Origin of the sequence: Ligilactobacillus pabuli, from assembly GCF_022836475.1 — a bacterium.
GTDB lineage: Bacteria > Bacillota > Bacilli > Lactobacillales > Lactobacillaceae > Ligilactobacillus > Ligilactobacillus pabuli.
Genome location: NZ_BQXH01000010.1, coordinates 1 through 57,671, shown reverse-complemented (window position 1 = coordinate 57,671; position 57,671 = coordinate 1). Strand labels below are relative to the sequence as shown.

General features: G+C 42.0%; 52 protein-coding genes, 1 pseudogene, 2 riboswitches and 1 other annotated feature (1 of these 56 running past the window's edge). Of the genes and pseudogenes, 15 read left to right on the top strand and 38 right to left on the bottom strand.

Going from position 1 to position 57,671, the window contains the following annotated elements; translation table 11 throughout:
- From LPAF129_RS06285 to LPAF129_RS06220, 14 genes are all read right to left on the bottom strand, one after another.
- On the bottom strand, positions 1-522 hold the 5' portion of the coding sequence (locus tag LPAF129_RS06285; protein ID WP_244055308.1) for a MetQ/NlpA family ABC transporter substrate-binding protein. The gene continues 312 nt to the left of window position 1, outside the view; only the first 522 of its 834 coding nucleotides appear in the window; its start codon is at positions 520-522; the stop codon falls past the left edge of the window.
- Between the two features lie 41 nt (positions 523-563).
- Positions 564-1,250: a methionine ABC transporter permease gene (locus LPAF129_RS06280; protein WP_244055307.1), complete on the bottom strand. Its 687-nt coding sequence runs from the start codon at positions 1,248-1,250 to the stop codon at positions 564-566.
- The gene (locus tag LPAF129_RS06275; protein WP_244055306.1) at positions 1,243-2,286 is read right to left on the bottom strand and encodes a methionine ABC transporter ATP-binding protein; all 1,044 of its coding nucleotides are present in this window, start codon (positions 2,284-2,286) and stop codon (positions 1,243-1,245) included. Before LPAF129_RS06275 ends, LPAF129_RS06280 begins: the two co-directional genes overlap by 8 nt.
- Before the next feature lie 214 nt (positions 2,287-2,500).
- Positions 2,501-2,726: a binding site (T-box leader), on the bottom strand.
- A 131-nt stretch (positions 2,727-2,857) separates the two neighbouring features.
- Positions 2,858-4,813, bottom strand: a complete 1,956-nt coding sequence (locus LPAF129_RS06270) for a glucose PTS transporter subunit IIA (RefSeq protein ID WP_244055305.1) — start codon at positions 4,811-4,813, stop codon at positions 2,858-2,860.
- Positions 4,814-4,833: 20 nt separating this feature from the next.
- On the bottom strand, positions 4,834-5,736 hold the full coding sequence (gene murQ, locus LPAF129_RS06265; RefSeq protein ID WP_244055304.1) for an N-acetylmuramic acid 6-phosphate etherase: 903 nt from the start codon (positions 5,734-5,736) through the stop codon (positions 4,834-4,836).
- 294 nt (positions 5,737-6,030) lie between these two features.
- Positions 6,031-6,888 carry a MurR/RpiR family transcriptional regulator gene (locus tag LPAF129_RS06260; protein ID WP_244055303.1) on the bottom strand — a complete coding sequence of 286 codons (858 nt, stop codon included), beginning with the start codon at positions 6,886-6,888 and terminating at the stop codon, positions 6,031-6,033.
- A gap of 14 nt (positions 6,889-6,902) precedes the next feature.
- On the bottom strand, positions 6,903-7,400 hold the full coding sequence (locus LPAF129_RS06255) for a hypothetical protein (protein ID WP_244055302.1): 498 nt from the start codon (positions 7,398-7,400) through the stop codon (positions 6,903-6,905).
- A 66-nt stretch (positions 7,401-7,466) separates the two neighbouring features.
- A complete protein-coding gene (locus LPAF129_RS06250) occupies positions 7,467-8,336 on the bottom strand; it encodes a class I SAM-dependent methyltransferase (protein ID WP_244055301.1) in 870 nt (289 codons plus the stop codon).
- 559 nt (positions 8,337-8,895) lie between these two features.
- Entirely contained in the window at positions 8,896-10,314 is a 1,419-nt protein-coding gene (locus tag LPAF129_RS06245; RefSeq protein WP_244055300.1) for a C69 family dipeptidase, read from the bottom strand.
- Between the two features lie 332 nt (positions 10,315-10,646).
- The gene (locus tag LPAF129_RS06240; protein ID WP_244055299.1) at positions 10,647-12,245 is read right to left on the bottom strand and encodes an amidase family protein; all 1,599 of its coding nucleotides are present in this window, start codon (positions 12,243-12,245) and stop codon (positions 10,647-10,649) included.
- 320 nt (positions 12,246-12,565) lie between these two features.
- The gene (locus LPAF129_RS06235; protein ID WP_244055298.1) at positions 12,566-14,113 is read right to left on the bottom strand and encodes an ABC-F family ATP-binding cassette domain-containing protein; all 1,548 of its coding nucleotides are present in this window, start codon (positions 14,111-14,113) and stop codon (positions 12,566-12,568) included.
- A gap of 362 nt (positions 14,114-14,475) precedes the next feature.
- Positions 14,476-14,616 carry a hypothetical protein gene (locus LPAF129_RS06230; protein WP_244055297.1) on the bottom strand — a complete coding sequence of 47 codons (141 nt, stop codon included), beginning with the start codon at positions 14,614-14,616 and terminating at the stop codon, positions 14,476-14,478.
- Positions 14,617-14,849: 233 nt separating this feature from the next.
- The gene (locus tag LPAF129_RS06225) at positions 14,850-15,485 is read right to left on the bottom strand and encodes a hypothetical protein (protein ID WP_244055296.1); all 636 of its coding nucleotides are present in this window, start codon (positions 15,483-15,485) and stop codon (positions 14,850-14,852) included.
- A 493-nt stretch (positions 15,486-15,978) separates the two neighbouring features.
- A complete protein-coding gene (locus tag LPAF129_RS06220) occupies positions 15,979-17,424 on the bottom strand; it encodes a catalase (protein WP_244055295.1) in 1,446 nt (481 codons plus the stop codon).
- Positions 17,425-17,888: 464 nt separating this feature from the next.
- On the opposite strand from LPAF129_RS06220, the gene LPAF129_RS06215 reads away from it, so the two are divergent.
- Both LPAF129_RS06215 and LPAF129_RS06210 read left to right on the top strand, forming a co-directional pair.
- Positions 17,889-20,534 (top strand): cation-translocating P-type ATPase, encoded by a 2,646-nt coding sequence (locus LPAF129_RS06215; protein ID WP_244055294.1) that lies wholly within the window; start codon positions 17,889-17,891, stop codon positions 20,532-20,534.
- A 176-nt stretch (positions 20,535-20,710) separates the two neighbouring features.
- Complete coding sequence (locus LPAF129_RS06210; protein ID WP_244055293.1) at positions 20,711-21,349, top strand: CPBP family intramembrane glutamic endopeptidase; 639 nt, start codon at positions 20,711-20,713, stop codon at positions 21,347-21,349.
- A 106-nt stretch (positions 21,350-21,455) separates the two neighbouring features.
- Here the strand turns inward: LPAF129_RS06210 and add are convergent, their stop codons facing one another.
- The 3 genes from add to LPAF129_RS06195 form a co-directional block, all read right to left on the bottom strand.
- A complete protein-coding gene (gene add / locus LPAF129_RS06205) occupies positions 21,456-22,472 on the bottom strand; it encodes an adenosine deaminase (RefSeq protein WP_244055292.1) in 1,017 nt (338 codons plus the stop codon).
- A gap of 881 nt (positions 22,473-23,353) precedes the next feature.
- Positions 23,354-24,670, bottom strand: coding sequence for a C1 family peptidase (locus LPAF129_RS06200; RefSeq protein ID WP_244055338.1), 1,317 nt, complete (start codon positions 24,668-24,670; stop codon positions 23,354-23,356).
- A gap of 231 nt (positions 24,671-24,901) precedes the next feature.
- A complete protein-coding gene (locus tag LPAF129_RS06195; protein ID WP_244055291.1) occupies positions 24,902-25,864 on the bottom strand; it encodes a ribose-phosphate diphosphokinase in 963 nt (320 codons plus the stop codon).
- 385 nt (positions 25,865-26,249) lie between these two features.
- On the opposite strand from LPAF129_RS06195, the gene LPAF129_RS06190 reads away from it, so the two are divergent.
- Positions 26,250-27,170 (top strand): aldo/keto reductase, encoded by a 921-nt coding sequence (locus LPAF129_RS06190; protein WP_244055290.1) that lies wholly within the window; start codon positions 26,250-26,252, stop codon positions 27,168-27,170.
- A 221-nt stretch (positions 27,171-27,391) separates the two neighbouring features.
- On the opposite strand, the gene LPAF129_RS06185 is transcribed toward LPAF129_RS06190, so the two are convergent.
- Together LPAF129_RS06185 and proB are read right to left on the bottom strand one after the other, a co-directional pair.
- Positions 27,392-28,639: a glutamate-5-semialdehyde dehydrogenase gene (locus tag LPAF129_RS06185; protein WP_244055289.1), complete on the bottom strand. Its 1,248-nt coding sequence runs from the start codon at positions 28,637-28,639 to the stop codon at positions 27,392-27,394.
- Positions 28,640-29,473 (bottom strand): glutamate 5-kinase, encoded by an 834-nt coding sequence (proB, locus tag LPAF129_RS06180; protein ID WP_244055288.1) that lies wholly within the window; start codon positions 29,471-29,473, stop codon positions 28,640-28,642.
- 577 nt (positions 29,474-30,050) lie between these two features.
- On the opposite strand from proB, the gene LPAF129_RS06175 reads away from it, so the two are divergent.
- Entirely contained in the window at positions 30,051-30,986 is a 936-nt protein-coding gene (locus LPAF129_RS06175; RefSeq protein ID WP_244055287.1) for a phosphate/phosphite/phosphonate ABC transporter substrate-binding protein, read from the top strand.
- 420 nt (positions 30,987-31,406) lie between these two features.
- Here LPAF129_RS06175 and LPAF129_RS11285 read toward each other — a convergent pair.
- Positions 31,407-32,065, bottom strand: a pseudogene (locus LPAF129_RS11285) (ATPase).
- Positions 32,066-32,067: 2 nt separating this feature from the next.
- On the bottom strand, positions 32,068-32,247 hold the full coding sequence (locus tag LPAF129_RS06160) for a hypothetical protein (RefSeq protein ID WP_244055284.1): 180 nt from the start codon (positions 32,245-32,247) through the stop codon (positions 32,068-32,070).
- Positions 32,248-32,607: 360 nt separating this feature from the next.
- On the opposite strand from LPAF129_RS06160, the gene LPAF129_RS06155 reads away from it, so the two are divergent.
- Entirely contained in the window at positions 32,608-33,843 is a 1,236-nt protein-coding gene (locus LPAF129_RS06155; RefSeq protein WP_244055283.1) for an MFS transporter, read from the top strand.
- Positions 33,844-34,013: 170 nt separating this feature from the next.
- Here the strand turns inward: LPAF129_RS06155 and LPAF129_RS06150 are convergent, their stop codons facing one another.
- The 5 genes from LPAF129_RS06150 to LPAF129_RS06130 all read right to left on the bottom strand — a co-directional run bounded on the left by LPAF129_RS06150 (position 34,014) and on the right by LPAF129_RS06130 (position 38,581).
- Positions 34,014-34,670: a histidine phosphatase family protein gene (locus LPAF129_RS06150; protein WP_244055282.1), complete on the bottom strand. Its 657-nt coding sequence runs from the start codon at positions 34,668-34,670 to the stop codon at positions 34,014-34,016.
- Positions 34,671-34,748: 78 nt separating this feature from the next.
- Positions 34,749-35,285, bottom strand: a complete 537-nt coding sequence (locus LPAF129_RS06145; protein ID WP_244055337.1) for a GNAT family N-acetyltransferase — start codon at positions 35,283-35,285, stop codon at positions 34,749-34,751.
- Positions 35,286-35,462: 177 nt separating this feature from the next.
- Positions 35,463-35,987, bottom strand: coding sequence for a dihydrofolate reductase family protein (locus tag LPAF129_RS06140; protein ID WP_244055281.1), 525 nt, complete (start codon positions 35,985-35,987; stop codon positions 35,463-35,465).
- A gap of 361 nt (positions 35,988-36,348) precedes the next feature.
- A complete protein-coding gene (locus LPAF129_RS06135) occupies positions 36,349-37,140 on the bottom strand; it encodes a serine hydrolase (RefSeq protein WP_244055280.1) in 792 nt (263 codons plus the stop codon).
- Between the two features lie 100 nt (positions 37,141-37,240).
- Positions 37,241-38,581 carry a gluconate:H+ symporter gene (locus tag LPAF129_RS06130; RefSeq protein WP_244055279.1) on the bottom strand — a complete coding sequence of 447 codons (1,341 nt, stop codon included), beginning with the start codon at positions 38,579-38,581 and terminating at the stop codon, positions 37,241-37,243.
- A 151-nt stretch (positions 38,582-38,732) separates the two neighbouring features.
- Between LPAF129_RS06130 and LPAF129_RS06125 the strand changes: the two genes are divergently transcribed.
- On the top strand, positions 38,733-39,554 hold the full coding sequence (locus LPAF129_RS06125) for a Cof-type HAD-IIB family hydrolase (protein WP_244055278.1): 822 nt from the start codon (positions 38,733-38,735) through the stop codon (positions 39,552-39,554).
- A gap of 276 nt (positions 39,555-39,830) precedes the next feature.
- Here the strand turns inward: LPAF129_RS06125 and LPAF129_RS06120 are convergent, their stop codons facing one another.
- From LPAF129_RS06120 to rsmG, 7 genes are all read right to left on the bottom strand, one after another.
- Positions 39,831-40,580 carry a DUF1129 family protein gene (locus tag LPAF129_RS06120; RefSeq protein ID WP_244055277.1) on the bottom strand — a complete coding sequence of 250 codons (750 nt, stop codon included), beginning with the start codon at positions 40,578-40,580 and terminating at the stop codon, positions 39,831-39,833.
- Positions 40,581-41,006: 426 nt separating this feature from the next.
- Positions 41,007-42,110 carry a redox-regulated ATPase YchF gene (gene ychF / locus LPAF129_RS06115; protein ID WP_244055276.1) on the bottom strand — a complete coding sequence of 368 codons (1,104 nt, stop codon included), beginning with the start codon at positions 42,108-42,110 and terminating at the stop codon, positions 41,007-41,009.
- A 48-nt stretch (positions 42,111-42,158) separates the two neighbouring features.
- Positions 42,159-42,335, bottom strand: coding sequence for a DUF951 domain-containing protein (locus tag LPAF129_RS06110; RefSeq protein ID WP_244055275.1), 177 nt, complete (start codon positions 42,333-42,335; stop codon positions 42,159-42,161).
- A 12-nt stretch (positions 42,336-42,347) separates the two neighbouring features.
- On the bottom strand, positions 42,348-43,232 hold the full coding sequence (locus LPAF129_RS06105; RefSeq protein ID WP_244055274.1) for a ParB/RepB/Spo0J family partition protein: 885 nt from the start codon (positions 43,230-43,232) through the stop codon (positions 42,348-42,350).
- Complete coding sequence (locus tag LPAF129_RS06100) at positions 43,222-43,989, bottom strand: ParA family protein (protein ID WP_244055273.1); 768 nt, start codon at positions 43,987-43,989, stop codon at positions 43,222-43,224. Before LPAF129_RS06100 ends, LPAF129_RS06105 begins: the two co-directional genes overlap by 11 nt.
- A 15-nt stretch (positions 43,990-44,004) precedes the next feature.
- Positions 44,005-44,865 carry a nucleoid occlusion protein gene (gene noc, locus LPAF129_RS06095; protein WP_244055272.1) on the bottom strand — a complete coding sequence of 287 codons (861 nt, stop codon included), beginning with the start codon at positions 44,863-44,865 and terminating at the stop codon, positions 44,005-44,007.
- A gap of 63 nt (positions 44,866-44,928) precedes the next feature.
- Positions 44,929-45,657, bottom strand: coding sequence for a 16S rRNA (guanine(527)-N(7))-methyltransferase RsmG (gene rsmG / locus LPAF129_RS06090; protein ID WP_244055271.1), 729 nt, complete (start codon positions 45,655-45,657; stop codon positions 44,929-44,931).
- Positions 45,658-45,832: 175 nt separating this feature from the next.
- Here rsmG and LPAF129_RS06085 point away from each other — a divergent pair, with 175 nt between their 5' ends.
- A complete protein-coding gene (locus LPAF129_RS06085) occupies positions 45,833-46,594 on the top strand; it encodes an alpha/beta hydrolase family protein (protein ID WP_244055270.1) in 762 nt (253 codons plus the stop codon).
- 79 nt (positions 46,595-46,673) lie between these two features.
- Positions 46,674-47,330 (top strand): HD domain-containing protein, encoded by a 657-nt coding sequence (locus LPAF129_RS06080; RefSeq protein WP_244055269.1) that lies wholly within the window; start codon positions 46,674-46,676, stop codon positions 47,328-47,330.
- Between the two features lie 117 nt (positions 47,331-47,447).
- Here the strand turns inward: LPAF129_RS06080 and LPAF129_RS06075 are convergent, their stop codons facing one another.
- From LPAF129_RS06075 to LPAF129_RS06065, 3 genes are all read right to left on the bottom strand, one after another.
- Positions 47,448-48,206, bottom strand: a complete 759-nt coding sequence (locus tag LPAF129_RS06075) for a 3-oxoacyl-ACP reductase (RefSeq protein ID WP_244055268.1) — start codon at positions 48,204-48,206, stop codon at positions 47,448-47,450.
- The gene (locus LPAF129_RS06070) at positions 48,206-48,430 is read right to left on the bottom strand and encodes a DUF2829 domain-containing protein (protein ID WP_244055267.1); all 225 of its coding nucleotides are present in this window, start codon (positions 48,428-48,430) and stop codon (positions 48,206-48,208) included. The genes LPAF129_RS06075 and LPAF129_RS06070 overlap by 1 nt, the downstream gene beginning before the upstream one ends.
- Before the next feature lie 83 nt (positions 48,431-48,513).
- Complete coding sequence (locus tag LPAF129_RS06065) at positions 48,514-49,005, bottom strand: QueT transporter family protein (protein WP_244055266.1); 492 nt, start codon at positions 49,003-49,005, stop codon at positions 48,514-48,516.
- Between the two features lie 7 nt (positions 49,006-49,012).
- Positions 49,013-49,057, bottom strand: a riboswitch (PreQ1 riboswitch).
- Between the two features lie 135 nt (positions 49,058-49,192).
- On the opposite strand from LPAF129_RS06065, the gene LPAF129_RS06060 reads away from it, so the two are divergent.
- Positions 49,193-49,480, top strand: coding sequence for a type II toxin-antitoxin system RelB/DinJ family antitoxin (locus LPAF129_RS06060; RefSeq protein WP_244055336.1), 288 nt, complete (start codon positions 49,193-49,195; stop codon positions 49,478-49,480).
- A gap of 194 nt (positions 49,481-49,674) precedes the next feature.
- Here LPAF129_RS06060 and LPAF129_RS06055 read toward each other — a convergent pair whose 3' ends face one another.
- Positions 49,675-50,037 carry an MmcQ/YjbR family DNA-binding protein gene (locus LPAF129_RS06055; protein ID WP_244055265.1) on the bottom strand — a complete coding sequence of 121 codons (363 nt, stop codon included), beginning with the start codon at positions 50,035-50,037 and terminating at the stop codon, positions 49,675-49,677.
- A gap of 20 nt (positions 50,038-50,057) precedes the next feature.
- On the bottom strand, positions 50,058-50,312 hold the full coding sequence (locus LPAF129_RS06050; RefSeq protein WP_244055264.1) for a multidrug transporter: 255 nt from the start codon (positions 50,310-50,312) through the stop codon (positions 50,058-50,060).
- Positions 50,313-50,726: 414 nt separating this feature from the next.
- Here LPAF129_RS06050 and LPAF129_RS06045 point away from each other — a divergent pair, with 414 nt between their 5' ends.
- From LPAF129_RS06045 to LPAF129_RS06020, 6 genes are all read left to right on the top strand, one after another.
- Positions 50,727-51,386 carry a metal ABC transporter ATP-binding protein gene (locus LPAF129_RS06045; RefSeq protein WP_244055263.1) on the top strand — a complete coding sequence of 220 codons (660 nt, stop codon included), beginning with the start codon at positions 50,727-50,729 and terminating at the stop codon, positions 51,384-51,386.
- Entirely contained in the window at positions 51,386-52,186 is an 801-nt protein-coding gene (locus LPAF129_RS06040; RefSeq protein ID WP_244055262.1) for a metal ABC transporter permease, read from the top strand. The genes LPAF129_RS06045 and LPAF129_RS06040 overlap by 1 nt, the downstream gene beginning before the upstream one ends.
- Before the next feature lie 136 nt (positions 52,187-52,322).
- Positions 52,323-52,426: riboswitch (THF riboswitch) on the top strand.
- Positions 52,427-52,514: 88 nt separating this feature from the next.
- The gene (locus LPAF129_RS06035) at positions 52,515-53,048 is read left to right on the top strand and encodes a folate family ECF transporter S component (protein ID WP_244055261.1); all 534 of its coding nucleotides are present in this window, start codon (positions 52,515-52,517) and stop codon (positions 53,046-53,048) included.
- A 742-nt stretch (positions 53,049-53,790) separates the two neighbouring features.
- Entirely contained in the window at positions 53,791-54,612 is an 822-nt protein-coding gene (locus LPAF129_RS06030) for a replication initiation protein (protein ID WP_133147653.1), read from the top strand.
- Positions 54,613-54,792: 180 nt separating this feature from the next.
- The gene (erm, locus tag LPAF129_RS06025) at positions 54,793-55,524 is read left to right on the top strand and encodes a 23S ribosomal RNA methyltransferase Erm (protein WP_166083556.1); all 732 of its coding nucleotides are present in this window, start codon (positions 54,793-54,795) and stop codon (positions 55,522-55,524) included.
- 483 nt (positions 55,525-56,007) lie between these two features.
- Entirely contained in the window at positions 56,008-57,348 is a 1,341-nt protein-coding gene (locus tag LPAF129_RS06020) for a plasmid recombination protein (protein ID WP_180808089.1), read from the top strand.
- Positions 57,349-57,671: the final 323 nt, after the last annotated feature.

The following is a 57,671-nucleotide window of genomic DNA, read 5'->3' as shown; positions in this document are numbered from 1 at the left end:
ATCATCAAAATTGGCAGTTTCCATGTTGACACCTTTTTTAACTGTGATCAAACCAGCGTCTTTAAAGATTTGTAAAACTCGGCCATAATCAGCCACACTACTTGAAACTAAGACAGTTGAATTGGCTGGTAAATCTTTCAAATTCTTATATTTCTGGGAGTAGACACCAATTGGTTCCAAATGAACTCCGCCAGCATTGACCAACGTTCCATTATTCTTTTTATTCCAGTTGTTTAAAAATGGTTTATGCTGGAAATAATTAGCGTCAAGTTCTTTGGAAGCTAACGCTTTGTTTGGCATTACATAATCATCAAAAACTTTGACCTTTAAATCAATGCCTTCTTTTTTCAACTGCGGCTTCACGTGTTCCAAAATCTTGGCATGTGGCGTTGAAGAAGCTCCCACTGTGATCGTGGTTGTTTTCTGAACTGCATTGTCACTGGACTTGGACCCACAGCCTACTAGTAATAAAGCACTGGCAGCGACGATTGCTGCTAAACTTCCTAAACGGTTCTTTTTCATAATATTCAACTCCTATTTTTTTGTTAAATTACTAAACTTAATTAACGTTTATCAACTTTCTTGGTAATAATATCTCCGACAAATTGGAAAACAAACACAATTGCAACGATCACGACCGTGGCAGCTAAGGTAATTGCATTGTTGTAAGATTGGAAACCGTCGGTATATGCCAACTGTCCCAAACCACCGGCACCAATTGCCCCCGCCATCGCGGTATAACCGATCAATGAAATTGCCGTCACCGTAATTCCTGAAATTAACGCTGGCAAACTTTCTGGAATCAAGACTTTCCAAATCACTTGCCAACTGCTAGCCCCCATCGCATAGGCGGCTTCGATCACGCCGCCATCAACATCATTCAGTGCAATTTGAACCAAACGTGCATAAAACGGTGCCGCTGAAACAACCAGCGATGGAATCGCAGCTTTCGCACCCGTAATCGCTCCAACCACAACTTGAGTTACTGGCAGCAACAAGACGATCAAGATAATGAAAGGAATTGACCGAAAGACGTTCACGAAAAAACTGACGATCCAGTTTAAAACTCGAACTGCAGGATTTTTACTTCCGTCAGTTTGATATAACAATAATCCCAATAAGATTCCTAAAACTGCCACAACCACAACGGATAAGACCGTCATCCATAATGTTTCCCAAGCAGCTGTCCAAACATTGGGCCAGTTAACGTTACTAAATTTAAAATATGAAGCTAATCCTTGATTACCCATTATTGATCACCTTCGTTTCTACTCGCATTTTGTTCAAGAAGTTCAAAGCTTCCTCAATTTCATGTGCATCCCCTAATAGTTGAACAAATAGCGTTCCAATCGCACCCTGCTGGTCACCAATTTGATGGATCGAACCTTCCAAAATACTCATCGTCAAATTTGGAAACTCCCGGATCATCTCTGTAACGATCGGTAATTTAACCTGGTCACCGTGAAATTTCAGAGAAATGATCTTGCCATTTGGATACTTTTTGATTAGGTCTGCCGTAATCTTTTGAATGTCCGGTGTTTGACTTTGATCAACTTCGGAATTAACAAAGCGTTTTGTCAGCTCTTCTTGTGGAGCAGTGAAGACTTGCGATACAGGTCCTTTTTCGATTAGCTTGCCGTCTTCCATTACAGCCACTGAGTTGGCCAAACGACGGATCACGTGCATTTCATGGGTGATGATCACAATTGTCAAATTCATCTGTTGATTAATTTTGTCTAATAATTCTAAGACTTCATCGGTCGTTTGCGGATCTAGCGCACTCGTCGCTTCATCTGAAATTAAGATATCAGGATCATTCGCCAAGGCCCGGGCGATCCCGACCCGTTGCTTTTGCCCACCAGATAACTGTGCGGGATAGGAGTGTAATCTGTCACCCAAACCAACTAATTCCGCTAATTTTTGAGCTTTTTCAAGGCGTTCCTTTTTTGATAACTTGCTTAATTCCAGCGGGAACATAATATTCTCTATCACTGTTCGTGACCATAACAAGTTAAAATGTTGGAAGATCATCCCAATTTTTTTCCGTTGGGTCCGTAACTTCTCACCGCTTAATTGGTCGATGCGGGTGCCGTCGATCAAAACTTCCCCTGACGTTGGTGTTTCCAAGCCATTCAGCATCCGGACTAACGTACTCTTCCCAGCTCCGGAAAAACCAACAATGCCGTATACTTCGCCGCTATTGATCTTCAAACTAACGTCTTGAACGGCTTTGACTTCTCCTTCCTTAGTTTGGAAGGTTTTCGAAATATTTTTAAATTCAATCATTGACCTATCCTGCTTTCTTATGTAAATTCTGTGATCCTATCTGGTTTACTTTACCTTGTGCATTTTAGTCGAGCTTCTCCAGTCAGGACTTTCCGCCTAGCCCAGACCAGCCTTCAATGCCGAAACCACATTAAAGGCCAGTCTCTGCTAGTGCTCGAGTCCTCCCGACTGGCTCCGCTCTGTGTATAAAAAAACACGGGCCTCATCCTTTCTTACAAAGGACGAAAACCCGTGGTACCACCTTAATTGCTATTATCTTCAATAACAGCCTCTTAGTCTCTAACAAGACCGTGATGATATCGCAATCGGCGGAATATTAGCTTGCACTAGTATTCAACTATAGAGTTCATCTTCATTTTTCCGTTCCATCCTTCTTTACAGCTGCCGAAGGTCTCTTAAAATGTACTTAGAAAAACTACTCTTCTCTTCAACGTTTTTTCATATTCTTAATGTCTTTGATATTAAGCGTTAAAATGAGCTTTGTCAACATTTTTTTGTAAACTTCCCACCCAAACGCCATTAAAAAAAGCTGAATAACCAGATGAAATCCGCATCATTCAGCCTAACTAACTTATTTCAGATCAGCTTGAGCAACAACATCTTTCGCTGCCACCTGACCTGTTTTTGTCAAACTAAAGTCTGTGACCGCATCCATGTTCGTGATTGCAATAATTGTTTCAGTTGCCTTGCCTGCAGCCGTAACTGCGTCCCAATCAACTTTAACTAACAACTCGCCAGCCCTGACTGTTTGCCCGGTACTAACTTGCATTTCAAATGGAGCACCTTGTAAGTCCACGGTATCAATGCCTAAGTGGACTAAAACTTCTAGTCCCCCAGTTGTCGTGATTCCCAATGCGTGTTTGGTTGGAAAGACTGTGTTGATCGTTCCTGCAACTGGAGCATAAATTTCATTACTGGTTGGTGTCAGCAAATAACCGTCACCCATCGTCTTTTTAGCAAACACTTCATCAGATGAAGCAGTAATTGGTTGGATCTTTCCGTCAGCAACTGCTTGGAAGTTTTCTTCTGTCACATCTTCGTGGGCAGCCGGCATAACTGGTTCATCGACCACGCCATTTTTTTCAGCAGTAATTGCTGCTTTTTCTAAGGCTAATTTATCCTTTGGAATTCCAAAGAAGTAAGTGGCAATAAAACCACCAATGTAGGCCGCAATCAAACCAAGGACATAACCGATCCAATTATTATGACCAGCGATCAATGGAATTAATGGCAAACCGGATGGTCCGATCGCAATCGCACCGATGTGACCGATCGCACCAATCACGGCCCCGCCGATCCCGCCGCCAATACATGCGGTAATGAATGGGCGGCCTAATGGTAAGGTCACTGCGTAGATCAGCGGTTCACCAATCCCTAAGATTCCAACTGGTAATGAACCTTTGATCATATCAACTAATTTCCGATCATGACGTAAGCGCAGCATTAATGCAAAGGCTGCCCCAACTTGACCGCCGCCTGCCATCGCCAAAATTGGCAAGAGCGGTGTACTACCTGTTTGGCTGATCATTTGCACATGGATCGGCGTTAAGATCTGGTGCAACCCTAACATTACCATTGGCAAGAATAACGCACCAAGGACAAAGCCAGAGAAAGCTCCGCCGACGTTTAAGACCCAGTTGATCCCACCAACTAAGCCATTAGAAACAAAGCCCGCTAGCGGCATCAAGACGAAGATTTCTGCCAAACCGATCAGCAACAAACTCACCATCGGCGTGATAATAATATCAATTGAATTGGGGATCCATTGGTGTAATTTCTTTTCAACGACTGATAATAACCAGACTGCTAAAATAACACCGATAATTCCACCCTGGTTAGCGGCTAAGGCACTACCGTTAAAGAGGTTCTTAATTGGTGCTTCTGGGTCCATCCCCGTTAATAAGATCACCGCTCCAGTGACCCCACCTAAAGTAGGTGTGGCACCCCACACACGAGCAGCGTTGATCCCGGTATAAATTGGCAGGTAGGTAAACATCCCGTTTTTAATAATATTCAACACAAGTGCAACTTGCGCCCAACCTTCACCCGTTAAAGTCTTAGAAGTGATCAAATTAGAAATAATAGCTGCGATCCCTGCAATTAACCCTGAACCGACAAAGGCGGGGATCATTGGTACGAAGATATTCGCAATATCTTTTAGAACAGACTTAAACGGTGACTTCTTTTGTTTTCCTTTAGTTTCAGCCTTGACTTCAGCTGCGCGTTCCGCTGCTTGTTCCCGATTACTGCTGGATTTTTCACCAGATTGCTGACCGGAATAGGCTTCCATCGCTGCTTCCACCTTATTGACTTTCCCCGGTCCCACAACAACTTGCAGCTGTTCGTCGTTCACAACACCCAAAACTCCAGGAATTTCCTTGAGCTGGTTTTCTTCGATCTTGTCATGGTCGACAATTTCCAACCGGATCCGGGTCATACAATTTTCAAATGATTCCACGTTATCCAAGCCGCCAGAATAACGATAAATTTTTTCAGCGACTTCTTTGGCATTAAACTCTTCAGCCATTGGTTAACATCTCCTTTTCTTTAAGCGTCTTCCAAACTTTTCTTCACAAATCCATTTGCCCGTTCGAGCCGCTCATCTGCTTGTTTGGCAGTCAAGCCTGTCTTTGCCATCACAATGGCCGTTTTGACCCGCATATCTGCCGCAGTGAGATCACGTTCAGCAACTTCATAACTGACACCTGTTGCCTCCATCACGATCCGCTTCGCCCGCTCAACCAGTTTTTCATTGGTGGCCTTCACGTCGACCATCAAATTGTTGTAAACCTTGCCGACCCCGACCATCGCTAAGGTTGATAGCATGTTCAAGATCAACTTCTGAGCAGTTCCCGCTTTCAACCGTGTGGAACCCGTCAAAACTTCCGGTCCGCAATCAACTTCGATCGCTGTTTGTGCCTCAGCCGAAATCTTAGACTGCAAGTTGCATGACACCGAAACGGTTGTCGCACCCACTTGATTGGCGTACTGTAGGCCGCCGATCACATAAGGCGTACGCCCACTAGCTGCAATTCCCACGACTGTGTCTTTAGCGGTCAAGTTCAGAGCTTGTAGATCCTCTTTCCCTAAAGTTAACGAATCCTCGGCTCCTTCAACTGCGACCGTCATTGCTTGAGGTCCTCCAGCAATTAGACCAACGACCACATCAGGCGACACTCCAAAGGTTGGCACACATTCAGCTGCATCTAAAACACCCAGCCGTCCGCTCGTCCCGGCACCCATGTAGATCAACCTACCCGACTCTTTCAAGGAAGTCGTGATTTGTTGAACTGCTTGAGTGATCGCTGGTAAAGCCTCTGCCACACTGCTGGCAACCTTTTGATCTTCTTGGTTCATCAGTTGTGCTGCAGTTTGAACAGACAACTCATCCAAGTTCATCGTTGCCTCATTGCGCCTTTCGGTGGTTAACTGACTTAAATCAACTTTCATTGGCTGACTCCTTTCTTAATTCAACTAGTCTCCATGATGAATTTTACCATTTGTAACCGCATTCTTCAAAATATATTTACTTTTTTTAATTAAAATTATTTGATAAGCGAAATAAAGTTTCTCAAAAAGCCGTCAAAATGAAACAAGTAACTTAATTTGCTCTGTATTCTTAGTCGAGCTACTCAAAGCAACTCCTTCCGCTTATCCCAACCCGGCCTTCAATGCCGAAACCACATTAAAGGTCGGGTTACGATGATGCTCGGGAGCTAAACGGTTGGCACAGACTGCTGCAAATTATTGATTTAAATTTTGATTGATCCGTTCGATCAGTTGCCGTGACCCACGTAACTGGGGCTGGACTTCTTGATAATATTTAGCCACATACCTAAATAATAAGACATCCGCCACAAAAAACTCTGTCACCAGCGAAGTCGATGCTCCCGGCCGAATAGTTGATTCACCCAAATTTTGACTAGCTAAAACATAGTCAGCCAATTGGGCTCCCCTAGATGAAACGTCGGCTGTCATCAACACTGTCACTAGTCCTTTTTCTTGCGCAAATTGTAATAGCTGCACAACTTCCGCCGTTGTCCCACTAGTTGAAACCACCAACAAAACATCCTTGGAAGAAGCCGTTGCTAAAGACGTGGCAGCTAAGTGAATATCATTGTTTACTGTCGCTAAAATTCCTAACCGGCTGAACTTTTGATAAATATCTTGCACGACCAGCGATGACGAAACTAGCCCAAATAACTGGACTTGTGACGCACTATGAATTGCAGTCACAATTTTTTCAATGACCTGGTTATCGAGATGATTGGCCGTAACTTTCAGCGCATTTTCGAAGTGCAGCTGCAGTTTTGCACTAATTTGTGCCGCACTTTCTCCCGGGGCAATTTCAGTATATTCTTGTCCCTTAGTTTCTTGCACAGCGGCGGAAAGATGCAGCTTTAAATCTGAATAACCGTTTAATTCCAACCGGCGACAAAAACGCACGACCGTCGCTGCACTAATTTGACAACGTTCTGCCAAGCTTTGAACTGACAGCTGCATGACTTCAGTGGGATGGTCCAAGATATAATCGCACAACACCCGCTCTTTTTTACTGCTCTTATTTCTGATATTTTGCAGCAAGACCAAAATGTTTTCCATCAATTTTCCCTCGATTATTTCTCTGGCTCATCCTCAGCTTCTGCGGCAGCTAAATTATCAGTCAGCATTTGCAATAATTCTTCCACTCGATTAGTGATTTGCTGTTCTTTGTCAGCTTGATTTTCCTGGAGTTCAGTTACGGTCCCAATGGAATCGATCCGCAAGCCCGAGGCATTTAAATCGGGGTGTTTAACGATCAAGTTTACCATTAAATCTACTGAATTTTCGGGCTCCATAAAGAAGTTGTCGACCTGTTTAATATTTTCAAACGGTAAGTTCACGATGCCGCTTTCCAAACTAATAATAATCGGCTCTTCAGTGGTTGTTTGTAATAATAAGCGGCTTTGTGCCAGTTTGTCAGCAGCAACAGTTGCTAAGAAATTGGCGACCAATTGTGTGACTAGTTCACTAGCTTTGGACTTAAAGTCAGCCTCGTTAGCTTCGACCTGTTTAATTTCGTAATCTTCATTCGTTATTTTTTCAATAAAATCATTGACGATAATTTCTGTCATTTTTTCCACATCCTCAAAAGAAATTCTAGCAAGTATTGTACTTGTATCTAGTAGCAAAAGTAAAGGCTAACTATTTTTCCGGACCACCAGCGAAAAGGTCAGCGGCAGCTGCGGGTACCCTTTTGGCATCGTCCATTCATCCAAACTTTCATTATATGTCAGCATCGGTAAGGCCTGCCAGTCGGTCTCTTGGTGCTCCCCAAGTGCCTCAACTGTTAAGCCAGCGCCCACTAAAACTGAGATGATTTCTTGAAAGTCATGCGCCCAATTATGGTTACGCTGGTGTTTCACTTTAGCGGTTGAAGTACTAGCGGCCTGGTCGCTGACGGCATAAGAACTGTCCGTTTCATAAAACGATTCCGTCCCGCTGAAATAATTTTCCGTGACCGTTAAGCCGGCATTATCCAGGGCAAACAAGAACGGATGATTGTCCCTGATCATAAAAATTCCGTTGGGTACTAAAAGTTTTGCGATCGATTCTGCCCAATCCTGCAGGTCCGGCAACCACGTAATGGTCCCCGCACTAGTCACGATCACATCAAATTGCCCTTGCTGCTCAGGTAAAGCCGCCGCAGCATAACGTGCATCCGCCTGGACATAGTTGATCTCGACTCCTGCTTGTTTGGCCAAGTCACGGGCATATGTCAACGACTGCGGTGAAAAATCCAGCCCCACCACTGATTGAGCTCCTAAACGAGCCCAGCATAACGTATCCGTACCAATATGACATTGCAGGTGCAGCAAGCGTTGACCCGCTACAGACTGCTCGGGTAAAAACGGCTGAAGAACAGCCAGGTCACGCCGAACTGTGCCCGTAATTTCGTGCGGGTCGTTAATTAATTTAGTCAAATCGCCATAACCGCCATGCGCATGAACGTCGGCACGGTCGTTCCAATTTTCTAAGTTGTCGTGCACTGCCTCAGTCTTATGATCCACTGCTTTGTCCTCGTTTTCCTAAATTTGATTCAACAAACTGAATCGTCTCATTTATTCTAACACTAATGAATAGTCTTCTGCCAAATTCAAATTCATTGAGTGGCTAGCTTCCAATGGTTTGGTCCCTTCTTTTGCGATTTTTTAGGGCCAAACACATTCAGTCTGGCCCCTCTTTTCTCATTCTTAGGGCCAAACACATTCAGTCTGGCCCTTCTTTTACCATTCTTAGGGCCAAACACATTCAGTCTGGCCCTTCTTTTGCCATTCTTAGGGCCAAACACATTCAGTCTGGCCCTTCTTTTGCGATTTTTTAGGGCCAAACACATTCAGTCTGGCCCTTCTTTTGCCATTCTTAGGGCCAAACTCACAACATGTCGCTTTAATTGGTATTAAAAAGGCTGGCTATCCTGCAATCAGGACAGTCAGCCTCCGAAATTACTAATCGAGCTACTTGAAACAGAAAGCTCTGCCTATCCAAACTCAGGGTCAATGCCTAAACCGCATTAACTCCTGAGTTCCGCTGGTGCTCACTTTCTACCCGTTTCACTCCGCTCTGTTTTTATAAATTAGCATCCATATCAAAGGTCAGTTTGGATAATGTCAGCCCTTGTTTGATAAAGTTGCCGATCTCAGTCATGGTCCGGTCACGCATGTCAGCGACCATCTCATGGTTTCTCGTCGTCAAATAATCCACTAATTCTTGACCGCTTAACTTCGCAGCGTGCTGATCTGTTTCTTCGACCAAACGATGCTGAACTTCCTTAGCTTCCGTCAAATAATCGCGGTTAGCCTGGATGAAGTTGGAGTAATGCGATTCAGTCAGCATCGACAATGTCCGGTACATCCAGTAAGCATCCTTTAAATTGTAGTCTTGCGACGTTTCGCTCCATGATGAATCAGTGTCGTTAGCATTGCTGTAAAATGGCACGTATGGTGTAAATGAAGGAACACCGAAACAGATCCACATTAAAGCAGCTTGTGCTTTAGGGACATCATTTCTAATTTGCAAAACATGTGAGTTTTGTGTCCGGTTCAAGGAAATTGGCCGGAATTTCTTCTTGTCTGCTTCGGAGCCGTGACCCAACGGATCGTAAGGAGTCTCATTATAATGTGAGCTCAAGACGTCTTCTAAATCTTCGACTGCCAACAACCGGTTAGCATGGCAAATGAATGGCAAGTTGCTGCTTTGCGGATCTTGCTCGATTTCTGGGTTGAAGCAGCGTTGACCATACCACACGCGCGGTGTGTTGTAGTGGCGGTCTTTTTCGTTATCTGTCCCAAAGATTCGGCGGAAATTAAAGCCTTCCTTAGCAGGATTCAAATGATGTTCTGCCACGAATTCTTGCAGGCCATCGGACCACTGATAATTGTCTGGGTCATCAAAATCAATGAAATCCTGGGCAACTTGGTTCGCAGCGATCGCATAGGCATCGTCTGGGATCCGAGTAGCGGCCCAGTGGTGACCCGTTACGATTTCCATATACCAAACTTCATCTGCGTCTGATAACAAGATCCCGTTTCCTTCTGGTGAACCATATTCTTTGATCAGGTCACCTAAATATTTGACTCCGCCACGGGCAGAATCAATATAAGGAGCAACCATCGTTTGTAAGGAGTCTTCGGCTAAACCGTCTTTGACCCATGGATCATAAGCTAATGCCCGTTCATTGCCGTAAACAGATTCTGTTGATGACATAGCGACATTTTTCTCGTTGATCGAGGTTTCATTAAAAACGCCCCACTTGTCGACTTCCACGTTTGGAGTGAAGGTCGTTTTGTAGCCGGACTCTGGCAATGGTGCCTTGAAACCATTCATGTTTGATGCCAATGTTTCATGCCGACCAGATACAGCTGGCTGCATCACAAAACGTTGGGGTGTCAGTGGCAAGAAAGTATCATCATTTCGGGCAATCATAGTTGAGCCGTCAATGCTGGCTTTCTTTCCCACTAAAATCGTAGTACATGCGCTTTCGTTCATTTAAATCAGTCCTTTATCCAAATTGTTTTCCGCTTCCATTTTAGCATTTTCTGCAAATGAAGGTGCCAAAGACGGCTAATTCTCATAATTTCCCCATTCTAAACTCACTTAACCAAAAAGTTGCCCCCAGTCACACTTCAACTGGGGGCAACTTTCTTTGACTTATACCCAGTCACGCTCCAACTGGGGGGAACTTCCTCTAACTTACACCCAGTCACGCTCCAACTGGGGGGAACTTCCTCTAACTTACACCCAGTCACGCTCCAACTGGGGGAACTTCCTCTAACTTACACCCAGTTGTACCTTCTCTAACTGAATGTTGATTCTAGAATTTATTTGCGCGCTTGATAATCATCTAAAAATTGGAACTGGTCGTGATCTTCAAATAACTGACCCACTTGTAACAAGAGTTGGTCTTGGCCCTTAGCGGCTTCAAATTGAATCCCCAATGGTAGACCTTTTTTGGAGACATAAGTTGGCAAACTAATAGCTGGTTCACCCGAAACGTTGGCTAACTGAGTAAATGGTGTTTTAGCCAAACCATGCAGCCAAGCATCATAGATCAACTGAATTTGCTTTTTGTGCCCCAATTTGGAGATCTTGTGCAACTTTTTAGTGTACTTCGGCAAATAAGCCGGATCACTATTTTTAGCCGCAGTCTTCGCTGTTGTCGGTGTCAAATAAAGCGGATATTTGTGATGAAATTCCGTCATTTGCTGGTCAACTAACTTATTTTCGGCTGCGACTTCTTTAGGCATTGTCTTTGGTTGTTTCTTATCTGCCTGATACAACGCCCACGTCATTGGAGAAACATCTTTATATTTCATGTTATGTCCAGTCTTGGCCTTGATCAACTCATTGGCACTCGTACCAGTTGGAGTTGATTCTGTATAATAAGTCTTCATCAATTTTTCACCATCGACTGGGGCATCTTTTTTAACAACTGTATAGCCCTGCGCCCGCAAAAATTTAACTGCTTGCTTAACTGCTTTGACAGCGTCCTTGCTAACTTTTGTGCCCACTGGCGACTTGGTTGAGTACGCAATCGGGTACTTCTTGAGGTCCGTCATGGGCTCTTTCACTAGTTTTTCTTGGTTATCCTGATTGATCATGCCTGTGAAATATTGTTTGAGGTCAGCAATATTTTTAGAGTTGGCAAAGTTGACCGATGAAGGCACTGTGTCGTCACCGACGATCACGCCTTGCGTGGGTTTCAATCCAATTACACCAGACCATGACGCTGGAATGCGCAGCGAGCCGCCTGCATCGTTACCCGTTGTAAGCGGGACGATACTTTTGGCCAAACTAGCCACACCACCGCCGGATGAACCGCCAGTATTATATTTCAAATTCCATGGATTATGCGCATCACCATATAGTTTGGACTTCGTCACGTTCGTCAAACCTAATTCCGGATAGTTAGTTTGTCCAATGATCACGAAGCCGAGGGACTGCACCCGTTTGACGTAATCCGATGTGTTTTCTGCGGTCCTGCCTTTCAACGGCTTCAACCCATTGGTGCTGGATTCACCTTTCAAAGGCTGGCCCAAACCCTTGATCAAAATCGGCACACCATAAAATGGCTGCCCGTTATCCTTCAACCCGTCTGCTTCTTTAAGTGCCTGCTTCTCGCGCAAACTGATCACCGCGTTTAAGTCAGGATTGTCCCGTTTGACTAAAGCGGTGGCATGCTTGATCAACTGCTGGCTGGTCACTTTGCCATCGCGGATCATTTGTGCCAGCTCACTAGCTGAAGCATTTCGATACTGCTCATCACTGATGGGCAGGTCGTTGATTGTTTTGGCTGGCACTGCCTTGGCCTCCACCCGACTATGCGCTTTATTCAGGCCACAAGCGCCGCCAAAAACCAGCGCGGCTGATAAAGCAACTAAAGCCAGCTGGTATGTACGTTTACCATGGAAATTATGCATGAAAAATTCCTCCCGTAAATCAATTTGGTTCTATTTAAGTGTAAGCGTATTCACTAACTTAGTCAATTATTTTCAAACTTGCTTTCAAACTTCTGGATCGTAATACATAATTAATGTTTTAGCCCGCTTTTTACCTACCTACGGGGACGCTACTCAGGCCCCTTCCGGACTTCTCCAGCTGTACCTCACCTCGTTGCTGATCGCAGCCGGCTGTACACAAAAAGGTGCAAAATTCTGGTTTTCCCAAAATTTTGCACCTTTTTATGATTTTAGTCGGGTTGCTTAAAACAAGAGCTGCTGTTTCATTTCACCCGATGCTTTTAGTCTTTTTTAATTCGAGCGGCGGCGACGTCAAAAATCTTGTCGATCCAACCCTCATAAAAGTCCGGCTCATGGGTCACGAGCAACACATTGCCGTCAAAGGCCTGCAAGGATTCGCGCAAAGCATGCTTGGTCTCGTCATCCAAATGGTTAGTCGGTTCATCCATGATAATAAAGTTGCTTGGCACTAATTCTAGCGCACTTAATTTAACCTTAGTCTGTTCCCCACCACTTAAAAGTTTCATGGGCTTCATCGCGTTCGCGGCATTCAACCCGGCACGGGCCAAACGTTGCCGGATCGTCTTTGGCTCTAATTTAGGGAACTCATTTTGAATCGTCTTTAATGGTGATAAATCAGGATCATCCCACACCAAGTCCTGGTCAAAATAAGCGATTTTAACTGCTGGCACGAATTTGGCAGAACCGCCGAAAACTGGGATCCGGCCTAGAATTGATTTGATCAAGGTCGATTTACCTGCACCGTTAAATCCTTTTAGCACAACTTTTTCACCGTGAGACATTGAGAAAGTCACCGGTTCTAGTAAAGGACTCTTGTAGCCCACAGACAGATCCTTGACGGTCAAAACTTCAGACGACATTAAGTTCACATAAGGGAAATTAAAGTGAGATTGTAAGTTATCACTTGGCGGCGTGATTCTTTCCATCTTGTCCAACCGCTTTTGCCGCGATTTAGCCATCGTCGACCGTGTCCCAGCCTTGTTTCTGCGAATGTAAGCTTCATCTTTTTCAATTTGTTGACGTTGCTTTTCATAGGCCTTACGCTGTACTTCTTTTTTAACTTCTTTTTGCTTGACCGCAGAACGGAAGCTCCCCGTATATTTGATAATTTTTCCAAAAGCCACGTCAATAATACAGTTGGTGATTTTTTCCAAGAAATCAAAATCATGGGAAATTACCATATAACAACCTTCAAAGTTGTTCAAATAGTTAGTTAACCATTCAATATGTTCCGTGTCCAAATAGTTAGTTGGTTCGTCCAGCATTAATACGTCGGGCTCTTCCAACAACAATTTGGCCAGGATGATCTTGGAACGCTGACCACCAGAACATTCACTGACCTGTTTGTCGACACCGATCGCATCGATCCCCAACCCAGTCATTACCTGGGCAATTTTCGTATCGATCTCATAGAAATCAGCGGCTTCCAATTTTTCTTGGATCTTGCCCGCTTCTTCTAGTAACTCGTCATTCATGTCCGTCGCGTACTGCGCGTAACATTCAGCCTGACGATCCGCTAATTTAAATAAGTAAGCAAAAGCCGTGTGCAAAAACTCACCGATCGTTTGTCCTTGCCCAGCTTTAACGTACTGATCTAAATAGCCAATGGTAATATTATTTTGCCATTTAACAGTTCCTTCATCCGGCAATTCGGTCCCCGTCAATAATTTGATCAGGGTCGACTTTCCCGCCCCATTTTGGCCAATAATGCCCATATGGTCTTCTTTATTAAAACGAAATGATGCATCTTCATATAACTGTTTATCTGCAAAAGCCATTGATAGATGTTCAACTTCTAAAACACTCATTGCTTAATTCTCCTATCTCTTCCGGCTTCAATTCTATCCCGCTCATTAAACAAGCGGCTCTTCTTCACTGATTATCTGAAAAAATACTTGTCTTAACAGGACTTTTTTGTCACACTGTCCTTGAATTATGCACTAAATCTCGGCAAACTGCAAAATAATTGGCTGACCTCTCCCAAATTGAGAGCAAAAATAAATCCACATGTGCTCAAAAACTTGGGCCCATGTGGAGCTATTAATTTGTTCAATTAATTGAAACTAACCCCTAAGCTAAGAACGCGGAGATTCCGCTCGAGCCGGAAACACCGTGCTGTAATCTTATTTTAGGTCAGCTCCACCAGGCTTTTGGCCGAGCAGCGCTGAATTTATTTAGCAGACTTTTCAGCTTCTTCTTGTTTCTTTAAGAAATCAAGAACTGCCAAATGTTGTTTACGACGGTTCTTAACGTTAATATTGTTAACCTTACGACGGTCGTTAGCTGTACCGATATGATCGTTATGTGACATTTTAATTTCCTCCCTTCAGATAATCATGCACTGTAATATTTTACAGAAAATCGAGACAGATTTCAAGTTTTTCTGCAAATTAGCCCTGTTTTTTAGTAATTTTGCGTAACCAACGTCAAATTTGTCAGTTGTTTCTGTCTTAAGTCACGTTAAGTCTAACATTAATTGACGGCTGATGATACTTATGCCAGTTGACCAGTAAAGCTTGGCGGCATAACAAACCCTCAGAAAGTTTATTCTTGTTGGTGTTTTTGCTTTTTATGATACCGTTGGATAAATTCTTTTTCAGTTGATGGAATATCTAACTTGGATTTTTTTAAACGTACGAAACCTGTAGTGGCATGGTGTGGATAATCTCCTTGTCTTGTTTTCCAACGATAGACATAATACTTGCCTTTTTTCTTTAGGTAGTTTTCTTCAAAGGGAAATTTAGCCTTTTGGGATTGCCGAGAACTATCTGACTCTATTTTTTCAAATATTCCTCGTTTGAACTTATCGTTATCATCAAAAATTAGAGTAGTATTATGCACATCGTATCCCAACTGCAGTTTGTTTTTATCTTTTTGATATTTACCTTGTAAAAAGGCAACCATAACTCCATCTTCTGCAACATCTTCTGTGGTATTAAGAACTGGTATCGCCACATAATGAGAACGGTCAATAAACTTAATGTATGACGGATGATACGAACCGTCTTTAGTTGAATCATAAGTGTATGTCTGATTGTATCTAATCTTTGTTACACTAGTACTTTCATTTTTTCTACTAATTGTCTTTCTGTCGTATTCATTTTTCACAAAAATAACGGCACTGATCACACTCAACACCAAGATAGTTACTATAGCGATAAATGAAGCATTTTTCTTCATAAGGTATTCTCCTCGTAACGATGATTTAGTTTTTACAATTATTTATGAAAAAAAGGAAATCGATTTAATGAATCTGCAATAGACTTCAACTGCTGCTTAAGGACTTTATTTCTAAACTTTGCTTTTAATTCTTGTGATCTTTTTTCTAAGGAAACTTTTCCATTAATAAATAAGGCTAACCAATGCCAAGTACACATTAGTTAGCCTTATTCCTGATTTCATCTTCTAACCAAGTTTTTCCGCTCTGTTATTAGTCGAACTCCTTGAGGCAAGAGATTCCACTTATCCCAACCCAGCCTTCAATGCCAAGTACGCATTAAAAGTCAGGTCACGATAATGCTCGTCTCTTAACCGCCTCACTCCGCTCTGTGTTGCTGAGTCGAGCTCCTCAAAGCAGGCCTTTCCGTCTATCCCAACCCAGCCTTCAATGCCCAAAACGCATTAAAGGCTGGGTCCAGATAGTACTCGAGTCCTCCCACCTTACTCCGCTCTGTTACTTAATATCCTCTAAGTCCAAGCCCAGTGCTTCTGCCACACGGGTCCCGTATTCAGGATCTGCTTGATAGAATTGCTTAGTTTCTAAGATCTTAATTTGTTTGTCATCAACGACACCCAAGTTTTCTTTGATTGTCTTAACCAAACGCTGCTTTTCATCTTCGCTCAAGATACGGTACAAGTCGCCCGCAGCGGAGAAATTATCCTCATCATAAGCCTTGTAATTGCCCGTTTGACCAGATAATTCGTCGCCATGGTTGCGTGCTGACAAGTCTTCAGTCGGACCATTTTGGCTATTTGGTTCATAGTTGACTTCTCCAGCATGGCCTTGTGCCATAAAGCCATCACGTTCATAATTGTGAACTTCATTTAATGGTCGGTTGACCTTTAATTGTTCATAGTTTGCACCCAAACGATAACGTGCGGCATCCTTGTAAGCAAACAAACGGCCTTGCAACAATTTGTCCAGTGATGGTTCGATTCCTGGGACCAAGTTAGCTGGTGCAAAAGCTGCTTCTTCCACGTCTTCGAAGTAGTTGTCAGGGTTCTTGTTCAAAGTGAATTCGCCCACTTCGATCAATGGGTAATCCTTGTGAGAAACAACTTTCGTGACATCGAAAATGTCATGCTTGTATTGCAAGCCTTCTTCATATGGCAAAATCTGTACGCAAACTTTCCAGCTTGGGAAGTTCTTGTCTTCGATCGCGTCAAACAAGTCATGCAACAAGTAGTCAGTATCTTCACTAGCAGCCTTGGCAGCAACTTCATCAGTCATATTTTGGACACCTTGTTCACTAATAAAGTGGTATTTGACCCAGTAAGCTGTACCGTCTTCGTTGACCCACTTGTAGGTATGGCTGCCATAACCGTTCATGGTCCGGTAACTAGCAGGATTGCCCCGGTCGCCCATCAAATATGTAACTTGGTGAACTGATTCAGGAGAATGTGCCCAGAAATCCCATTGCATGTTGTTATCACGCAAATGAGTCCGTGGATCACGTTTTTGTGAATGAATAAAGTCAGGGAACTTCAATGGGTCTTGGATAAAGAAGACCGGCGTATTGTTACCGACGATATCATAATTTCCTTCTTGAGTGTAAAAACGCAAAGCTACCCCACGAACATCACGCAAGGTATCTGGATAACCCGCTTCACCGGCAACTTGTGAAAAACGCAGGAAAATTGGTGTTTCCTTGCCAGCACCGTTGAAGAGGTCAGCTTTGGTATATTTTGACATGTCATTTTTTAATGTAAATGTGCCGTAAGCACCGGCACCCTTAGCATGAACGACCCGTTCTGGGATCCGTTCGCGGTTAAAGTGTGCTAATTTTTCTACTAATTGGTAATCTTGCAGTAAAACTGGTCCGCGAACACCTGCAGTTTGCGAATGGTTGTTGTCTGCCCATGGTTGGCCAGAACCTGAGTTAAGTTGATCGTTAGTCATTAAAAATTCCCCCTTTTAAAAATATGCAGAGCACCACAAGCCAAAAAAACTTGCGCACTATCTAAGTCTGGCCTCAAATACATTCGTGGCATTGCAGCTGAGACTGGGATAGGCACAGAGTTCTGGTTTGCACAGCTCTAACAAACTAACATCCCTATCTTATCAAAAAGTTACTAAAATGTAATTGTAAACGCTTGAAAATAGTTTCACAAAAGCTAATAACTATGGACTTTTGCTAAATATTTTTAGTTTCACACAATCTTTCTTTCAGACTAGGTCACTTAAATTTTAAGCTATTTCCCCACTAGAATTCAGCTTCAATCACAGAACTTTTTATCCACTTTTTTAGCAGAAAAAAACTTTACCTTTTCCTAAACAGTTATCATTTTCTTTTTATCTGGTGCCTATGGTAGGATAAATTCAAGGACAACTATTAGTCCAAAAATTTAAAGGAGGTCCAGCGATTGAATGCTGACTACTATCAAGTTTCCACCCACGAGGTTTTAGAAAAATTAGCCGTAACACAGGATGGGTTAACAGAAAAGGAGGCAAAGCACAGACTAGAAAAAAACGGGCCAAACCAGTTAGCTGGGGAAAAACGCACCACCATTTTGCAAAAATTCATCAATCAATTTAAAGACTTGATGATCATTATCTTGCTGGTGGCGACTGTCATTTCTCTGCTGATTGGCGAAGCTTCTGATGCTTTGATCATCTTTTTGGTAGTTGTATTAAACGCTGCTTTTGGTGTTTTTCAAGAAGCCAAAGCCGAAAACGCAATTGATGCTTTACAAAAAATGACTACCCCCTATACGAAGGTCCGCCGAAACGGACAGGTCCAACAAATTCAAAGTGATCAGGTCACTTTAGGAGACATCGTTTTACTAGAAGCCGGCGATGTCGTTCCCGCTGACGCTCGGATCATTGAGGCCTATAATTTAAAAATCGAAGAATCAGCCCTGACTGGCGAATCCGTACCAACTGAAAAAAATAGTGAGATTTTGACTACTACCGCTCCGGAAATTGGCGACCAAAACAACATGGTCTTCATGAATACTAACGTCACTTATGGAACTGCCGAAGTTGTCGTCACGGCAATTGGGATGCAGACTCAAGTTGGTCAGATCGCCACCATGATCTCTGGCGTGGAACAAACGACAACGCCGCTCCAACGCAATATTAACCATTTAAGTAAAATTTTAAGTATCTTGATCTTAGTGATTGCCGCCGTAATTTTTATTTTCGGTACACTCACGGGACGCGAAACACCATTTGGCATGTTGCTGACCGCCATTTCCTTAGCCGTTGCAGCGATTCCGGAAGGCTTACCAGCCATCGTGACGATCACACTGGCCTTGGGAACTCAAGCGATGTCTAAGCGCAACGCCCTCGTCCGCAAACTGCCGGCCGTCGAAACTTTGGGGACGACCGAAATTATCGCTTCCGATAAAACTGGGACTCTGACCCAAAATAAGATGACCGTTGAACAAATCATGATCGACCAAAAATTACGGCCAATCACCGACTACACTTTACCGCTTTCGTCTCGACTAGCCACGATCATGATTTTGGCCAATGATAGCCAGCAAACGCCAGACGGCTTACTGGGAGACCCGACCGAAACGGCTTTGTTGCAATACTTTCTTGACCAAGATGACTCGCTGGAAGAAGTTACTGAACACTACCAGCGGATCGACTCGATTCCCTTTGACTCTGACCGCAAATTGATGAGTGCCATCGTCCAAACGCCAGCAGATGAGCGCTTCTGTTTGACGAAAGGTGCCGTTGACGTTTTATTAGGCCGGGTCACACAAATTGAAATCGCCGGTGAAGTTCGTCCCATCACTGAAGAAGACCGCCAACAGATCAAACAAGTCAACAGTCAGTTAGCCGCTAGTGCTCTGCGTGTGTTAGCTTACGCCTACAAACCACTCTCAGCAGAAACTACTGATGCTGACTATGAACAAGACTTGATTTTTAGCGGACTGACTGGGATGATCGACCCCGAACGTCCTGAAGCCCAAGCCGCCGTTGCTAAAGCCAAGGCTGCGGGGATCCGACCACTCATGATCACGGGTGACCACCAAGAAACGGCACAGACCATCGCTAAACGACTGGGCATCCTGCCAGAAGATAGTACTGATGGCGTGATCACCGGCCGGGAATTAAGTGCCATGTCTGATGAACAATTACGTCAGGAAGTTGAACACTATTCCGTGTACGCGCGGGTCTCTCCGGAACACAAGGTGCGGATCGTCAAAGCCTGGCAAAGTCATGGCAAAATTGTGGCGATGACCGGCGATGGGGTCAATGATGCCCCCGCCCTAAAAACCGCAGATATCGGTGTCGGTATGGGGATCACTGGGACTGAAGTTTCCAAAGGTGCCGCTGACATCGTCTTGGCTGACGACAACTTCGCCACGATCATCACTGCTGTGGAAGAAGGTCGGAAAGTTTTCGCCAACATCCAAAAGGCAGTCCAGTATCTGTTGTCTGCCAACTTAGGTGAAGTCCTGACACTGTCCTTGATGACCTTCGCAAACTGGGATATTTTCTTACCAGTACAAATTCTGTGGATCAACTTAGTCACGGATACTTTCCCTGCCATCGCGTTAGGCGTAGAAGATGGTGAACCCGATGCCATGACCCACAAGCCACGCGGTGCGAACTCAACTTTTCTTTCTAATGGAGTTGGTTCAAGTATCATTTACCAAGGGATCCTGGAAAGTTTCTTAACCCTTGGTGTTTATCTGTTAGCGTTACTTTATCCGGTTCATTCTAGTTCCGCGATGATCCATGCCGACGCATTAACGATGTCCTTTATCACCTTGGGTATGCTGCAGCTAGCCCACGCTTTCAACTGTAAGTCGATCCATCGCTCAATTTTTAGCCGGACAACTTTCAGTAATAAATTCTTTAACTGGGCAATTCTAGGCTCTGCAGTCTTGTTGGCAGCAACGATCTTTATCCCTGGCTTTAACCAAATTTTCCATGTTACTCCGTTAAACCTAACGCAATGGGGCATGATCTTTGGTGCAGTTTTGGCAATGATCATTATCGTAGAAGTTGTCAAATTTGTGCAGCGTAAGACTGTCTATCGTAATCTGTAAATAAAAATAGCCTCTGTTACCAGTCAAATTTGGCTGGCAACAGGGGCTTTTTTGTAGTTCTTCCACTTTAAGAAATCGTTTACATGTAATCTTTTTTAGACTACAATTGTGAAATAGGTTCAAAGATGTTTTTTCATAACTGCCTATCTCATCCTTAAGAATTGTAGGTGTTTCCAATGTCCATCGCTTTTTATTTTTTGATTCCGCTCAAGTTTCTGTTGCTTTTTTGGTCGTCTGAAATTAACTTACCGGTTGCCCACGCTGTCTTCAACAGTGCTTTGCTAGATTTTTTAGTAGATTTAATTCCGTTCATCCTCTTATTAATTTATGGCAGAAAGTTATTACGTTCAGAATGGCAGAAAATTGCTTCTCTAAAAAAATATTTTGTCAATGTTGTCTTGGGCTATCTAGTAATTGAAATAATTGTTTACGCCACTTGGTCTTTCTTTCCCAGCCCTGTTGTCGGCGAAAAAATTATTAATTATGCGACACCGTCAATAATCTTATTTTCAACTTCCGGTCTAATGGCAGCCTGTGTCGAAGAAATCGGTTTCCGCTACCTTTTCTTAAGGGACTTTTCTGGCCGTTTCAAGGACTGGATCTTATTGTTAACTTCCAGCTTTATTTTTGGTTTCTTACACATTTTCTTGAGCCACAGTTTTTTAGGAACAATTCCTTACATGTTGATTGGTCTGGTCCTAGGTCTACAATACGTTTATCACAAAAATATTTGGTACTCCATGGGAACTCATCTGCTCAATAATTTCATGATTGGTACACTCCCTGCCATTGTCGTTTATTTAATGCATCATTAAGACAAAAATGACCCTGCACCCCAAGAGTTCACCACTCTTTGGGGTACAAGGTCATTTTAATTGATATTAAATTTGTAGATCACGCTCAGGAGTTTACCGCTCTGTGTTAGTTTGCAGCGACGTAATCTTCTAGTTCTTTCAAATAGATAGCTTTCTTTTCATCACTGATCCATGATGTTTCAAATGAGTTCTTCGCTAATTGGACCACCTGGTCTTTCGTTAAATCATAGCGGTCAGCAATTGCGTAATAGTTATCACCAATGTAGCCGCCAAAGTAGGCTGGGTCGTCAGAATGAATCGAAACCTTCACACCCTGCTTCAACAATTCTAGAACTTCTTCACCCTTCATTTCTGGGGAAACATAGCCGTTAGATAGTGGGCAAGAAGTCATCCCAATGTTATTTTTGGCAGCGAATTGCACCAAATCCGGGTCTTCCACGATGTTAGTTCCGTGGTCCAAACGTTCCACACCCATAATTTCTAAGGCCTGGCGAATGTGTTCGATCGAGTCTTTTTGGTCAATATCACAGTGAGCTGTCAAATGTAGGCCAGCTGCCGCTGCATCTTCATACTGACGCGCAAATTTCAACGGTGGATTATTGTGTTCATCTGAGTCCAAACCGATTCCAATGAATTTATCCTTATATGGCAAAGCTTCTGCCAAAGTTTGACGAGCAGATTCCTTCGAAAAGTCACGTAAGAAGCACATGATCAGTGCTGCATCAACATTAAGTGCTCGACCGTCTACGACTGCACGGTGTAAACCGTTGATCACCGTTTCAAAAGCCACACCCCGGCTGGTATGTGCTTGAGGATCAAAGAAAATTTCCACGTGACGCACATGGTTAGCGGCTGCTCTCTTCAAATAAGCCATTCCTAAATCATAAAAATCTTCTTCTGTTTGCAGCACTTCCATCGCTGGGTAATAAACCGATAAAAATGAAGCTAAATCATCATAATCGTACGTCTTTTGAACTTCTTCGATCGTATCTTGGCCAATATCGATATGGTTACGTTGAGCAAGCTTTAATTTCAATTCTGGTTCCAGTGTTCCTTCGATGTGTAAATGTAGTTCGGCTTTTGGTAAATTAGCGGTAAATTCTTGACTGACTGCTGTTGTCACTATAATTCCTCCTAAGTTTTTGTCTCCGTGTTGTTTACATTACGAATTATAGCACAGTTTCATCAATTATCTATAATAAAAAGCGAATATTTATATTGATTTTATTTAAAATATATGTAAAAAAGTTCCATACTCTTTTGAATCATCTTAATTAAATAAGGAAAATGCTTTAGTTATGGCTCGTTTAGAAAAAAACAACTTTAAGGCAAATAATGAATATAACGAACATTCCATACTTTTGCACGAAGTCCCACATTCTTGCCAATCACATCTATCCCTGATTTGGCTCTGACAGACGGTGGTAACGTTGATTACCCTCACTTGTCTTACTTCGAACCAGTCTTAGAAGTTACGGCTGGCAAATAAGTTCATTACACAAAAACAGACAGATAATCCGAATTAAGCTTCGGGTTGTCTGCCTGTTTTTTTGTTAAAACTACCATACTTTGTCCGACTATGGTAGAAAATTTCCATAAATCTACCATACTTGCTTTAACTATGGTAGAAAAGCTAGTTAGACCTCAACTTGCTCTGATTATTTCTTCTTCAAACAAATAAAGACCGTAACACATTGCGGGATGTTTTCTGTCAGTATGCTGCGATCTTTTTTGTAGACTAATTCCGCTCTGTTTTTGTAGTCGAGCTCTGTGAAACAGAAAGTTCCGCCTATCCAAACCTGGGGTCAATGCCTAAACCGCATTAACTCCCAGGTCCCGATAGTGCTCGCTTTCTAACCGTTTCACTCCGCTCTGTTTTTCTTAGTCGAGTTCCGTGTTTCAGATTCTTCTGCTTAACCAATCAGGGAGTCACAGCGCTTAAAAACACGCTGTCACTCCCTGATCCGTTAATGCTCGGAATCTACCGAAACACTCCACTCTGTCTTATGCTAATGAATCCCATGGTTCCAATGCAACTGCTGGTGCGTCAACCACTTGTAATGATTTTTCATCAATGTACTTGCGGTTCACAACTACTTCATAGACAAATTGGTCAAACCATTCATCTGACATGACAAAGTAGCCCTTTTCACCAACTTTTTCGCCCCAGCTGTTTTCAACCTTCCATTTGGTAGGCTGGTCATCTACTAAGTCGACCCCTGTCAATGTCATGGCGTGAGAACAGTTGCCTTCGCGTGTTTCTAAACGTTGAGCCTTGTCTAAAGTTAATTCAATGTTAAACAAGTCAGCTTTCTGGAAGTATTCCGGTGCTAAGATCCCCAACTGGCGGTCAGAATATTCACCAACATCACAACCGAACCAAACTGTTTTGCCATCCTTCAAGGAAGCAATTGCTGCGTCCTTCACGGCTTGAATGCCAACGTTGGCCATTTCAACTGGTTTGCCGGCAAAAATGTAATTTTGACTAGGCAAGCCTAAGTTTTGGTTGCTTTCGTGATCAGGAGCGTCTGCCAAAACTGCGAAGTCATCAAAGTCTACAGCCACATATTTTTGGAAGAAGTCCTGTGGTGTCAAATCAGCATCACGGTGGTATTCCTTGTCATCATCGCGGTATTCAAAATCAAACTTAACTGGCGGCTGGCCAAAAGCATAAACCAACATCCGGTATACTTCGCTGATCATTGCTTTTTTAGCTGTCCGCAAATCTTCTTCACTGGCACCCGCTGCATGACGAGCACGCAAGTCAACGACATCATTTCTTAACTTGTAGTTCAAGACTGCTGAAATTTCTTGCGTCTTTTCACTGTTATAAGTTTCTGGCATCACGCTTTGTGGTACCACGCCATACTTGTTCAATAAAGCTGCACCGTTGGCCCACTGACCGCCATCGGTATCGCCCCACTGTAACATTGCCAAGTATTCCCGGTCGTCTGTTGGGCGGTCGATCAATTCGATGGCCCATTCTAACATCTTGTTAGCTTTTTCCAAACGGTCGTAAAACGAGTTATAGTTTTGCGAGAACTGGAAGTCTTTCAATTTGTATTTCTTCGCAAAATCATGCCGTAAAGTATTCAAAGTCGCAAACAACCAGCACCGACCACTTTGTTTTTGGTTAGTCACTGAATCAGTTTCAACTTCAACTGAAAAAGTCCGGTTTAAATCACGCAAGAAAGCATGATCTGCACTAGTTTTTTGCACGCCATTTTGTTGAACGGCACGAGCCAGTGCTTGGTTAGCTGGGACTTGTTTCAAGTCAGCTTGGAACTGTTGTAAATCTGTTAAAGTTAAGTCTTTTGTCAAATTTCTCACTCATTTCATTTTGTTATCTGCTTAGATTCTAGCATTTTAGGAGAGAGCATGGCAACTCTCTTTCTAATATTTTTTTAATTTTCTAAGAAAGCAGAGCAGAGCTTTCTGTTTCACGAAGCTCGCCCAAGAAAGTAACGCGCCTTACTGCCGAGCCCAGCGAAACCATAACTTGCAGTCATCAAAAAGCACCGACCCATTACTAGGCCAGTGCTCAAGCAAACTTTAGATATTATCTTTTTTACTGAAAAGAGCGTCCACTGATTGGTGATGGTAAATCAGTGTCAATGCCTTCGCAAAGATGGCAGAAACTGACAAGACCTTCAACCGGTCAAATTGCTTTTCAGCTGGAATTTGGATCGTATCTGTCACAACAATTTCTTTGTAATCTGATTCTTTTAATTCTTCTGAAGCATTCCCAGATAAGATCGGGTGAGTTGCGCACGCATAGATATCACCAGCGCCCGCTGCTTTCAAGGCCATGCCGGCATCCAAAGCTTTCGCACCAGTATCAATTAAATCATCGATCACGATACACTTGTGGCCCTTGACGTCACCGATCACTGTCATATTCTGTGGATCGATCCGTTCTTCGTCACGCTTGTCGATGATCGCAATTGGGGCCTTTAATAGTTCAGCCATGTTCCGCGCTGCCTTCACACCATTGTGGTCTGGGGCAACTACGACGACGTCATCAGCGATACCTTCGTCTTTGAAGTACTGAGCTTGCGTATAAATTGCCAGTAAATGATCAACTGGAATGTTAAAGAAGCCTTGTAGTTGGCCAGCATGTAAGTCCATCGTGATCACTCGGTTTGCACCGGCTAACTGAATAAAGTTAGCTAATAACTTGGCTGTGATCGGTTCACGTGAACGAGCTTTGCGATCCGCACGAGCATAGCCGTAGTAAGGAATCACCGCGTTGATCGAACCAGCACTTGCACGGCGTAAAGCATCCATCATGACCAATAATTCCATCAAGTTTTCATTAACTGGGTCAGAGATCGATTGGATGATAAAGACATCATCACCACGAACACTATCATCGATATTAACTTGGATCTCTCCATCGCTAAAATGCTTAATTGAGGCTTGGCAGAGCGTAACGCCCATATCCTCGGCGATTTTGGCAGCTAACTTGGGGTTGCCATTCAGCGCAAATAATTTGATTCCCGCATTTTCTTGCATTATCTTTTGATCCTCCACAACTATTTTGTTTGTCAGGCTGAAAAACTACCAGCACCTCATTTGGCTGAAGTAGTTTACAGATTTTTGTGCATAAATTTTGTTTTCAATTTTCATTATAATAAAAAACTGACTAAATTTCTATGATATTGTACCAAGTCAGCCCATAAATTCAGTTTTTCTCGTAAATTCACTATTTTTTGTGAAACAAGCAGTGAGTTGTCCCAGCCAAAACTGGTTCGTTTTTCACTAACTGCTGCTCCCCCAAACTAACTCCACTCTGTACTTTGTTCTGCGTGCCAATTGTTTAACCGATGGGCTGCTCTCTGTTATACTAAATCTAAGCAGTTTAACTGAAACTGCTCTGATGATAAAGGAGGAACATTGAATGACAGACACAATTAAAATTGGAAAAAGCAATGTGGTTGTTTCCAACGCCCTAGGTTTAGGGACTAACAAAGTTGGGGGCCACAACCTGTTTGGCGACCTGAAAGATGAAAACGGCTATGCCCTAGTCAAGGAAGCTTTGAATTCCGGCATCTCCTTGTTGGACACTGCTTTTGCTTACGGCAACGGCCGTTCAGAAGAAATCATCGGTGATGTCATTGCCGATTATGACCGTTCCAAGATCGTCTTAGCGACAAAAGCTGCCCATGACCCTAGTCGTGGCGGCAAATTCAACAACCGCCCCGAATTTTTGAAACAATCAGTCGACGACGCCCTCAAGCGTTTGAAAACTGATTACATTGATATCTTTTACATCCATTTTCCAGATGAAGATACACCTAAAGCTGAAGCCGTGGGTGCTTTAAGTGAACTAAAAGATGCTGGTAAGATTCGCGCAGTTGGTGTTTCCAATTTCTCTCCTGCACAAATCAAAGAAGCCAACGCTGACGGCTTAGTCGACATTGCAGAAGACCACTATAACCTGGTCCATCGTGAAGTCGAAACCAGCGAATTCCCTTATCTTAAAGAAAACCAGATCTCATTTGTACCATACTTCCCACTGGCTTCAGGCCTCTTGACTGGCAAATATGATGCAGACAGTATTGGCAAATTCAAGCAATTTTCTGCCGCTGAACAACAGTCGATCCTTAAAGCCTTGGATCAAGTCCGTGCGATTGCTGATGGCCATCAAGCTACGGTAGCACAAACCATCTTGGCTTGGTATTTGAACAACCCTGCAATCAGTGTGGTTATTCCTGGCGCACGGACTGCTGATCAAGTTCACAGTAACGTTGCCGCTCTAAACGTTGCTTTGAGCAGCAGTGAATATGACCAAATTGATCAACTTTTCAAAAATTTCTAGCCTTTAAGTCACACAAACTAAAAAAGCGCACGTGATAGCTGCAGATGTCTATGGTCACGAAGGTTACACTTCGGCTAAAGACAGTGATTTTGATCTCGTGCATGAATATAACAAAACTGTCCAAAATTGGACGAATAAACATAAAGATAGCAGTTACTATAATTACCTGTGATGCTCACACCAAGTAATTATAGTAACTGCTATTTTTTTACTATCGTGATTTACTTTCTGATCTGTCCATCGCCTAAGATCACATATTTAGTCGTTGTCAGTTCATTTAAGCCCATCGGACCGCGAGCATGAAGCTTTTGCGTTGAAATACCGATTTCCGCACCAAATCCGAACTCAAAACCATCGGTAAATCTCGTTGAAGCATTCACGTAAACACAAGCAGCATCGATCCGGTCGGTAAAATCACGACTATGCTGATAGTCATTGGTAATAATTGCTTCGGAATGTTTCGTGTTATGCTGATTGATATGCGCGATTGCTTCGTCCAAAGAATCAACAACTTTGATCGCCATAACATAATCATTATATTCAATATCCCAATCTGCTTTTGTTGCTGAAACGGCCTGAGCACCAAGAATTTCACAAGCTCGCTTATCACCGCGCAGTTCAACATTATATTTATGCAAAGCACGCGCAACAAGCGGCAAAAATTGAGGTGCGATCTGACTTGAGACGACTAATTTTTCAGCCGCATTACAAACAGAGGGGCGCTGAGTCTTAGCATTAACAACAATGTCGCAGGCCATTTGCAGATCAGCTGTTTCATCAACATAAATATGACAGTTTCCGGCGCCTGTTTCGATCACCGGGACGGAAGCATTATTAACCACTGTTTGAATCAAACCGGCTGAACCTCGTGGAATCAAAACATCCAGGTAATCTGTTAGCTGCATAAATTTCTGCGCTAAATCATGAGAAGTTTCTTGAATGATTTGAACTGCGTCGAGTGGTAATCCTTGTTCTTGTAAAACATTGCGAATCACCTGAGCTAATTTAATATTAGTCTGCAGTGCCTCTTTACCTCCCCGCAAAATTACTGCATTCCCTGATTTGAAACACAAAGCTGCAGAATCAACCGTCACATTGGGCCGTGCTTCAAAGATCATCCCAATTACTCCCAGCGGAACACGGCGCTGACTGATCTGCAAACCTGCTTTAGTGATCCAGCCGCGTTCGATATTACCAATTGGATCCGGCAAACTCGCAACTTGGCGTACTCCTTCGGCCATCGCTAAGATCCGACCTTGATCTAAGGTCAACCGATCAACGAATTTAGTTGCCAAACCAGTGGAATGTTCAAGGTCATATTGATTAGCTTCAATGATTTCTGTCGTGTTTTTTTCTAATGCCAGAGCGATCTGCTCTAGTACTTCATTTTTTTGAGTGGTCGTCAACTGCGCCAAAGTAAGCGAAGCTTGTCGTGCTTTAGCACCCATCTCTACCAGTAATTCTGTCATTTAAATTACCTCTTTACCTTCATCTTTTTGCGCGTTAACAAAGAGTGTCCCGAGCGGTTCATTATTCATGATTTTAAAAATGATCGAAGGGTTAGCTCCATTTGCTAAGACCATCATTTTATTATTAGCTAATATACTTTGAGCCGCTTTGAGTTTAGTTACCATGCCGCCAGTTCCTAGTTCAGTCCCAGCCCCGCCAGCTTGTCGGAGTGAACTTTCGGTGATCTCGTGCAAAACATCGATCAATTTTGCATCGGCAAACTTGTGCGGATTTTTAGTATAAAAACCGTCAATATCCGAAAGCATCACTAATAGATCAGCGTTCGATCGTGTCGCGACGATTGCTGAAAGCTGATCATTATCGCCAAACTTGGTACGATGATCCAATTCGTCGACCGCCACCGTATCGTTTTCATTGACGACTGGGATCACACCCCACTCCAACAATTGCTCCATCGTATGATGAACATGTTTGCGACTTTCAGGAAAGTCTAAAACATCGTGAGTCAATAAAATTTGGCTGATTTTTTGCCCATAAACTGCAAATCGCTGCTGATAGACAGTCATTAATTCACTCTGACCGATCGAAGCAAGTGCCTGTTGTGCCTGAATTTCTCTGGGTCGCTTAGCGAGACCCAATTGCCCCATGCCAACGCCAATCGCGCCGGATGAAACTAAAATCACCTGTTTACCTTCATTGACCAAGCCCGTTAGTGTATAACTCAACTGGTCGATCGCTTGTAAATTGATCTTACCATTAGCGTGGATCAAGGAACTAGTCCCAATTTTCACTACGAGCCGCTGCACATTTTCCATGTGGCGGATTGACTTCATGTTTATTTCCTCCAATTTTCAAGTAACACCACCATTCTACAACAAGACGGCTATTTTGACACCGTAATTACTAAACTTTATTAATTGCCCCACCTATTTTTTCTGACCACCTATGCCAGAATATTTAAGGGCAACTCACCGGCGTCAGAGCACGCTTCTCCACGAACATAAAACAGGGAAGGCTAAGTGGTCATACTCAAAACCGGTCGCATGTGATTCTTTAGCTTATTAAAACTAGCTTCAACAAGAAAATTTAATCTCGACTTGGATCTTTCCGTCCCTGCAGCACCTAAAAAAGCACATTATCGAAAAATGATTCTATCAAATTATGCGCAAAACAGGTGGTTAGTATCAGAGAAATAGTCGCACTCAACTCGCCAAAGTTTAAGACTAATCAGTTTTTTGCGTCTCCCAAACGTTGGTCCGTCCCCCTTAATAACCTTATTGCTGATTTCTTTCCCTTTTTTCTAGCAAACTATGCTTGACATTTAGTGTAAACGGTTTTATAGTTTAAAAGTAAAGTATACTTTTAATATTTAAATCTGGTGGAACCCCACCAAAACTTAGGAGATTCACTATGAAATCATTTAAACCAGCTCTTATCTCATTTTTTGCTTTACTAACTGTCATTACCTTAGCAGCCTGTGATAAAGGCAGCGCCAACAAGGCTAAAAGCGACTACGTTCCTAAAGAATTGACTGTCCAATTCGTTCCATCACAAAACGCAACGACGATCGAAGCTAAGGCTAAACCACTGGAAAAACTCTTGTCTAAACAACTAGATATCCCGGTCAAAGTCAGTGTTTCGACTGACTACAATACCATCGTTGAAGCGATGGGTTCCAAGAAAGTCGATGTCGGCTTTTTACCGCCTGATGCCTACGTCTTGGCTCACAAACATTACGACGCTAAAGTTTTATTACTAGCACAACGTTATGATGTCACTGGTGCCGATGACCACAACAGCGACAAGTTAGTCGACTTTTACCGTTCGCAAATTTTAGTTCGTAAAGACAGCGGCATTAAATCGATTCAAGACTTAAAGAATAAGAAAATTGCCGTCCAAGACACCACTTCAACTTCCGGCTGGATCTACCCTGCCGTTGGGATGTATAAAAAAGGTGTCGACATTAACCGTGATAATATTCAAACTGCCCAAATCAAGGGTCATGACCAGGGAGTACTATCCGTTTATAACAAAGACACCGACGCGGCATTTGTTTGGCAGGGAGCTAGAAATTTAGTTAAGCAAGACGCACCCGATATTATGGATGAAGTTGTTCCCATCTATACCAGTACCAAAATTCCCAATGACACGATCACGGTCCGCGGAGATATGAGTGCCAAATGGCAAAAGAAACTAACGCAGGCCTTTGAAAAAGTCGCTAAGACTAAAAAGGGACATGCGATCGTGGCTGAAGTTTATGGTCATGAAGGCTATACTCCAGCCAAGGATAGTGATTTTGACGTTGTGCGTGATTACAACAAGACAGCGAAAAAATTAGACGAATAAAATCACAGAGCGGAGTGAGGCGTTTAAGAGACGAGCAGTATCGTAACCTAACCTTTAATGCGTTTTGGGCATTGAAGGTTGGGTTTGATAAGCGGAATCTCTTGCCTCACGGAGCTCGACTAAATCACAGAGCGGAGTGAGACGTTTAGAAAGTGAGCACCATCAGAACCCAGGGACTAATGCGTTTTTGGCATTGAAGACTGGTTTTAACTAGGCGGAAAGTCCTGGTTTGTGTAGCTCGACTACAATCACAGAGCTGAAAATCTTAGCATAAACGAAAGTGAAGAAGTACTACAAGTTTTTGCTAATCACGTCAATACAAATGAACTTGATAAAAATAACAAGGATCGCCCTAAATTAATGAATTGCCCCATAACTATTAGATTTTTATATCTAACAATTATGGGGCAATTCATAGGACTATCCTTTTTTATTTTCTTGTTCTTTTTGCTTTACGGCTGAATTATCTTTGGCAAAAACTTCCTGCTTCTTTTGTACATTATTTGAACTACTGATTTTCTGATTTATCCATGGGTATTTTTTCAACTCATTTATTTTAACTTGATTATGTTTTCTTGTATAAACATTAATTAGCCTTTCAGTGTTATCATAAATCCACACATTATCACTTTCTAGTGCTACCGCAAATAGATTATCATAAGACTGTATATATCGTTTTCTGATTAGGTCGGCTGGTATACCATGTCCAGTCTTACCCTTTCATTAACTCGTTCGATGGCTGTTTCAGCACTATTCACTGTCACATATAGAAGTGTAACTTCATAACCATTTTGATGTGCTTTCTCAATTAGGTTAAGCTGTGATTTTGCATGTCCTGCTAATGTTGTTTCTACATGGATGCTTTCGCCATTTTCCAAAGCTCTGTGTAACTGGCTAATTTCCACCCGCATCGCTTTAAAATTATCACTATTCTTTCGCCAATCTCCGCCCATTTGTTGCAAAATTTCATCAGCATTGATACGTCTAGTATTCCCAAAAAGTTCAGGTTGTAATTGATACAACGTACTTTTTCCAGCTCCATTTATGCCCGCAACGACTATATATTGGTTTTTATCCATAACTAAATCACAAACTTTTTTCTTTTAAGCAGTTCGTCTTGCTTTTTATCAAGAGCATACGTATAGAGGGCTTGGAACACTCTTTTTTTGACAGGATCCTTTTCGTTTAAAGCCTGATTCATCAAATCCTGTAAGTTTACATCTTCCACTTGCGCTAATAATTGGTCTAGACTTTCTATCATATCAAAATTCTCCTTTCATGTTCTTATCAGTACATTTTGTATTTAATCGAAATTTTTTCATCTAGCAACAAACTGTTCTTGTTTTGTTTTTTGATTTCATTATTTGACCAATTCTCTATGGAAAAATCCAACTCTATTGTATCTTTTAGAACACTATGGAGCAAGAAACTCGAACGTGTCTTTCGAAGCACAAGTGGTTGCTTTGCGAAGTTCGACTAATAAGTGCAAAGCAAAAAAGAAAATTCGTCGGTAAAAATTAAAATTCCTTAAATTTTATCCTTGTGTTTCCTCACCATTTATGGCAAAATGTTTAAGAACAAATAAAAGACGTCAGAGAACGTCATTTGGAGGAAATTGAATATGGAACAGGTACGTGTCAACGAACAAAATGGCTTTACTACACAACAAAAATGGGTGACCGCTTCAACTGCAGCGGGCTTTACCCTCGAGAATATGGATATCATGTTTTTATCTTTCTCACTCGCCTCAATTATTGGAGAATTGGGGATCTCAAGTGGCCAGGCTGGTTTGATCGGTTCACTAACTAACATTGGCATGTTGGTTGGTGGTGCGCTTTTTGGCATTATCGGTGACCGCTATGGTCGTGTGAGAACATTTTCTTATACGATCTTTATTTTTGCCTTGGCAACCGGCGCAATGTACTTTGCCCACTCCCTACCAATGATTTATCTCATGCGTTTTCTCGCTGGGATCGGTGCTGGTGGTGAATACGGCGTTGGGATCGCTCTATTGGCTGAAAACTTCCGCTCTGATCAAATCGGCAGAATGTCTTCAGTTGTAGCTATCGGAGGCCAAATTGGTGCCATCTTCGCCGCTGTCATGGCAGCGTTGATCATTCCACACTTTGGCTGGAATGCCTTATTCTTACTAGGTGTCATTCCCGTAATTTTAACCTACTTCTTACGTCGCCATGTTCAAGAAACTCCCGACTTTATTGCAGCCCAACAAAAAGAACAAGCTGAACATAAAAAGCCATCATTTAAAAAACTATTTGAAACACCACAAACAGCTATCCAAACTCTGGGTTTGATGGTAATGACCATCGTCCAAATTGCTGGTTACTTTGGTTTGATGAACTGGTTGCCAGTCATCGTTCAAAAACAACAAGGACTTTCTGTTTCTGGTTCATCACTCTGGATGGTGTCTACTATCTTAGGAATGAGCTTAGGCATGGTAGTCTTCGGACAGTTAATGGATAAACTTGGTCCCCGCGTTTCTTTCGGGATTTTCTTACTGGGGTCAGCCTCAGTGATGTTTGCGATCTTGTTTGCTAAAACTAGCTTAGCCCTGTTGATTATCGGTGCCATCATCGGTTTCTTCTCAAACGGGATGTTTGGCGGTTACGGTGCAATTATCAGTCGCCTCTATCCGACAGAAATTCGTTCAACAGCTAATAACATTATCATGAACGTTGGCCGTGCGATCGGCGGGTTCTCATCCGTAGCGATCGGCTTGTTGATGGATCATTTCAATCTAGCAGTTACGATGGGCTTCTTATCAGCACTGTATGTTATCAGCTTTATCGTAATGATTTCATTACCCGGCCTACGTCAACTATCAACTACTAAAAACTAATTATAAAAAAATAACACCCAGCTGACCAGCTTCAGGTCGACTGGGTGTTTTTATCTGGAATTTAATCGAGCTACTCCCCCAGATCCTTCCACCTATCTAAAAAACGCATTAAAGGTCGGCCTCCGAGATACTCAGGAGCTAACCAGTTTTCTTCGTTCTGTGATTTAACTCTATTCATTGTAACTGACCACTTCAATTTTGCCATCGGTCAACTTCAGTTTGGTTAAACTACCGTTCGCTGGCCGTTCACTTAAATCATAGCGTCCTGGCGCATAACGATCCATTAAACTCAGCAGCGTATTACCATGCGAGATCACCAACACATTATCGCCATCCTGCAGCTGCGGGTCATTGGCGATCAACTCGTATCCTTGATCGACCCGCTGCCAGTACTCTTCATGATTTTCAGCCATCCCAAATGGATCAGCTTCCTTCAAGAAATCCTTAGCGGTGTCAAAGGAATACTTGGCCACAATTTCACCGATATTTTTTAATCCGTGAGGACCCGCTGCTAAATACCAGGACTGGTTCATATCCATGCCTTCATAATAACCATAAAACTCTTCTCTGAAAAATGGAGCCTGGTGCGGTTCTTTGACCGCAGAAGCCTGGTTTAAGTCCAAAATAATTTGGGCTGTTGAAACTGCCCGTCCGGTATCTGAACAAAACGCACCAGCAAAATTAACATCTGCCAAACGTTCCCCAATTTCTTTTGCGCCGTCAATTCCAGCTTGGGTCAGCGGCGAATTACTCCAGCCCTGCAATTTATTGAAGATATTGTAATAAGTCTGTCCGTGCCGAACTAAGTATAAATTAAGTGTTTTCATTGGTATCCTGCCTGCCTTTCTACTGACATTAATTACCTTCAACATACCACTCATAATCGTTCCAAACAACTAAAACGGCTAGTGGTTTTTTGATTCCTGCTGCCATTCTGAGCGTAAAATACCATATTTAACTGAATCCCAGTATCGGCCTTGCCAGTATCTGACCTGTCTAACCTCAGCTTCTTTGCGCAAATGTAACCGTTCCGCCAAATTGATCATCCGCTGATTTCCCGACCAAGTCGTCAGTCCAAGATGCGGTAATGACGTTCGGTCAAATAATTCTGTGATCCATTGGTGTAAAGCAGCATGCCCAATTCCTTGGTGCCACTGTGTCTGGCGATAAACAGTAATTCCCACATCAAGCCACTGATTTAGCGGCTCATCTTCAAAATAAGCAGTGACTAGCCCAACCATTTCACCATCGGCCCAAATCACTTTTCGGAGTGGATTTTGAACATATTTATTTTCATGGTCCTCAGCCATAAACTCAGTTTGCGTGGGTAAGACATCATGAAAATAAGGACCATTCCATTTGGTCCATTCTGCCTGACTGTCACTAAAAGCCAGCTGCCAAAAAGCTAAGCGCTGTTCCGGCTGTAGTTCCTTTAATTCGATTTGCGTGAATTCTCCCCTTTCAATTCAACACAAGAAACACAATATGCTTTTGCATTCAACTTTAAGAATGCTTGAATTTCCGTCATTCCTTTTTCAGGTAAAGGAAATTTCCAGTACGCTTCTGTCCATTTTTCAATTGGTCTCCCACAATTTACACAACTAAATTTCATTTTCCACCTATTCTTTCCGTTTTAAATGTAATTCTGTTAATTCACCCATTTGTGTCGTTTCAACTAACTCCAAGCGCCCACCATAATCGCCTGGCAAAAAGAGCCGCTTGCCCTGCCCTAGCGACACTGGTGCAATTTGAATCCAAAACTCATCTATCAAATCTCCCTCTAAAAGGGGCTTTAAAATCGAGCCGCCTCCAATGATCCAAATCGCTTTGCCATCTCGTTGACGATATTCTTGCATGATTTTCTCAACATCCCCAGAAACGTAGGTCACATCCTTGTCCGGTGCTAGTGCTTGATGGGTAAAAACTACCTTTTCTTGTCCTGGATATAGTTCAACTCCAGCCATAATTTTCTTAGTTTCCTCATAAGTCTTTCGCCCCATCACAAAAGTATCGACCTGCTGCTCGAAGTCGGCGTAAGTTGACTCACCTGCTAGATCAGTGTCAAATAACCACTGCAGATCATCCTGCTGGTCTGCCAAATAGCCATCTAAACTAATTGCACCATAAAACACCACTTTACGCATTACTTTCCACCTCTGCTCATACCTAAAAAGACATTCACGTTTTTTGCGTAAATGCCTGTTCTACGATTATAATTTCATACTTAACGTCTAATCACTTAACCCCACACTCAGCGCCGATTAAATTGCAGTAGTGCATAAACTAAAAACAAAATTTGCAGCAAAATAATTCCCCACGAAAAGGTGTGGGTCACAAATTCTACTATTACACTGATTACCACTAACACTATAATCAGCATCCCGATCCACAGCTGTCTGCTCATAGAAAACACCGCTTTTCTTCGTGTCTCAAGTGACTAACAAATGTCTTAGTTCTTACATTAATTATATAGGAATCACCATTAACAAGCAATTAATGTCTTCGTTAGTTCGCTGTTTTCAGTAGCTTTTCTAGTAACAGTTTCCCTACTTGGCGCTGGAGCGTTAGCGCTTGTTGGTGCTGCTTTGGACCCGTAAATTTAGTTAATAACAGGCAATCAAACCAACTATCTCCCTGCTGCAAACAAGCACAATCATGTTCAACTTCAGCCAGGTCACCCGTTTTATTGAAGGTCTCGCCACTAAAGCCCAAGTCATCAGCATAATAGACCAGCTTGCCCCGTTCGGTTTGTTCATGTAAGGCAGTTCGGCACACCTGAGCATATTCATCTGTTCCGGCCAAAAGCTCCTGCCAGGCTGGCAAAAAAGCAGCCGCTGTTAAAAAATTGTCCCGTCCATCGATGACTGGGGCAATGAACCGCCGTTGCAACTGTAAACCTGGGTAAGTCACCGCCAACCATTCATTAATTTGAGTCAAGCCAAAGCGGTCGATCAGAATGTTCGCCGCTGTATTATCAGAAGTTGATAACATTAACGCCAACACATCACGCACGCTCCACTCAGTCTGAGCTAGGTGGTGCATCACTCCCGCTCCCGCCACGCGTTGGTCCGGCTGGACTGTCAAAATCTCCGTTAAAATTCCTGGCTGCTTGTTCCAGACGCTTTTAACGTAGGCCGCGATCCCAACTTTAATTAAACTCGCACTGGGAAAAACCTCTTGTTCATGCCAAGTCAACGTTTTTCCCTTTTGGTCTTTGAGCATTAGTGCGGTCTGGAAATCAACTGCCTGCAGCTTGTGCGTCAGTGCCACAGCTAATTTTTCATCTAATTCTGTCATTTAAATTCCCCACTTCATTCATCTTGTTAGTATTTATCCACAATTTGTCAGACTTATCCCCAATTTAACCGTTTTCTTGTGGATAACCTTTGGATAACTATTACACACCACAGAAATCTAAGAGCCAAATGGTTCCCAAACCCGCAAACGCAATCATCGAGGTGGTGGTACTCCAGGCCAGAAAAGTTTCTTTGATCGAGAAATTAAAGTATTCTTTGACCATCCAAAAACCAGCATCTGTCACATTATCTCCAAAAATACTACCAGCTCCGATCGCCAACACGACTAAAACTGGATTAGCGTTCGTTTGGATAATGAGCGGTCCTACTAAACTGGCCGACGTCATCGCTGCCACCGTTGATGAGCCTAGACACATGTGCATTAGCGCTGCAATTAACCACCCCGCCAGCAGCGGAGAAAGGCTGATTCCCTGGAACAATTCAGAAATATATGCCGCAATGCCGCCTTGTTCTAAAACTGCCTTAAAAGACCCGCCTGCACCCGTTAGAAAGACCACGAATGCCACTTGTTTGAGTCCCTTAAATAATGATCGTCCAATCTTTTTCCACGTTCGCCCTTGCCTAATTCCCATCGCATAAATCGCAAACAGTAATGAGAAAATTAAGGCAACGTTGGGATTTGCCACAAACTTGAGGGCTTTTTCCACCTGTGCTGGCAAGCGTAATAGCTGCCACATCAGGGTCAAGACCCCAATTATTAGTACTGGCATTAACGTCGTGACCACGCTTAAAGAAAAACTGGGCAAATGATGGTACTCTGGCAAAGCTTCCTCGGCATCAAAGCCATGCAAAGTTGTTTCCTGCCGATAAATTTTTGGAAAAAAGTGTTCCAACACTGCATTCCACACGGGCCCCGCCACCAACATGGTCGGGATCGCCACAATGATTCCCATTAAAATCACATCACCGAGATCAGCTCCGACGATCTCAGCTAAAGCAGTTGGCGCAGGATGCGGTGGTAACAAACCGTGCATCGTATTGAGCGTTGCTCCCATTGGTAACGCAAGCTTAGCCAATGGGACCCGTAATTCTTTGGCAATTTCAAAGATGATCGGTAATAACACCACTAATCCCACTTCAAAAAATAACGCAAAGCCGATAATCGCCGAAGCTAAGACAACTGCGAGCTGCATCCAGCGTTTGCCAAACTTTTGACTTAAATAATCTGCGATCACATAGCTGCCGCCTGCATCAGCCACAATTTTCCCGAGCATCGAACCACACCCGATGATCACGACTAACTCAACTAATTGTTCCACCATTCCACCGACAACGATCCCCGGTAATTTGACGAGTGGAATCTTCAACAATGCCCCCACCAAAAATGAAATTAACAGTAATGCAGGAAATGTCTGCATCTTAAACTTAACGATCAAAACGACCAACAATAAAATACTGCCTATCACTATCACTAAGGGCATGGCTTTTCCTCCCATCAACTAGTTTTCAATTTGATTTTACCATGAATATCAGCAAAAAGGTTGGCTGAACATGACGCCGTTTTCAAAAATTAACTTGTTAAACGCGCAAATCAAGGTAAACTAAAGGTAAACTAACATGAGGTGAAAATTTATGCCGCAAATCAAAATTGCTTTTAGTGATGTGGACAATACTTTGATCACTAGTAAAAACGAAATTCTACCTACTGTTGCTGCAGCTGTGCATAAGTATGTTGACGACGGTGGTACCTTTTTCTTAGCGTCTGCGCGTCCACCGCTTGGGATGCATGAAATTGCCCGTCAGTTGGGGACAACCGCCATCATGATCTCCTTAAATGGTGCCCTGGTCTTACAAACAACTGCGGACTCCAACGAGGACCACACTCTATTTGAACAAACACTGCAAGCCAATGTTTTACCCCAACTTTTGTACATGATCAGCAGCCACAAGCTAGCCATTAGTGTCAATGTCTTTGCTGGCGAAAAATGGTTAACTGAACACCATGACGACTGGGTCATTCAGGAAGAAGAAATCACCCAGGTCGCCGCTACTGTCGGCCCTTTTGCCCCAGAACTGGGAACTACCAGTCAACCATTGCATAAAATTTTATGTATGGGACAACCAGAAGAAATTAGTGCTCTAGCAAACAGTCTGGCTGACCACCCGGAACTGCACATCAGTTACCAGCGTTCCAAACCAACTTATTTGGAAATCGTTGACTTAATTGTTTCCAAGATGAAAGCCATCGAACACGTTGCCAAATTATTGGATGTACCACTGAGCCAAACGATGGCAATCGGCGATGGTGACAATGATTTACCCATGATCAAAGATGCGGGCGTTGGAATCGCGGTGGAAAATGCCTTTCCGACGGTTAAAGCAGTCGCTGACCATATTGTCAGTTCAAATGATGACGGGGGAGTCGCCGAAGCACTAACTAAGTATACAGATTAACTTGTGGATAACTTTTCTTTCTACTAGTTATCCACCTGTGCACAATAAAGCCGGCAGAATGAGTTAACAGCCAGTGCGTATTAACTGTTTTTGACTGCTGATTGTCAGAGTAGATTTTTGCTAAACTGTACCCCACTTCGCAATACTTGGGTACACAAAGTTGTTCTGGACCGACTTCGTCAAAATTTCATTGGAAAATCCATTTTCCCCTTTAACTCTAGCCGCAAAAAAACCAGCATTCTGTGAAATTCAGAATGCTGGTTTTTTTGCTTAAACTTATTTAGTTTTGACGTCGCGTCCCAATTTAGGGAAGTGATATCTCTGGTTCAAGAAGTATCTGACAATAAAGGCTACAACGCCTAGAACAACGTATACTACTGGAGCCAAGGTCCGGTTATACTGACCTGGGATCAATGCAATCAACCCAAAAGCAACCATCCAAATTGCTACCAATTCTAGGGTCACGATAATACCACGACCCAATTTGTTCTTAGATTTTTTAGCATTATTTGGATCCATCATGACATAGAAGAATGCCAAACCGACCCCAGCGATAATTGAGGTCCCTAACAAGGTGATCCAACCGCCATTGACAGAAGAGCTCTTCTTATCAAAGAAACCAACTGCCGCATACAAGACACAGAACATGATAAACATGATCAATCCATTATCTAAGGCCATCAACCAAAAAGTTTTGCTAGTCGAACGCTTTTCCTTTTGCTGAGTCTGGCCGCCAATGATTTTTTCAGTGTATTCTGTGACTGAACCATACAATTTATTAGCGGTGATCCCGCTCTTTTGTTTGTTCAGCAATTCATGGTACACGTCATTTAAGACGGCTTCTTTTTTCTCTACATCATAGTTATATTCTTCCAAATTTTTATTTAAATGAAAGACAAAATCTTCATTTCGTTTGGTCAAACCAGCATATTCACCATCACGCATTGTTACCTCTGCATGTTCAAGATGCTCAGTTTGTTTTTGTGCAGCTTTCTCATTTTTTTCTCGAATCGTTTCTTTTGCCAAGAAAAGTCCTCCCATTCTCCTAGTCAAGCAATAATTCTAACCGCTCTGTTTTTGTAGTCGAGCTACTCAAGCCAAGGCTTTCCGCTTATCTAAGCTTGGCCTTCAATGCCTAAAACGCATTAAAGGTCAGGCTCCGATAATGCTCGAGAGTTAACCGCTTTGCTCCGCTCTGTTTTCTTAGTCGAGCTCCGTGAGGCAAGAGATTCCGCTTAACCTACTTTCACACTACAATGCTTGGAACCGCATTATAGTGTGAAAGCCTGTTAATGCTCATCTCTTAACCGCCTCACTCCGCTCTGTTTTGTAGTCGAGCTCCGTGAAACAGAAAGTTCCGCTTATCCAACTGAGACAGCACATCACTGAAAAACGTGATTTTCTGTCTCAGCCCGATAATGCTCGCTTTCTCCCGTTTCACTCCGCTCTGTTTTAGACATTGAATCTAAATTCAATAATGTCACCATCTTGAACTTCGTATTCTTTGCCTTCTGCGCGAAGTTTTCCGGCTTCCTTCACTGCTTGCAGACTGCCAAATTTATCCAAGTCTGCAAACGAAACTGTTTCTGCCCGGATAAAACCACGTTCAAAATCGGAATGAATCACTCCAGCAACTTGTGGCGCCTTCATGCCCTTCTTAAATGTCCAAGCACGAGTTTCCTTGCCGCCAGCAGTAAAGAAAGTTGCCAAGCCCAATAATTTGTAGGAAGCCTTAATCAAACGATCCAAGCCAGATTCTTCAACACCTTCAGCTTCTAAGAAGTCTTGCCGGTCAGCATCATCTAATTCAGCAATTTCTTCTTCTGTTTGTGCACAAACTGCCAAAGCTTCAGAGCCTTCACTTTCCGCAAAATCCTTGATTTCTTGGAAGTACTTGCTGACTTCTGGATCTGCCATATCGTCTTCAGCAATATTAGCGACATACAACACTGGTTTAGAAGTCAGTAAGAATAAGCCTTTGACAATTTTTTGTTCATCTTCGTTGAAATCCAAAGAGCGCACGGATTTACCGGCTTCTAGGACTGGCTTGATGCGTTCCAAAACTTTGAATTCAGCAATTGAATCCTTGTCCTTAGTTGTTCGTGCCACTTTTTCAACTTTAGTGTAGCGCTTATTAACAGCTTCTAAGTCGGCCAAAACTAGTTCTAAGTTAATCGTATCAATATCTTCTAAAGGTGCAATTTTATTGGAAACATGCGTAATATTGTCATCGTCGAAGGCCCGCACAACGTGCACGATCGCATCGACTTGGCGAATATTTTCCAAGAACTTATTTCCTAAACCTTCACCCTTGCTGGCACCCTTAACGATCCCTGCAATATCAGTAAATTCAAAAGTTGTATGAATAATTTTCTTTGCTGGTTCGATTTCATCGATCCGCTGTAACCGACTATCTGGTACTTCAACCATTCCCACGTTCGGGTCGATCGTAGCAAACGGATAGTTAGCCATTTCAGCGCCCGCTTTAGTAATTGCGTTAAATAATGTTGATTTGCCGACATTAGGCAAACCGACGATCCCTGCTGTTAATGCCATGGTCTAATTCCACTCTTTCTTGATTATTTTTTATGCTTAATTCCTGGTTTATTTATCCAAAACCTTTTTCATCCGCCGTTCAAATTCTTTACGCGGCAACATGATCAACCGGTTGCAGCCGGTACATTTAATTTTAATATCCATGCCCATCCGGACGATTTCCCAGCGATTAGTTCCGCATGGATGCGGCTTTTTCATTTCAACAAAATCATGTAAATCATACATTTTCTCACCTGCTTAATCTAACCGGATATCTAAAACATCTAAGATCCGGTTTAAATCGTCATTTGACAGATAATTAATTTCAATCTTACCCTTGCCAGACTTTTCATTTGCCTTAATGGCAACTTTCGTCCCAAACTTTTCACCTAACAGTTCGGCACTTTCCTTTAAAAATGGTGAGGCCTTTTTTGGACGAGGCTTAGCTTTCTTTTTCACATCGCCGTTTAATTCGGCCACCACTGCTTCTAACTGACGGACCGTTAGCTGCTGGTCGATCACTCGCTTGGCTAGTTCTTCAATTTTACTCTTGTCTTTTAAAGATAAGAGGGTCCGGGCTTGCCCCATCGCTAACTGTTGTTGCCGGATCAAAGTCTTCACTTTAGCCGGTAAACTTAACAACCGCAGATAATTGGCAATATATGAACGAGATTTACCTAAACGGTCAGCAACTTGAACTTGAGTTAGATCTAGGTTATTCATCAAAGTATTGTATGCTTCAGCTTCTTCGATCGGATTTAAGTCTTCACGTTGCAAGTTTTCCAGCACAGCCACTTCCATCATTTGTTGCTGGTCGACATCCCTGATAATAGCTGGGATCGTCTTTTTCTCAGCGAGTTTCGAAGCGCGAAAACGTCGTTCGCCCGCTACGATCTCATAGCCTTTCACCGTTGATGGTTTGACAATAATTGGTTGAAAAACCCCACTCTTTTGAATCGAATTCGCTAATTCCTGTAAACCAGCCTCATCAAAACTTTGCCGGGGTTGGTAGGGGTTCGGGCGGATCTCATTTAAGGCGATGTCACTGACAGTTTCATTTTCAGCCGCTTCTTCCTTAAAATCCGTAAATAAAGCTTCGATCCCGCGTCCTAGTCCCTTTGAACTTTTCTTTTTATTCACCATGGGCTGCTAAAACCTCCTTGGCTAAATTCATGTATTTCCAGGCACCACGCGAGTTTGGATCATATTCAATGATCGACATTCCATGACTAGGTGCCTCAGATAAGCGCACATTTCGTGGAATGATCGTTTGATAAACCTTGTCTTTGAAGAACTTGCGCACTTCTTCTACGACCTGGTTCCCCAGATTAGTCCGCTTGTCAAACATCGTTAACAAAACGCCTTCGATGTACAAGTTGGGATTAAAGTGTTTTTGAACCAGGTGAATCGTATTCATTAACTGGCTCAATCCCTCTAACGCATAGTATTCACTTTGGACCGGGATCAAAATGCTGTCACACGTGGTAAAAGCATTGATCGTTAACAATCCTAAAGATGGCGGGCAGTCGATCAAGGTATAATCATAATCATCCACGACTGGCAAAATTGCATCTGCCAAACGTTTTTCCCGCGCCATCTGTGAAGTTAATTCGATTTCAGCCCCAGAAAGTTGAATGGTAGCTGGGATCAAATCTAAGTTTTCTGTGTCTGTTTTGATAATAACATCTTCGACTGGGGTCTCATTGACCAAAATATCATAGATATCTTCTTCAATTTCGGACTTGCGAATTCCCAAGCCGCTAGTTGCATTGCCCTGGGCATCCAGGTCGATCAGGAGTACTTTTTGGCCTTTTTTCGCCAAAGCTGCTCCAAGGTTGATCGCGGTCGTTGTTTTACCAACGCCGCCCTTTTGGTTCGCTAATGCAATCACTACTCCCATTGCAACGATTCCCTCCTACTTCTTACTTGCTTTTTTAGGCTGTGTTTTTTCGTCTAACGGAATCTCGATTGTGATCCGGTGGACGCCATCAACGTCTTCTTCTGTTGTCTTGACCTTAATGCCGGAATCTTTGATCATTTTGACCGACTTTTTAATGGTGTTGACAGCCAGTTTAGTATTTCTAGCAGTGCCTTTAGTCTTAACTTTAGGCTTCTTGGTCTGCTTTTGAGGCTGGTTAACTTTTTGGACTAATTGTTCCGTTTCCTTGACAGACAGCTCATCTTTGACGATGTCTTCTAGGACCTCAACTTGTTTTTTTGCTGGTAAACTAACCAGGGCGCGACCATGTCGTTCAGTTAGTTGCCTTTGTAAAATTGCCCGTTGAACCTGGGAGTCCAACTTCAACAACCGCAGTTTATTAGCAACAAATGATTGACTCTTGCCAATCGCTTGTCCTAGTTGCCCTTGAGTTAAGCTATTTAACTCCATCAATCGTTTGTAAGCTTGAGCTTCTTCAATGGCTGTTAAACCTTCACGTTGTAAGTTTTCAATCACGGCCATCGAAGCTGATTCACTATCAGTCATCTTCCGCACAATTGCTGGGATCTTTTCCCAGTTTAAGGATTCAACTGCTTTAAACCGGCGTTCACCAGCAATAATTTCGAACTTTTGTGTTTCATACTCCCGCAAGATAATTGGCTGCAGTAGTCCATGTTCACGAATCGTTTCCGCTAGTTCTTGGATACTATCTTGGCTAAAAATCTTCCGTGGCTGAAAACGATTGGAAATAATGGCCTTAATTGGAACCTGTTGAATTTCTTCACCCCGGTGTGGGGTTTCTTGTGGTTTATTTTTACCAAAAAATGAAAATGCCATGCTTGGCCTCCTCGATTTTGTTAATTAAGCAGCTTTGAACTGCTCTTTTCCCTATGCTTCATGCTACTTTAACAATGGTAGTTTGCTTGGTGTTCCTGCTTTTCGTGGGTACTTCTTCGGTGATGTCTTTTGTTTTGCAATCACAATTGTATGTCTTTGTTCGTTGTCTTCTGGTAAAGTGGTTTCGAAATCAGCTTCTAATTTACCGCCCAAAGTTTGAATTGCATACTGAGCTTTAGCTAATTCTTCTTCAGCTTTTTGTGCTTTCAAAGCAACAAACTTCCCACCAACTTTAACCAATGGCAAACATAATTCTGTCAAAACTGGCAAATTAGCGACGGCTCGTGCGGTCACCACATCAAAACTTTCACGAGCTGGACTCTTTTTAGCACCAAAATCTTCGGCCCGCGCATGCACCAATGTCACGTCTGTTAACCCTAACGCCGCAACTAGTTCTTCTAAAAATTTGATTCGCTTATTTAATGAGTCAACAATGGTGACTTGCAAAGTTGGGAAAATAATTTTCAGTGGTAATGACGGAAAACCCGCACCAGCACCAACGTCACACAAGCTAGCTGCTTGTTCACGCAATTCCGGCACATCAAAAGCTGGGACCAGTGAGTCGTAAAAATGCTTGAGATACACTTCTTCTTCAGCAGTGATCGCGGTCAAGTTAACTTTTTGATTCCATTCTACTAGCAGCTGAAAATAAGTCGCAAATTGTTCTTGCTGTTTGGCTGTCAGTTCGATATTCTGTTGTTGTAATGTTTCTTTAAATTCTATTGGTGTCATAGGTATCCTCTTCGTTTCTTCTTGTGAAACACACACAATTCCATTAATGTTTCACGCACTTATTACAGTTTAATTTATTTACAAGCGAAATTCAACCTTTCACATGAAGAATAGGGTAACATATAATAGGAAAAGAACAGAATTTTTAACTCACAAATAAAGGTGGTCAATCGACTTGCAAGAAGCAAACAATCTTCACGAACTAATTGAACCGGTGGGGGACCGTTTGCCCCACATTTGGCAACAGCTCACCTACTACCAAGATGACCAATACCAAGAACAATTGACCCTATGTGTCCCGGCTAATTTAACTCAGCAGGCTCAGCCGCACTACCCGGTGATTTTATTTGCGGCTGACCCGCATGTTTCACGTTTAAGTGCGCTGTTGCAACTAACTAACAAGGGCTATGCCGTTGCGATTCTAGCGACTAGCGAGCTTCACCCGACTACCATCGCTAGTTTTAATTCAGCCGCGCGTTTTTTGATGCTGCATGCCTGGAAATATCAGCTTGACTCGAACCGCCTGATTGCGATGGGCGAAGGTCTAAGTGCATACGCTGCAGCCGGAGCAGTTTTAGCAACTGGCCAGCAAGAATTCAACCGTGAAGACGTTCATACCCTGCCGCTTAATTTCCGGGCTTGTATCACGCTTGCGGGCCAATTTGAATTACCGCACCAGCCTGCCTTACCTACTTTGCTAGGGAAACGCCGACTCGGTCCTTTTTTGTTACTGCATGGTACAGCCGATGAACAAGTACCTCTAAAACAAAGTTTAACTTTCAGCGCCTTTTTAACGGAGCAGCACGTCCAAAACGACCTCTACCAGCTCAAAGACTGTCCCCACGGTTCAGACGCTTTCTTTACTCCTTATGTAGTCGACCTGCTGGCTGCCTTCATTCGAGAGGCTACGAAAAAAGCAAAAAGTAATGGCAGTTAAATTGCTAGTGCGCACCAGCATATGCTATACTAGACCAAATTCAAATCGAAAAATAACGATATAAGGAGTAAGCTCAACCATGAACAGTGAACAACAACTAACCAAAATTTCGGAATATTCTCACGACCACATGACCCAAGACCGGACTGGCCATGGTTTTGATCATATTCGCCGCGTCGTGGCGATGGCCCGTAAACTAAGTACGACAGAAAATGCGAACCAACTTGTCACTTTAGCTGCCGCTTACTTGCACGATGTGATCGATGACAAACTAGTGGCTGACCCACAACAAGCTGTCACTGAATTAAGTGATTTTTTGGCTGAAATTGGAGTTTCACAGCCACAAACTGAGCAGATTCTCTTTATCATTCAAAATATGTCCTTTGCGCATACTTTAGATGGTCAAGCTGTCAAACTACCTCTGGAAGGTCAAATCGTTCAAGATGCTGATTGGCTTGATGCAATTGGCGCAATCGGTATCACCCGGGCAATTTATTTTGGTGGTCACCACTCTGAAAAAATTTACGATCCCCGGATCAGTCCTCGTGAATCAATGACTAGAGCTGAATACCGGAATTTAGACAATGAAACGATTATTAACCATTTTTACGAAAAATTACTCAAGATCAAAGACAAGCTCAACACTCCTAGTGCCCGTCAAATTGCGGAGAATCGGCAACAACATATGCTAGATTTTCTGGCAGAGTTTAAAGCAGAATGGAATGCTGAAAAATGATCACAGAGCGGAGCAAAGCGGGAGAAAGCGAGCATTATCGAAGCTCAAATAAAAAAGGGATGGTCCTAGTTTTTTAGGATCATCCTTTTTTGCCATACTGGTAATAATAATTTCAGTTTATTTTTCTGTCCAACCGCCATCGATCGGCACTACTGCACCATGAATATAGTCTGCCTGTGGTGACGCTAAGAATAAACTCAAGGCTGCAACTTCTTCCGGTTGTGCCCAACGTAAAGCAGGCGTTTGTGCAGCGACTTCCTTGGCCATCTGACCATCGCCAGCAAAATCTGCCTGATTCATCGGCGTATTAATTGCACCTGGTGCAACACAATTCGCCCGAATCCCTTGCCCAGCATAATCATAATCGAGTTGCTTGGTATAACCAATAATGGCATGTTTGGCCGCAGTATAGGCTGCGCCACCACCGCCAGCCACTAAGCCAGCAATCGATGCCATGTTAACGACCACTCCATGTCCCTGTTGCAACATTTGCGGTAAGCAAGCGTTACACAACAAAAACATGCTTTTTAAATTAGTGTCCATCACGTTATCCCACTGAGCAACCGTCGTTTCTAGCGAAGGACGGTAGGCATCTAAAATTCCCGCCGTATTTAACAAAATATCCACCGGACCAGTGGCGTTGACCTGCTCGACCAACTGAGTAATTTCAGTGGCGTGCCGCACATCACAGTGAACGAAAATAAAACTAGCGGGAAAATCCCTGGTTAATTTTTCAACTAACGGGCTTTCCTGCAGATCCGCCCCAAAGACTAGCGCCCCCTGTTCCAAAAACAAGCGTGCTTGCGCCTGACCAATGCCTGATGCCACTCCCGTCACCAGTACTCTTTGCCCGGCAATCGTTGTCCGTTCAGCCATTAGTCGACCAGTACCCAATCGTCCGCCAAAATATCACATGAATTTGGCATAAATTGTGATAACGCTGGGGTTTCCTTCGTTCTGATCAGAAAATATGGATTAACTTCTTCTCCGTGGAAACTATCACCGTTAACTACAAAAATATATTCTTCACTGCCACCCCATTCTTGGCGGATAGCTTTTTTTCCTGCTTTTAATTCAGGTAAAACTTTTTCAAATGTCAAACTTCTTCACTCCTATCTACTTTTTCTCGTATGTGCTGAATGTTGCTGGTACTCAAGCTCTCCCGGGTGACTCCGCTCTGTGTTTATTTAGTCAAATCAAAATGCTGGTTTAATAAGTAGGTCACTACAGCTCCAAGTGCCATGGCTAAAAACTCACCAATTCCAACTGTCAAGAAAGTCCACCAGAACGGTGCCTGACTGACCAAATGCAATTCCAGTGCCACACTCCATGACATTAATGTACAAACAACTACACTAATACATAACTTGAGCGGCACCGATTTAGTCTTCTGACTTAAAAACCAACTGATTGAAGTCATGACTACAGTCCCTAACGTGCCAAATACCACGTCAACTGTTCCCATTGATGACCAGAGATTAGCAATCAAACATCCTAAGGCCACCGCCCAAATATAACGCTTGTTAAAAACTGTCAGGTTATTGAGCATCTCTGACAAACGTAATTGAATCGGACCATAAGCCAATGGCAATAATGCCACAGTTAACACCACATAAAGAGCAGCCACTAAAGCTGTTTTAGTCAGCTCCGAGACTGCTTGTTGTGATTTTTCCATACGAAAAAGCCTCCTAGTTTTTTTAGGTGGGATGGTTACGAACCACCATGATTTTGTGGACTCAGCCACTAGCTATTAGTATACCCTACAACAATTTTAGGATGCAAGACTATATCTAATCACTTTAATTGTCCGCATATCATTTGTATGTTATAATGACGTCAAAACGGAGGAAGGAATGATTGAAATGACAACTAGTGCAACGACCATCCGACTTGATGATGAACTTAAAGCTAAACTAACAAAAGAATTAAGTGTTGCTGGTTTGAGTATCAATGCTTACTTTAACATGGCAGCGAGACAGTTGATCCTGCAAAAAAAGATTCCTTTTGAAATCCTGACAGAAACAGACGAACCAACAGAAAAAACCAGGCGTGCTTTAGTAGCAGCAGAAGCCAAGAAACTGGGAATCATTCCAGATGATGTTCCCGAATTTGATACTACACAGGATTTAAAGGACTTTTTGGATAGCTAAATATGTATAAACTTAAACCAGAACCACAATTTAAGAAAAATTTTAAACTAAAAAACTAGTAAAAATCGCACACCTTAACTTAGGTGCGATTTTTGCTAGTTTTTTGTGTTACTTAGCCTCTACTAAAACTCCGCCACTACATCCGGAACAGTCATCGTCTAAAACTTCTTTATTTTTCAGATACAACTAAACTTCTAACTCGTGAGCTGATAACTTTGCGCCAACAAAGCTGCTAACTCAGCACGCTCAACTTTAGCCAAGCGCACTGCCAACCAATGAGTTTTATTCATATGATACGCCGGCAAAAATTCCGGAAACTCACTTAAATTAGCGATAGTTTCCGGGGGTAACTTTAAATCTAAAATGTCTTCTTGTCCAGCACCTGGTAACCCCAGCTTGGCCTGTTCAACATTCATCACGATTGCGTACCACTTTTGGTTTGCAGAGTGACGTAAGACTGCATAAGTTGGGTTCTTTTTCCAGAGAAACTCTGGCTTAGTCTGGTATGTTTGTTGCACGAATGCAAAGACTTCTTCACGTTTGATTTTTCTTTCCACCTACCTGACTGTTCTATATACTAATAAGAAAGTTGGACTGAATATACGATACTTTGCCTTAAAGACGGACTAAACTCTGCTAAATCAACTAAACCAATCACGCCATCATTCACTAATCTGATCAATGCATATTCTAAATTAGACCGTCTCATGTCGACCATCACTCCAGGACTTTGCTGGTCCGCTTTGATTTGGCGATTTAGCGCCCAAAATTTTTCTTCAGGCTTGCCCTCTCCGCTTAACAACCGCACATACTTTTCGTTCAACAGTGTCATATAGGCTTTTTGCCAACCACCAATTTTGCTTTTGAACAGCTACCAGTCTTGGTTCGCCGTATTTTGCTCAGCCATCGTTGCCAACCTCCTAGAAACTTAATCAGCTATTTTACTGCTATTTTAGCATATCAACTTCAAAATTGGCCGGATGAACGACTCTCACAATTCCTCAACCAGTTTATTTATTTTTTTCTAAATAGTAATCAGGTCGTCTTTTCCTTAATAACAGTCAAATTTAGCCATTTTGTAAATAGTAATGGTTTCACTTAACCAAGCTAAGGCGCTTGACATCAAGCTTTATAACCTGTACGATTTATCGAAGTGATGATTTTTCTGCTGATTAAGTTAACAATTTTCAGAAAATTATTAACGCAGCAATTTAGACTAAATATTATTAAGGAAAGTAATGATCTTATGGAAAACATTCTTACAGTTTCACATCTCGACCTCAGAATTCCAGATCGTCTGTTGTTTTCTGACCTGAATTTTTCGTTTCCCAAAAATCAATTAACTTGTATTACTGGAGAAAACGGTGTCGGAAAAACTACTCTGATCAAGCACTTACTCAATGACCTCGAGCACAGCCGGAACCAACATGTTCAAACCAAACTAGACCGAAATAAGATTCAATACGTGCCTCAGTTACGGAATATTGATGACGATTATCCGTTATGTATCCGAGATTTTGTCGCTTTCGGCATCAAAAAACGGCGGTTACCGTGGAATTCTGGCAGAATCCGCCGTAAAATTGCGCTGATTTTGCAGGAAACTAAACTCACCAAAATTGCGGACCACCCTTTAGGCCACGCGTCTGGTGGTGAAAAACAGCGTGCCTATCTGGCACAGGCTTTATGCGCCGAACCCGAGCTATTGATCTTGGATGAGGCAACTGCTAGTTTAGACACAGTTTCCAAAAATTTTCTATTAAAAATGTTAAAAAATATTATGCAAAAAACTGATTTAACCGTGCTCTTCATTACTCATGATCCCGAACTGATTGCTAAGTACGGTGACTACGAGTTAAACTTGCACGACCACACCGCAACTTTAACTAAGAAGGAGGCCCAAAACTAATGTTAGCCTATCCTTTCATGCGTTACGCCTTGACCGCCGGCATCTTTATCGCCTTGATTTGTGCTTTTATGGGAGTCTTCGTGGTTGCACGGCAAACATCATTTTTTACCCATACATTATCTGAAATCGGCTTTTCCGGTGCCTCTTTTGGTGTTTTCATCGGTGTTTCGCCTTTACTTGGCATGTTGATTTTTACTTGTGCGAGCGGCTTACTAATTGGTCTTTCCGGCGAAAAAGTTGGCCGTCGTGAAGCTTCCATCAGTGTTTTTTCTGGTTTATTTCTAGGACTAGGAATTTTATTCTTATCCCTTTCTAAAAACCAGTCCAACTACGCTACCAGTATTTTATTTGGGAGTATCGTTGGGATCGACAAAACCAGCCTCTTGACTCTTGTTGTATTGAGTATCGTCTTATTAGTCGTTGTAACGCTCTTTTTCCGCCCACTTGCTTATAATTCATTTGATGCCCAGGGGGCCGAATACAACCAACGTTTTAACCAGCTGATTTCAATCGTCTTTTTGATTCTCTTAGCCCTAACGATCAGTATCACTGCGCAAATTGTTGGCTCACTGTTAATTTTTGTCCTGTTAACAATTCCGGCTCAAGCTGCCAAATACTATGTCCATACCTTAAACAAAATGATTGGTTTAACCTTCATCTTTGTTTTAGCAGGAGTTTGGCTTGGACTTTGGCTGAGCTTCGTGACCGACTGGCCGGTCAGTTTCTTTATTACAGTCATTGAAGCGCTCTTGTATGGGAGTGCCTTACTCAAACAAAAAATTAGCAACGCCCATAATTAACGTTCAAGCTGAAAGCAGCCCTGCAAAGCGGCTCCTTTCAGCTTTTTTGGTGAGCCCATTTATTTTTAAAAACTAGCTTACAAAAAATAAGTAAAAGTGCTAGCATTCTTCACCCACCTGTGGTATATTTAAGCAGTTAGGGGTAGGAACCATAACGTCAAGGGTCAGCGGAACGGAATGTGAACGCTGATTGAAGGGCCACCGTCATTGGCCCGCGCTATGATTTCCGCATTCACCAAAAATTTAATATTCTCGGTGCTTGTCTCCCCCTTAATCAGGCTGGTGCAACTTTGGCTTCAGCCTAAATATCAATTGGGAGATGTTTATTATGACGATACTATCTTGGAGTAGCCCGCGATTAACGACGCGGACTTTAACACTAACTGCTTTTCTAATTGCTTTAAATGTCGTTTTAGGAAAGCTTGCTGTCGGTTCAGAATCTCTGGTGAAGTTTAGTTTCGGTTTCTTGGGCACAATGTTACTGGGCTACTTTTTAGGGCCATGGCTGGGTGGGGTCGCAAAAATCTTGTACGACCTGATTGCCAACACCCTCTTAGCCACTAGTTCCCAGTTTTTCATCGGCTTTACATTGACAGCTTTTATTTCAGGTGTGATCGCCGGAATGTTTTTACACAACCACAAGATCACCTGGCAGCGGTTAGTCGCTTATGAAGCTGTACAAATGTTAGTCACGAATCTCTTTTTCAACACCTTATGGATTCATTTATTGTATCAGGCACCTTGGGCAGCTTTGATTGCGGTCCGCGGACCTAAGAACCTCTTGATGTTCCCACTAGAAGTTATTTTGGGATTAATGGTTTTACGATCTGTTTCTCGCTTAAAGCTCTCAGTCACTAAATAATTATTGAAATTAACCTAAACGTTGCAATTTTCTATGTTGCAACGTTTTTTTGGGTCTAAACTTTTTAGTGTTGATGAGTGTAGTGCTACTTATTTCTTTTTTTTCCGAGGGTTTTGTATTCAATGGCAACCAAAAGTCAATAATGATGTCTATTTTTTTATTAGCTTTGCCACTTTATCTTGATAAAGAAAAGAAGCAGAGAACCACTAAAAAAAGAACCTAGAAACAACGAGGGTCTTTTTAACGTGTTTAGAAGTTTTTTGGTGGTTGTTAGGGCGTAAGCCTTAACCGAGCGTAGCGAGCCTATCACTCGCTCTCTGAACGCAGTAAGCGAACAGTTAAGGTCATCTAACTTTAAGTAATCTGCTTAAACAGGTCTTTTCCTTGAAAAAAAGTTCTTGATCTTGAACTTGATTTTTTTTAATGCAGGCTTGCGCAGCAAGACGACCTTTAAGCTCTTAGTTCTTGAACTTAATCTTTTTTTATTTTGTGTGTTTCTCTGATTGTTTAAATCGGAACACAAATTTCTCTTTAAGTACTTTATATAATACTTTATTAATACTTTAAGTACTTAGGGAGGTTAGAATGCTTTTGTATCAATGTTTGTAGAGGTGTATCATAAGTAAAAAGTACACCTATCATAAGTAAAAAGTACACGAATGATAAGCAATTATTATGTTAATTATTGATTTTACTTATGATTTAGTTTATACTTATTAATATTAAGAAAGGAGTTCAGTTTATGGCAAACTATTTATTTAATAAAGACCGTAATTTTAACGATGATGTTGACGACCAAAGTTATTATTATGTCGTATCACATAACGATTTAATCACGAAAGCGAGCCATGATTTAACTGCAAGAGAACTGAAAATAATGGATTTTGTAATCTCTAAAATCAAACCTGATGACCGAGATTTTAACATTATTAATACTTCGCTTTATCAATTAGGGAAGTTGTTCGGATACAAAAGAAACGGGAAAAACTACTCTGATTTAGCTAAAGCCATCGGTACACTTCGAAAAAAAGAAGTTTTGATATTAGACGAACAAGAGCGAACCATTACGCAAACCGGGTGGGTTGAAAGTGCGAAATATCATGAGAATGGCCAAGTTGAGATTCGATTGTCTAGCGATCTGGCTCCCTATCTTCTGCAATTAAAGAGCGATTATACGCAATATCGTTTGTTTGATACAGTTCAACTCGACTCTAAATACTCGATACGCTTGTATAAATTGATGCGTGAAGCAAATAAAGACAAAGGTAAAACCTGTCCTACTTTACAGGCTAGTCCTAAAGAATTGATAAAAATGATGGGAGCACCTAAAAGCTATTCCTTTGGACAGTTCAATCAAAATGTTTTACAGCCTGCAATGGACGAAATCAATCTGAAAATCGACGATATGGACTTGGATATGCATAAAGGAACTCGTGGTCGAAAGGTCGTTCATCTCGAAATCTATAACCGTTTTTACCCACGAAAACCTAAATCTCATGATGAAACCATTGAGCCAGTACCAATGATTGACTGGACAGAAGACAAGAAAAACATATTACTTTGAAGAAAACGTCCAACTGAAATGTAAAGTGCAAAAATTACATATAGAGCTTTATTCTAAAAAGTAAACAGAAATGATATAATCAGTTACGTAAGGAGGTTTCAAGTATGTGCACTAGTATCGCAGTAGTAGATATTACTTTATCTCATTCATAATGAAAAAAATGGCAAGGAGAAGGTTATAATGAACCAGAAAAACCCAAAGGACACTCAAAATTTTATTACATCTAAAAATCATGTCAAAAATATACTAAAAAATACGAACATTACAGGACAGGACAAAATCATTGAGATTGGAGCAGGTAAAGGTCATTTCACTAGAGAATTGGACTTAATCAGTCAATCTGTTTTAGCGATTGAAATTGATGAAAAGTTAGCAAGGATTTCTCAACAAAAGATTGAAACATCAAATAATTCTAAAGTATTGACGATGGATTTCTTGCAGTTCGATTTTCCGAAAAACACTGACTATAAAATATTTGGAAATATACCATACAATATCAGTACAGATATTGTATGGAAGATTGCTTTTGAAAGTAATGCAAAATATAGTTATTTAATCGTTGAAAAAGGGTTCGCCAAGCGACTGAAAAATTTACAACGTGCTTTAGGATTATTACTGGCTGTTGAATTGGATATTAAGATCATTAAAAATCTACCACGAAGCTACTTTCATCCTAAGCCAAAGGTCGATTCTGTGTTAATTGTTTTGAAACGTCATCACCCTTTAATTGCTAAAAAAGATTATCCGCTCTATAAAAAATTTGTGTATAAATGGGTAAATAAAGAATACAAATCTTTATTTACGAATAATCAATTCAGAAGAGCAAAGCAATATGCTAAGCTTACAAATTTGACTGATTATTCCATTGAACAATTTATCTCAATTTTTAATAGTTACAAATTATTTCAGTAAATTAAAGTAATAAAGCGTTCTCTAATTTCACAAGAGAACGCTTTATTCTTCCTAAAAATTTTCAATATTTATTAATAAATCGGTTGTTTTAAAAGTAGGCATCCGTTATTGCAATAAGATCAGCCTAATTAAGAGAAGTTTCTATTACTATTATAAAAAATAAAAAACTCACCCCCTGACGAAAGTCTAAGGGGGTTTTTTTATTTTATTTTGTGGCAAATCAAATTAGAAAATTTGGCACAAAACAGCACTTAAAAATGAAGCGAAAACGGACGAAGTCCAAGCGAAATTTTTCTTGGCTGCAAAGCAGACAAACGCTCTTGATCTTGACCTTAGCCGACTGCAAGTCTCCTCGAAGAGCGTTTAGAGTGTTTTGATGGTAGCGAAGCGAACGTCAAAACCTCTAAAACGTTACCTTTTGACAAAAGGTAAGCAAAACCGGTATAGTGCAAGCAACAAAGACTTAAAAAGGGGGTTCTATAAATGGTTAAAATGTCAGCTAGTTTTGTCAAAGGAACGGCAACATCAATCAAACATAATAACCGAGATTTTAAAGAAAAAGACTGGGAAACAAAATACCATAATCACATCAATCGAGAACGAGAAAAGGATAATAAATATTTGCAATCGACTCCCATTCGAGAGAAATATGACGAGCTTTTTGGCGAAGAAGTGGAACGATATAATGCCACTCAAAAAAGAAAAGATAGAAAAATTGATGATTATTTCGACAAAGTAAAAAATGACAAAACGCTAAATACGCAGTATGAATTCATTGTACAGGTGGGAACGAAAGATGATTTTGATTTGTATTCAAATTATAAAATTGCGAACGAAATTTTAGAAGAATACACAGAAAATTTTGAAGATCGAAACCCCCACTTGAAAATTTATAACGCTGTGATTCACAACGATGAAGCAAGCCCACACTTGCATTTGAACGTTATTCCAGTTGCTGAAGGCTACAAACAAGGCATGAGGAAGCGTCCAGCATTTAATAAAGCCATTGAAGAACAAGGGTTTGAACGAACTGGCGATTCTCGTCAAGTGTTTAGAGATTGGCGTAATAGTGAGTTGTCCGAGATTGAAACGTTGATGAACAAGCGTGAAATCGAGCGTGTAAAGGTTGGAACGAATAGCATTCAGTCTATGCCAGAATATAAAAAAATTAAAGGAGAGTTAGAAGACAAAAAAAACGAGTTAGAGCGTACAAAAAGTGAAGTCGTTGCATTAGCAGGCGACACGTCGAAAAAGGCAGACATAAGCAAATTAGGTGCTAAATACGAAACAAAGACAGTAAAGGTGCCAAGTGGTGAATTTATTGGAAAAGGGAAACTTAAATATGAATTTAAGAAAAATGAAGAACAAAAGACAGGAAACGTTGTTATACCAAAGCAGAAATTAGATAAATTCTTACAAGACCACGATGACTTATATAAGGCGAACCAGCGATTGAAACGCTACGTTGAAACAGATCTTCCAAAAGAAAATAAAGAGCTAATCGATGATTATAACGATTTAAGACACCGTTTTAACGTGAATGTGGACGACTATAACGACCTTTTAGAACAAAAAAGAAGTCTTGAAAAAGAAAATAAAACATTAAAAGATACGGTAAAATCACTCAAAAAGGAAATCGGCAGTATCTATCTGAACGTAAAAGATGCTTTTAAACGAATTCTAGGTGACTCTAAGCAACTTAAAGATGTTTTAAAGGGAATTACTCACGAAATATCTAAAAACGCTCCTAGGGGAGAATTTGAGCGTTTAAACGAAAATGAAAATAAACAGGAAAGAACGAGAAGTCGTGGAATGAGCCGATAAATTGTAATTTCTCTTTAAAACGTTGTTGTGGTGGCGTTTCTGAGACGATTTCAGATTGATTGATGCATAGTTAATCATCTAAAGTTGCCAGAAATGTTGTGACAGCAACGTTTTTTTGTTCATAATTAATCTATAAATAACTGCAAATAAAAACTAAATGACAAGGAGATTAGGTTATGACAATCACAGGTACAACAGTTGTAAAAGGTGTTTTAGTGTTGATGAGTTGATCATCAGCACTTTTTTTCTACGCAAAAAGGACATCATTTGTCCTCGTGTGCTACGATTAAAGTGTCTAATTAAAATCAAAGCGAGGTATAAAT

Coding starts and splice junctions, on each gene's coding strand:
- LPAF129_RS06280 (WP_244055307.1), bottom strand. CDS start 1,250: ATGGGTAATCAAGGATTAGCTTCATATTTTAAATTTAGTAACGTTAAC.
- LPAF129_RS06275 (WP_244055306.1), bottom strand. CDS start 2,286: ATGATTGAATTTAAAAATATTTCGAAAACCTTCCAAACTAAGGAAGGA.
- LPAF129_RS06270 (WP_244055305.1), bottom strand. CDS start 4,813: ATGGCTGAAGAGTTTAATGCCAAAGAAGTCGCTGAAAAAATTTATCGT.
- murQ (WP_244055304.1), bottom strand. CDS start 5,736: ATGAAAGTTGATTTAAGTCAGTTAACCACCGAAAGGCGCAATGAGGCA.
- LPAF129_RS06260 (WP_244055303.1), bottom strand. CDS start 6,888: ATGGAAAACATTTTGGTCTTGCTGCAAAATATCAGAAATAAGAGCAGT.
- LPAF129_RS06255 (WP_244055302.1), bottom strand. CDS start 7,400: ATGACAGAAATTATCGTCAATGATTTTATTGAAAAAATAACGAATGAA.
- LPAF129_RS06245 (WP_244055300.1), bottom strand. CDS start 10,314: ATGAACGAAAGCGCATGTACTACGATTTTAGTGGGAAAGAAAGCCAGC.
- LPAF129_RS06240 (WP_244055299.1), bottom strand. CDS start 12,245: ATGCATAATTTCCATGGTAAACGTACATACCAGCTGGCTTTAGTTGCT.
- LPAF129_RS06235 (WP_244055298.1), bottom strand. CDS start 14,113: ATGAGTGTTTTAGAAGTTGAACATCTATCAATGGCTTTTGCAGATAAA.
- LPAF129_RS06230 (WP_244055297.1), bottom strand. CDS start 14,616: ATGTCACATAACGATCATATCGGTACAGCTAACGACCGTCGTAAGGTT.
- LPAF129_RS06225 (WP_244055296.1), bottom strand. CDS start 15,485: ATGAAGAAAAATGCTTCATTTATCGCTATAGTAACTATCTTGGTGTTG.
- LPAF129_RS06220 (WP_244055295.1), bottom strand. CDS start 17,424: ATGACTAACGATCAACTTAACTCAGGTTCTGGCCAACCATGGGCAGAC.
- LPAF129_RS06210 (WP_244055293.1), top strand. CDS start 20,711: ATGTCCATCGCTTTTTATTTTTTGATTCCGCTCAAGTTTCTGTTGCTT.
- LPAF129_RS06195 (WP_244055291.1), bottom strand. CDS start 25,864: ATGCAAGAAAATGCGGGAATCAAATTATTTGCGCTGAATGGCAACCCC.
- LPAF129_RS06190 (WP_244055290.1), top strand. CDS start 26,250: ATGACAGACACAATTAAAATTGGAAAAAGCAATGTGGTTGTTTCCAAC.
- LPAF129_RS06185 (WP_244055289.1), bottom strand. CDS start 28,639: ATGACAGAATTACTGGTAGAGATGGGTGCTAAAGCACGACAAGCTTCG.
- proB (WP_244055288.1), bottom strand. CDS start 29,473: ATGAAGTCAATCCGCCACATGGAAAATGTGCAGCGGCTCGTAGTGAAA.
- LPAF129_RS06175 (WP_244055287.1), top strand. CDS start 30,051: ATGAAATCATTTAAACCAGCTCTTATCTCATTTTTTGCTTTACTAACT.
- LPAF129_RS06160 (WP_244055284.1), bottom strand. CDS start 32,247: ATGATAGAAAGTCTAGACCAATTATTAGCGCAAGTGGAAGATGTAAAC.
- LPAF129_RS06155 (WP_244055283.1), top strand. CDS start 32,608: ATGGAACAGGTACGTGTCAACGAACAAAATGGCTTTACTACACAACAA.
- LPAF129_RS06150 (WP_244055282.1), bottom strand. CDS start 34,670: ATGAAAACACTTAATTTATACTTAGTTCGGCACGGACAGACTTATTAC.
- LPAF129_RS06140 (WP_244055281.1), bottom strand. CDS start 35,987: ATGCGTAAAGTGGTGTTTTATGGTGCAATTAGTTTAGATGGCTATTTG.
- LPAF129_RS06135 (WP_244055280.1), bottom strand. CDS start 37,140: ATGACAGAATTAGATGAAAAATTAGCTGTGGCACTGACGCACAAGCTG.
- LPAF129_RS06130 (WP_244055279.1), bottom strand. CDS start 38,581: ATGCCCTTAGTGATAGTGATAGGCAGTATTTTATTGTTGGTCGTTTTG.
- LPAF129_RS06125 (WP_244055278.1), top strand. CDS start 38,733: ATGCCGCAAATCAAAATTGCTTTTAGTGATGTGGACAATACTTTGATC.
- ychF (WP_244055276.1), bottom strand. CDS start 42,110: ATGGCATTAACAGCAGGGATCGTCGGTTTGCCTAATGTCGGCAAATCA.
- LPAF129_RS06110 (WP_244055275.1), bottom strand. CDS start 42,335: ATGTATGATTTACATGATTTTGTTGAAATGAAAAAGCCGCATCCATGC.
- LPAF129_RS06105 (WP_244055274.1), bottom strand. CDS start 43,232: ATGGTGAATAAAAAGAAAAGTTCAAAGGGACTAGGACGCGGGATCGAA.
- LPAF129_RS06100 (WP_244055273.1), bottom strand. CDS start 43,989: ATGGGAGTAGTGATTGCATTAGCGAACCAAAAGGGCGGCGTTGGTAAA.
- noc (WP_244055272.1), bottom strand. CDS start 44,865: ATGGCATTTTCATTTTTTGGTAAAAATAAACCACAAGAAACCCCACAC.
- rsmG (WP_244055271.1), bottom strand. CDS start 45,657: ATGACACCAATAGAATTTAAAGAAACATTACAACAACAGAATATCGAA.
- LPAF129_RS06080 (WP_244055269.1), top strand. CDS start 46,674: ATGAACAGTGAACAACAACTAACCAAAATTTCGGAATATTCTCACGAC.
- LPAF129_RS06075 (WP_244055268.1), bottom strand. CDS start 48,206: ATGGCTGAACGGACAACGATTGCCGGGCAAAGAGTACTGGTGACGGGA.
- LPAF129_RS06065 (WP_244055266.1), bottom strand. CDS start 49,005: ATGGAAAAATCACAACAAGCAGTCTCGGAGCTGACTAAAACAGCTTTA.
- LPAF129_RS06060 (WP_244055336.1), top strand. CDS start 49,193: ATGACAACTAGTGCAACGACCATCCGACTTGATGATGAACTTAAAGCT.
- LPAF129_RS06050 (WP_244055264.1), bottom strand. CDS start 50,312: ATGACACTGTTGAACGAAAAGTATGTGCGGTTGTTAAGCGGAGAGGGC.
- LPAF129_RS06045 (WP_244055263.1), top strand. CDS start 50,727: ATGGAAAACATTCTTACAGTTTCACATCTCGACCTCAGAATTCCAGAT.
- LPAF129_RS06040 (WP_244055262.1), top strand. CDS start 51,386: ATGTTAGCCTATCCTTTCATGCGTTACGCCTTGACCGCCGGCATCTTT.
- LPAF129_RS06035 (WP_244055261.1), top strand. CDS start 52,515: ATGACGATACTATCTTGGAGTAGCCCGCGATTAACGACGCGGACTTTA.
- LPAF129_RS06030 (WP_133147653.1), top strand. CDS start 53,791: ATGGCAAACTATTTATTTAATAAAGACCGTAATTTTAACGATGATGTT.
- erm (WP_166083556.1), top strand. CDS start 54,793: ATGAACCAGAAAAACCCAAAGGACACTCAAAATTTTATTACATCTAAA.
- LPAF129_RS06020 (WP_180808089.1), top strand. CDS start 56,008: ATGGTTAAAATGTCAGCTAGTTTTGTCAAAGGAACGGCAACATCAATC.